The sequence below is a fragment of the Sphingomonas sp. ATCC 31555 genome (assembly GCF_000282895.1).
In the GTDB taxonomy this organism is placed as follows: domain Bacteria; phylum Pseudomonadota; class Alphaproteobacteria; order Sphingomonadales; family Sphingomonadaceae; genus Sphingomonas.
Genome location: NZ_ALBQ01000019.1, coordinates 1 through 43,561, shown reverse-complemented (window position 1 = coordinate 43,561; position 43,561 = coordinate 1). Strand labels below are relative to the sequence as shown.

44 protein-coding genes are annotated in these 43,561 nt (G+C 66.9%); 31 read left to right on the top strand and 13 right to left on the bottom strand.

Features of this window, described 5'->3' with window-relative positions; genetic code table 11:
- Nucleotides 1–113: 113 nt before the first annotated feature.
- Both B215_RS0110650 and B215_RS0110645 read right to left on the bottom strand, forming a co-directional pair.
- Nucleotides 114–581: a hypothetical protein gene (locus tag B215_RS0110650; protein WP_019369635.1), complete on the bottom strand. Its 468-nt coding sequence runs from the start codon at nucleotides 579–581 to the stop codon at nucleotides 114–116.
- A 22-nt stretch (nucleotides 582–603) separates the two neighbouring features.
- A complete protein-coding gene (locus B215_RS0110645; RefSeq protein WP_019369634.1) occupies nucleotides 604–1,056 on the bottom strand; it encodes a PH domain-containing protein in 453 nt (150 codons plus the stop codon).
- A 142-nt stretch (nucleotides 1,057–1,198) separates the two neighbouring features.
- Between B215_RS0110645 and purB the strand changes: the two genes are divergently transcribed.
- The 3 genes from purB to B215_RS0110630 all read left to right on the top strand — a co-directional run bounded on the left by purB (nucleotide 1,199) and on the right by B215_RS0110630 (nucleotide 5,725).
- The gene (purB, locus tag B215_RS0110640) at nucleotides 1,199–2,515 is read left to right on the top strand and encodes an adenylosuccinate lyase (protein ID WP_019369633.1); all 1,317 of its coding nucleotides are present in this window, start codon (nucleotides 1,199–1,201) and stop codon (nucleotides 2,513–2,515) included.
- Between the two features lie 87 nt (nucleotides 2,516–2,602).
- Nucleotides 2,603–3,148: a biliverdin-producing heme oxygenase gene (locus B215_RS0110635; protein WP_152997777.1), complete on the top strand. Its 546-nt coding sequence runs from the start codon at nucleotides 2,603–2,605 to the stop codon at nucleotides 3,146–3,148.
- Entirely contained in the window at nucleotides 3,149–5,725 is a 2,577-nt protein-coding gene (locus tag B215_RS0110630) for an HWE histidine kinase domain-containing protein (RefSeq protein WP_019369631.1), read from the top strand.
- 181 nt (nucleotides 5,726–5,906) lie between these two features.
- On the opposite strand, the gene B215_RS0110625 is transcribed toward B215_RS0110630, so the two are convergent.
- Both B215_RS0110625 and B215_RS0110620 read right to left on the bottom strand, forming a co-directional pair.
- A complete protein-coding gene (locus B215_RS0110625) occupies nucleotides 5,907–6,392 on the bottom strand; it encodes a cupin domain-containing protein (protein ID WP_019369630.1) in 486 nt (161 codons plus the stop codon).
- A gap of 189 nt (nucleotides 6,393–6,581) precedes the next feature.
- Entirely contained in the window at nucleotides 6,582–7,481 is a 900-nt protein-coding gene (locus B215_RS0110620; RefSeq protein WP_019369629.1) for a LysR family transcriptional regulator, read from the bottom strand.
- Between the two features lie 123 nt (nucleotides 7,482–7,604).
- Here B215_RS0110620 and B215_RS0110615 point away from each other — a divergent pair, with 123 nt between their 5' ends.
- Nucleotides 7,605–8,657 carry an NAD(P)-dependent alcohol dehydrogenase gene (locus B215_RS0110615; protein ID WP_019369628.1) on the top strand — a complete coding sequence of 351 codons (1,053 nt, stop codon included), beginning with the start codon at nucleotides 7,605–7,607 and terminating at the stop codon, nucleotides 8,655–8,657.
- A gap of 4 nt (nucleotides 8,658–8,661) precedes the next feature.
- Here B215_RS0110615 and B215_RS0110610 read toward each other — a convergent pair whose 3' ends face one another.
- The 4 genes from B215_RS0110610 to dnaK form a co-directional block, all read right to left on the bottom strand.
- Nucleotides 8,662–10,284, bottom strand: coding sequence for an SEL1-like repeat protein (locus tag B215_RS0110610; RefSeq protein WP_026009160.1), 1,623 nt, complete (start codon nucleotides 10,282–10,284; stop codon nucleotides 8,662–8,664).
- Between the two features lie 81 nt (nucleotides 10,285–10,365).
- The gene (locus B215_RS0110605) at nucleotides 10,366–11,034 is read right to left on the bottom strand and encodes a spermidine synthase (RefSeq protein ID WP_019369626.1); all 669 of its coding nucleotides are present in this window, start codon (nucleotides 11,032–11,034) and stop codon (nucleotides 10,366–10,368) included.
- A gap of 142 nt (nucleotides 11,035–11,176) precedes the next feature.
- Nucleotides 11,177–12,298, bottom strand: a complete 1,122-nt coding sequence (gene dnaJ, locus B215_RS0110600; protein WP_019369625.1) for a molecular chaperone DnaJ — start codon at nucleotides 12,296–12,298, stop codon at nucleotides 11,177–11,179.
- Nucleotides 12,299–12,421: 123 nt separating this feature from the next.
- Nucleotides 12,422–14,332: a molecular chaperone DnaK gene (dnaK, locus tag B215_RS0110595; RefSeq protein ID WP_019369624.1), complete on the bottom strand. Its 1,911-nt coding sequence runs from the start codon at nucleotides 14,330–14,332 to the stop codon at nucleotides 12,422–12,424.
- A gap of 178 nt (nucleotides 14,333–14,510) precedes the next feature.
- Here dnaK and B215_RS0110590 point away from each other — a divergent pair, with 178 nt between their 5' ends.
- Nucleotides 14,511–14,945 (top strand): copper chaperone PCu(A)C, encoded by a 435-nt coding sequence (locus tag B215_RS0110590; protein WP_019369623.1) that lies wholly within the window; start codon nucleotides 14,511–14,513, stop codon nucleotides 14,943–14,945.
- 74 nt (nucleotides 14,946–15,019) lie between these two features.
- Here the strand turns inward: B215_RS0110590 and radC are convergent, their stop codons facing one another.
- Nucleotides 15,020–15,709, bottom strand: coding sequence for a RadC family protein (gene radC / locus B215_RS0110585; RefSeq protein WP_019369622.1), 690 nt, complete (start codon nucleotides 15,707–15,709; stop codon nucleotides 15,020–15,022).
- A gap of 268 nt (nucleotides 15,710–15,977) precedes the next feature.
- Between radC and B215_RS0110580 the strand changes: the two genes are divergently transcribed.
- The 10 genes from B215_RS0110580 to B215_RS0110535 all read left to right on the top strand — a co-directional run bounded on the left by B215_RS0110580 (nucleotide 15,978) and on the right by B215_RS0110535 (nucleotide 21,847).
- The gene (locus B215_RS0110580) at nucleotides 15,978–16,262 is read left to right on the top strand and encodes an AtpZ/AtpI family protein (RefSeq protein WP_019369621.1); all 285 of its coding nucleotides are present in this window, start codon (nucleotides 15,978–15,980) and stop codon (nucleotides 16,260–16,262) included.
- 20 nt (nucleotides 16,263–16,282) lie between these two features.
- A complete protein-coding gene (locus B215_RS0110575; RefSeq protein WP_050990167.1) occupies nucleotides 16,283–17,041 on the top strand; it encodes a F0F1 ATP synthase subunit A in 759 nt (252 codons plus the stop codon).
- A 69-nt stretch (nucleotides 17,042–17,110) separates the two neighbouring features.
- Nucleotides 17,111–17,323, top strand: a complete 213-nt coding sequence (locus B215_RS0110570; protein WP_010544368.1) for a F0F1 ATP synthase subunit C — start codon at nucleotides 17,111–17,113, stop codon at nucleotides 17,321–17,323.
- A 21-nt stretch (nucleotides 17,324–17,344) separates the two neighbouring features.
- Entirely contained in the window at nucleotides 17,345–17,839 is a 495-nt protein-coding gene (locus B215_RS0110565; protein ID WP_019369619.1) for a F0F1 ATP synthase subunit B family protein, read from the top strand.
- Nucleotides 17,832–18,383: a F0F1 ATP synthase subunit B family protein gene (locus tag B215_RS0110560; RefSeq protein ID WP_019369618.1), complete on the top strand. Its 552-nt coding sequence runs from the start codon at nucleotides 17,832–17,834 to the stop codon at nucleotides 18,381–18,383. Before B215_RS0110565 ends, B215_RS0110560 begins: the two co-directional genes overlap by 8 nt.
- A 41-nt stretch (nucleotides 18,384–18,424) precedes the next feature.
- Nucleotides 18,425–18,637 carry a hypothetical protein gene (locus tag B215_RS0110555; RefSeq protein ID WP_152997775.1) on the top strand — a complete coding sequence of 71 codons (213 nt, stop codon included), beginning with the start codon at nucleotides 18,425–18,427 and terminating at the stop codon, nucleotides 18,635–18,637.
- A gap of 129 nt (nucleotides 18,638–18,766) precedes the next feature.
- Nucleotides 18,767–19,408, top strand: coding sequence for a PepSY-associated TM helix domain-containing protein (locus B215_RS0110550; RefSeq protein WP_019369616.1), 642 nt, complete (start codon nucleotides 18,767–18,769; stop codon nucleotides 19,406–19,408).
- A 10-nt stretch (nucleotides 19,409–19,418) separates the two neighbouring features.
- Nucleotides 19,419–19,943, top strand: coding sequence for a DUF2271 domain-containing protein (locus B215_RS0110545; RefSeq protein ID WP_019369615.1), 525 nt, complete (start codon nucleotides 19,419–19,421; stop codon nucleotides 19,941–19,943).
- Between the two features lie 15 nt (nucleotides 19,944–19,958).
- Complete coding sequence (locus tag B215_RS0110540) at nucleotides 19,959–20,855, top strand: DUF4198 domain-containing protein (protein WP_019369614.1); 897 nt, start codon at nucleotides 19,959–19,961, stop codon at nucleotides 20,853–20,855.
- 98 nt (nucleotides 20,856–20,953) lie between these two features.
- On the top strand, nucleotides 20,954–21,847 hold the full coding sequence (locus B215_RS0110535) for an FAD:protein FMN transferase (RefSeq protein ID WP_019369613.1): 894 nt from the start codon (nucleotides 20,954–20,956) through the stop codon (nucleotides 21,845–21,847).
- A 63-nt stretch (nucleotides 21,848–21,910) separates the two neighbouring features.
- On the opposite strand, the gene B215_RS0110530 is transcribed toward B215_RS0110535, so the two are convergent.
- On the bottom strand, nucleotides 21,911–22,594 hold the full coding sequence (locus tag B215_RS0110530; RefSeq protein ID WP_026009158.1) for a Fe2+-dependent dioxygenase: 684 nt from the start codon (nucleotides 22,592–22,594) through the stop codon (nucleotides 21,911–21,913).
- 153 nt (nucleotides 22,595–22,747) lie between these two features.
- Nucleotides 22,748–25,156: a TonB-dependent receptor gene (locus B215_RS0110525; protein ID WP_019369611.1), complete on the bottom strand. Its 2,409-nt coding sequence runs from the start codon at nucleotides 25,154–25,156 to the stop codon at nucleotides 22,748–22,750.
- Between the two features lie 200 nt (nucleotides 25,157–25,356).
- Here B215_RS0110525 and B215_RS20650 point away from each other — a divergent pair, with 200 nt between their 5' ends.
- Nucleotides 25,357–26,118 carry an SIMPL domain-containing protein gene (locus B215_RS20650; protein WP_019369610.1) on the top strand — a complete coding sequence of 254 codons (762 nt, stop codon included), beginning with the start codon at nucleotides 25,357–25,359 and terminating at the stop codon, nucleotides 26,116–26,118.
- 96 nt (nucleotides 26,119–26,214) lie between these two features.
- Nucleotides 26,215–27,843, top strand: coding sequence for a Na+/H+ antiporter (locus B215_RS0110515; protein WP_019369609.1), 1,629 nt, complete (start codon nucleotides 26,215–26,217; stop codon nucleotides 27,841–27,843).
- An 8-nt stretch (nucleotides 27,844–27,851) separates the two neighbouring features.
- On the opposite strand, the gene B215_RS0110510 is transcribed toward B215_RS0110515, so the two are convergent.
- Together B215_RS0110510 and cobT are read right to left on the bottom strand one after the other, a co-directional pair.
- Nucleotides 27,852–28,106 (bottom strand): ribbon-helix-helix domain-containing protein, encoded by a 255-nt coding sequence (locus B215_RS0110510; protein ID WP_026009157.1) that lies wholly within the window; start codon nucleotides 28,104–28,106, stop codon nucleotides 27,852–27,854.
- Between the two features lie 3 nt (nucleotides 28,107–28,109).
- The gene (gene cobT, locus B215_RS0110505; protein ID WP_019369607.1) at nucleotides 28,110–29,939 is read right to left on the bottom strand and encodes a cobaltochelatase subunit CobT; all 1,830 of its coding nucleotides are present in this window, start codon (nucleotides 29,937–29,939) and stop codon (nucleotides 28,110–28,112) included.
- 244 nt (nucleotides 29,940–30,183) lie between these two features.
- On the opposite strand from cobT, the gene B215_RS0110500 reads away from it, so the two are divergent.
- The 14 genes from B215_RS0110500 to B215_RS0110435 all read left to right on the top strand — a co-directional run.
- Entirely contained in the window at nucleotides 30,184–31,146 is a 963-nt protein-coding gene (locus tag B215_RS0110500) for a bile acid:sodium symporter family protein (RefSeq protein ID WP_019369606.1), read from the top strand.
- Nucleotides 31,146–32,102: an NAD-dependent epimerase/dehydratase family protein gene (locus tag B215_RS0110495; RefSeq protein ID WP_019369605.1), complete on the top strand. Its 957-nt coding sequence runs from the start codon at nucleotides 31,146–31,148 to the stop codon at nucleotides 32,100–32,102. Before B215_RS0110500 ends, B215_RS0110495 begins: the two co-directional genes overlap by 1 nt.
- A gap of 374 nt (nucleotides 32,103–32,476) precedes the next feature.
- Nucleotides 32,477–35,452, top strand: a complete 2,976-nt coding sequence (locus B215_RS0110490) for a TonB-dependent receptor plug domain-containing protein (protein WP_019369604.1) — start codon at nucleotides 32,477–32,479, stop codon at nucleotides 35,450–35,452.
- A 171-nt stretch (nucleotides 35,453–35,623) separates the two neighbouring features.
- The gene (locus B215_RS0110485) at nucleotides 35,624–36,418 is read left to right on the top strand and encodes a c-type cytochrome (RefSeq protein WP_236704433.1); all 795 of its coding nucleotides are present in this window, start codon (nucleotides 35,624–35,626) and stop codon (nucleotides 36,416–36,418) included.
- A gap of 438 nt (nucleotides 36,419–36,856) precedes the next feature.
- Entirely contained in the window at nucleotides 36,857–38,299 is a 1,443-nt protein-coding gene (leuC, locus tag B215_RS0110480) for a 3-isopropylmalate dehydratase large subunit (RefSeq protein ID WP_019369602.1), read from the top strand.
- A 20-nt stretch (nucleotides 38,300–38,319) separates the two neighbouring features.
- Nucleotides 38,320–38,460 carry a hypothetical protein gene (locus B215_RS21345; protein WP_019369601.1) on the top strand — a complete coding sequence of 47 codons (141 nt, stop codon included), beginning with the start codon at nucleotides 38,320–38,322 and terminating at the stop codon, nucleotides 38,458–38,460.
- A 98-nt stretch (nucleotides 38,461–38,558) separates the two neighbouring features.
- The gene (gene leuD, locus B215_RS0110470) at nucleotides 38,559–39,188 is read left to right on the top strand and encodes a 3-isopropylmalate dehydratase small subunit (protein WP_019369600.1); all 630 of its coding nucleotides are present in this window, start codon (nucleotides 38,559–38,561) and stop codon (nucleotides 39,186–39,188) included.
- Nucleotides 39,151–40,155: an NADPH:quinone oxidoreductase family protein gene (locus B215_RS0110465; protein ID WP_019369599.1), complete on the top strand. Its 1,005-nt coding sequence runs from the start codon at nucleotides 39,151–39,153 to the stop codon at nucleotides 40,153–40,155. Before leuD ends, B215_RS0110465 begins: the two co-directional genes overlap by 38 nt.
- 129 nt (nucleotides 40,156–40,284) lie before the next feature.
- A complete protein-coding gene (locus B215_RS21340) occupies nucleotides 40,285–40,530 on the top strand; it encodes a hypothetical protein (RefSeq protein ID WP_192813036.1) in 246 nt (81 codons plus the stop codon).
- A gap of 93 nt (nucleotides 40,531–40,623) precedes the next feature.
- Nucleotides 40,624–40,947 (top strand): DUF1476 domain-containing protein, encoded by a 324-nt coding sequence (locus tag B215_RS0110455; RefSeq protein ID WP_019369597.1) that lies wholly within the window; start codon nucleotides 40,624–40,626, stop codon nucleotides 40,945–40,947.
- A gap of 1 nt (nucleotide 40,948) precedes the next feature.
- Nucleotides 40,949–41,188, top strand: coding sequence for a BolA family protein (locus B215_RS0110450; protein ID WP_019369596.1), 240 nt, complete (start codon nucleotides 40,949–40,951; stop codon nucleotides 41,186–41,188).
- A 3-nt stretch (nucleotides 41,189–41,191) separates the two neighbouring features.
- Nucleotides 41,192–41,524, top strand: a complete 333-nt coding sequence (gene grxD, locus B215_RS0110445; protein WP_019369595.1) for a Grx4 family monothiol glutaredoxin — start codon at nucleotides 41,192–41,194, stop codon at nucleotides 41,522–41,524.
- A gap of 545 nt (nucleotides 41,525–42,069) precedes the next feature.
- Complete coding sequence (locus B215_RS0110440; RefSeq protein ID WP_019369594.1) at nucleotides 42,070–42,438, top strand: BlaI/MecI/CopY family transcriptional regulator; 369 nt, start codon at nucleotides 42,070–42,072, stop codon at nucleotides 42,436–42,438.
- On the top strand, nucleotides 42,435–43,561 hold a 1,127-nt coding region (locus tag B215_RS0110435; RefSeq protein WP_019369593.1), incomplete at its 3' end, for a M56 family metallopeptidase. The genes B215_RS0110440 and B215_RS0110435, both read left to right, overlap by 4 nt.

Here is a 43,561-nt window from a genome sequence, read left to right as displayed (position 1 = left end):
CCCGCGCGGCCGCAGTTCACGCCGCCGGCCGCACGCCCGGCGCCGCCCCCGCCGCCGCCGCGTCCCGTCGCCCCGCCGCAGCCGCACATGGAGCGCCGCCTGAATCCCGAGAACTAGCGGCAGGCTTGGGTGTCGAACGGCAGCAGCGTCGCCCAGGCCTCGATCGGCGGAGCGCCGGGCACGCACACGCCGTGCCGCGCGAGAAAGGCGTGGCGGACGAGCTCGGCCTGCTGCTCGATCCCATAGCGGGTGAAGCGCCGCACCGGATCGTAGCGATAGCGATAGCGGCAGAAGGGATGGCGGCTGAGCGGGAGGAACAGCCCGGACTGGTGCTGCCAGACATGCGTCATCTCGTGCAGGAACAGCGCCTGCAGATCGAGCGAGGCGGTGGCGAAATCGTCGCGATAGAGGCCACCGTCCGGGTGGAAATGGATGGTGCCGAGCGGTGCCATCACCGTGTTCCTGGACTGGAAAAATGCCCATTTGCGATTGCGCACGCCGGCGCGCGTATAGTCGATCGCATCGCCGAAGATCGTTCGGGACAGGCGGATTTCACCTTCGGTGAGGGGGCGGCGGTGCATCGCCTTCTAGATAGGGCGGCGGTCAGCCTTCGTGCAGGTCTTCGCGCACCATATCGAATTCGCGCACCCCGCGCAGGCGCCGGGCGTTGCTGACCAGCTCGCGCAGCTTTTCGCGGCGTTCGCGGGCATATTCGACGTCGCGGATCACCAGCGGGCCGCCGCGCGTGGTTTCGTCCGACGTGGTGATAGTGAGCGTGCCGATGCCCGAGATCTGGTTGACGATCGAGTAATCGAGCCGGACGTCCTTCACGCGGTACAGTTCGACCTCGTCGATCGATTTGCGGATGATGCCGCTGTAGAGGATCAGGCGATCCTCGGTCACTTCGTACAGCGCCGAATGGTTGCGGATCCAGCGGACGGCAAGGATCACCAGCCCCACGCCGACCAGGCAGAGCAGCAGGGTGCCCCAGCCGGCGAACGAGCCCTTCAGCCAGCCCCGCGTCGAACCGCGGAATCGATCGATCAATTGCGCCATGGCGCCATCATAGCTGCGCCCGGCGCGGCCGCAAGGCAGGGGCGCGGCGCTCGGTTGCCGCTATGGCCGGTCCTTGCTAGGGGCGGCCGCGTCGTTTCCGCCCGGACGTGCCGGGCGCCAACCTCCCGCACGAAGGAACGCCATGGTCCCCCGTTATGCCCGCGCCGCGATGACCGATATCTGGTCGCCGGAGACGCGCTTCGCCATCTGGTTCGAGATCGAGGCGCACGCCACGCAGGCGCTCGCCGACCTGGGCGTGGTGCCGCAGAGCGCGGCCAAGGCGCTGTGGGACTGGTGGGCGACCAAGCCGGCGATCGACGTCGCCGCGATCGACGCGATCGAGGCGGTGACCAAGCATGACGTGATCGCGTTCCTGACCTGGGTGGCCGAGCAGGTGGGCGAGGAAGCCCGCTTCATGCACCAGGGCATGACCAGCTCCGACGTGCTCGACACCTGCCTCGCGGTCCAGCTCGCCCGCGCCAGCGACCTGCTGCTCGCCGATATCGACGCGCTGCTGGAAGTGCTCGAGCGCCGCGCCCGCGAGCACAAGATGACGCCGACGATCGGCCGCAGCCACGGCATCCATGCCGAGCCGGTCACCTTCGGCCTCAAGCTCGCCGAGGCGCATGCCGAGTTCCAGCGCAACAAGGCGCGCCTGCTCGCCGCCCGCGCCGACATCGCCACCTGCGCGATTTCGGGTGCGGTCGGCACCTTCGCCAACATCGATCCGCGCGTCGAAGCGCATGTCGCCGAGAAGCTGGGGCTGAGCGTCGAGCCGGTGTCGACCCAGGTGATCCCGCGCGATCGCCATGCGATGTTCTTCGCGACGCTGGGCGTGATCGCTTCGTCGATCGAGCGCCTCGCGGTGGAGATCCGCCACCTGCAGCGCACCGAAGTGCTGGAGGCGGAAGAGTATTTCTCGCCCGGCCAGAAGGGCTCGTCGGCGATGCCGCACAAGCGCAATCCGGTGCTGACCGAGAACCTGACCGGCCTTGCCCGCATGGTGCGCGGCTATGTCACCCCAGCGCTGGAGAATGTCGCGCTGTGGCACGAGCGCGACATCAGCCACTCCTCGGTCGAGCGCTATATCGGCCCGGACGCGACGATCACGCTCGACTTCGCGCTCGCCCGCCTGACCGGCGTGGTCGACAAGCTGCTGGTCTATCCGGTGCGCATGCAGAAGAACCTCGATCGCATGGGTGGCCTGGTCCATTCGCAGCGCGTGCTGCTGGCGCTGACCCAGGCCGGCGTGAGCCGCGAGGACGCCTATCGCCTCGTCCAGCGCAATGCGATGAAAGTGTGGGAATCGGACGGCGAACTGTCGCTGATGGAATTGCTCAAGGCCGATCCGGAAGTCACCGCGGCGCTGAGCCCGGACGTGATCGAAGAGAAGTTCGACCTGGGCTATCATTATCGCCATGTCGACACGATCTTCGCCCGCGTGTTCGGCGCGGCGTGAAGCAGCCGCATCGGCCCTAATGGAACGGATATAGGACAGGCGCTTTGTGTCCGTCGTGTATCCCCTTCTGCCGATCGAACTGCCCGCGTGACTCCGACGCATCGCCGTTTGCGCGAGGCGACCAGCGCGGCGCATGAACGCGTCGATGCGCTGTTCGGGCGGTTCGACCTGCAGCGGCGCGCGGACTATGCCGCGCTGCTCGCCGCACATGCCGAAGCGCTGCTGCCGGTGGAGGCGCTGCTCGATCGCGGCGGCGCCGAGGCGCTGACGGCAGACTGGCCGCAGCGGCGGCGTGGCGACGAGATCCTTGCCGATCTGGACGCGCTGGGCATCACGCCCGCGCCGGCCGAAACGGGCGATTCCGTACCGGAACCGGCCGCGATGGCGGGCATGCTCTACGTGCTGGAAGGATCGCGGCTCGGCGGGCGCTTCTTGGTGCGATCGGTGCCGGAGCACTGGCCGAAAGCCTATCTGGCGAGTCCTCAGCCATCGCATATGTGGCCAGAATTGCTGGCGAAACTTGATTCGTTGTTATACGATCCGACATTAGTGGACGTCGCCGTCACTGCCGCCAACCAGACCTTCGGTCGGTTCGAGGCCGCCGGGGCAAGGTGGCTGGGCAAGGTGAGTTGAGTGGCGTTAGACGACGGCGTATTCCAGGTCGACCTGACCAATTGTGATCGCGAACCGATCCACCAGCTGGGAGCAATTCAACCCTTCGGCTTCCTGATCGCGTTCTCGAGCGATTGGCTGATCCAGCGCGCCTCGGCCAACATGCCGCGCTATTTCGACCTGCCGGCGGAAGAGATGCTGGGCACCCATGCCAGCACCTATTTCGAGGACGATGCGATCCACGCGCTGCGCAACCGGCTGACGCTGCTGCGCGGCGAGGATGCGCTGGAGCGGCTGTTCGGGATCAAGGCACTGCGCGGGCACAGCCAGGCCTATGACCTGGCGCTGCACGTCAGCGGCGATTCGATCATCGTCGAAGGCGAGCCGTGCACGGCGGACTCGGCGGGCGATACCGCCAGCACGCTGCGCGCGATGATGGGCCGGCTGGACGAGAAGGCGACGCTGGCCGATTTCTTCCGCGAAGGCGCGCGGCAGGTGCGGGCGCTGACCGGGTTCGACCGGGTGATGGTCTATCGCTTCGAACGCGACGGATCGGGCGTGGTGGTGGCGGAGGCGGCGCGCAGCGGCATCGGCAGCTTCCTGGACCTGCGCTATCCGGCGACCGACATTCCCGCCCAGGCGCGCAAACTGTATCTGCGCACGCCGTTCCGGATCATCGCCGACGTGCATAGCGAACCGGTGCCGATCCTGCCGCAGCGCGACGAAACCGGCGCGCTGATCGACCTGTCGCTCTCAGTGCTGCGATCGGTATCGCCGATCCATATCGAATATCTGAAGAACATGGGGGTGAAAGCATCCCTGTCGATCTCGATCATCGTCGAAGGGAAACTGTGGGGCCTGTTCGCCTGCCATCATTATGGCGGGCCGCGCTGCCCCGGATTCGAACGGCGATCGATGGCCGAGCTGTTCGGCCAGATGTTCGCGCTGAAGCTGGAGAGCCGCGAGCGCAAGGAGCTTTCCGCCTATGAAGCGGCGGCGCGCGCGACGAGCGACCGGCTGCTGGCGGCGGTGGCGAGCGACGGCGGGCTGCTCGACGATCCCGAATGGCTGGGCAGCCGGCTACGCGAAGTGGTGCCGTGCGACGGCATCGCGATCTGGATCGGCGGCAAGGTGGCGTATAGCGGCGTCACCCCGCCGCCCGCATCCTTCGCGACGATTGTGCGGCGGCTGAACGCGATGGCATCCGGCCGGGTGTTCGCGACCGACCATCTCGCCGATGTGCTGCCGCAGGCGGCGGACTATGCCGATATCGGCGCGGGGCTGCTGGCGATCCCGATCAGCCGGAGCCCGCGCGACTATGTGCTGCTGTTCCGTCAGGAAATGGTGCGTTCGGTGACCTGGGCGGGCGACCCGCACAAGCCGGTGGAACTGGGGCCGCACGGCGCCCGACTGACACCGCGGCAGAGCTTCGAGGCATGGAGCCAGGAAGTCCGCGGCCGATCGTTGCCGTTCACCGAGGCCGAGATGCGCATCGCCGAAGTGCTGCGCGCCTCGCTGATCGAAGTTGTGCTGCGCCTGTCCGACGACGCGCAGGAAGAACGGCAGCGTGCGTCCGAACGGCAGGAACTGCTGATCGCCGAGCTGAACCACCGGGTGCGCAACATTCTGGGCCTGATCCGCGGGCTGGTGCGCCAGTCGCGCGCGCCGGGAATCGATGCCGCCGCCTATATCCGACTGCTGGAAGGGCGAATCGAAGCGCTCGCCCGTGCGCACGACCAGATCACCGAGGATAATTGGGCGCCGGCGCCGATGGGCCGGTTGCTGCGCACCGAGGCCGCCGCCTATCTGGGCGAGCGTTCCGGCCGGCTGGAGCAGGATGGGCCGATGGTGCTGCTGCGCCCGGCCGCCTTTTCGACGCTGGCGCTGGTGTTCCACGAGCTGATGACCAACTCCGCCAAATATGGCGCACTTTCCGACAGCGGCATCGTATCGGTGCGCTGGTGGCTGGATGCCGACGGCGATTGCCGCATCGAATGGCGCGAGCGCGGCGGGCCGGCGGTGCAGCCGCCGACGCGGCAGGGTTTCGGCACGACGATCATCCAGCGATCGGTACCGTACGACCTGGGCGGCAAGGCGGTGGTGCGGTACCCGCTGACCGGGCTGGAGGCAGAGTTCTGCATCCCGGCGCGGCACGTGGTGCTGGACGGCGAAGCCACGGCGAAGCACGGCAAGAGCGTGGAAGAACCGGTGCCGGTGGTGAGCGACGGCACGCTGCGGCCGGTGCTGAAGGGCCAGGTGCTGCTGGTGGAAGACAGCCTGATCATCGCCATGGACGCCGAGGACATTCTGGCGCGGCTGGGCGCCGAGCGGGTGGTGACGGTGGCGTCGATCAGCGCTGCGATGGAGGAGATCGACGCCGGCACGTTCGATGTCGCGATCCTCGACGTCAATCTGGGTGCGGAGACGAGCTTGCCGATCGCCGACCGGCTGCGGGCGGAAGGCATGCCCTATGCCTTCGCCACCGGCTATGGCGAGCAGCTGCAGCTGGGCGAGGAGCATGCCGGCGTGCCGGTGCTGCAGAAGCCGTACACCGCAGTGAATATGGGCCGGATGCTGGAAGGCCTGCTGGAGCGGTAGCGGACGTCATGCTTCCCCCTGCACGGGAAGGTGGAACATTTGCGTGCGCACACGGGGCGGGACGACGCGAGACGCGGCGGCTCCGTCGGATGAACGAGCCCGCGCCTGGCGGCGTGGCCCCTCCGCTCTCGCTGGCAGCCGCGGTTCCCCTTCCCGAGACTCGCCCGGGGAGGAATTCGGGTCACTTCCCCTTGGGCAGCTTGATTCCCAGTAGCACCAGCCGTTGCCCGGTGATGCCGAACCAGTGGGGCACGCCGGCCGGAACGAGCAGGACGTCGCCGGGGGCAAGCGGGCGGCTGGTGCCGCCGTCGATGCGGCTCCCTTCGACCAGATCGGCGCGGCGCGTTTCCGGATCGGCGAGGGTGCCGCCGGAAACGAGCGTGCCAGCACCTTCCAGCACGATGGCATATTCGCCGTCGGCAGGGTGGACCGCGGGCTTACCGGGCTTCTTCCATATCTCGATCGCCGCGATCTGCGCGCCGTCGCGGACCAGCGGACGCCACATAAAGCCCTGGTCGGGCTTCATCTCCGCCAGCATGGCGCGAATCTGGGCCTGGACATCCTTGGCGCCGGCGAAGGCGGTCGCATCAGTGGCAGTCTGCGCAGAGGCCGAAAGGGGCAGCAGCGCCGCCGCGGCAAGGGCGCAGGCACAAACAAGGGTCTTCACGGCATCTCTCCCGATATCGGCTTGGAATGGCTGGCGGATCAGACTGCCATAGCCGGAGCACGCCGAACAGCGCGGCATGGTCTTATACCAAGCTGCGCTGATTAAGGACGTATGCTGTCTTACCGCGTCATCCCGGCTTTCGCCCGCGTGACGGTCCTCGCGCGATGCTGCCGGTTCCCGCCCCAAGCCTCAACCATCGCCGCGCCAGCGCAACCGATCTACCAGCAGCGCGAAGGCGGGGGTCGGCTGGCGGCGGCTGGGATAATAAAGGTGATAGCCGGCAAAGGGCGGCGAGAAGCGGGTCAGCACCGCTTCCAGCGCGCCGGTTGCCAAATGCGGCTGCACCACCGCATCGGGTAGGCAGGCGATGCCGAAGCCGTCGAGCGCCGCGCGCAGGATGGGGAAGACCGAGGAGAAGGTGAGGGGCCCGTCTACCCAGACCTTGCGTTCGCGGCCGTCCTCTTCGAATTCCCAGGCGTAGAGACCACCATAGGTGGGCAGGCGCAGGTTGATGCAGGCATGGGCGGTGAGATCCTCAATCGCCTGCGGCCGGCCGGCGCGATCGAAATAGGCCGGAGAAGCGATCGCGAGCATTCGCGCATCCGGGCCGATCGGCACGGCCACCATGTCCTTGGCGATGATGTCGCCGAAGCGCACACCGGCATCGAACCGCTCCGCGACGATATCGGTGAGGCGATAGTCGGTATCGATCTCGACCCGAATGTCCGGGAACTCGCGCAGGACCGGGGTGAGGCGCGGCCAGAGCAGCGTCTTCAGCGAATGTTCGTCGGCGCTGATCCGGACGAGGCCGGCGGGCTTGTCGCGCAACGCGCTGAGCGCCGCCACCTCCGCCTCGATCTCGTCCAGCCGGGGGGCGAGCGTGGCGAACAGCCGTTCCCCAGCCTCGGTGAGATTGACGCTGCGGGTCGTGCGGTGGAGCAGGCGCACGCCCAGCCGTTCCTCCAGCCCGCGCATCGCATGGCTGAGGGCGGAAGGCGTGACGCCGCTCTGCGCCGCCGCGCGGGTGAAGCTACGCTGGCGGGCGACGGCAAGGAAGGCAGCGAGTTCGGACAGTTGCTGGCGGTTCATTGCTGAACTCTATTCAACACTGCATGCAGATTCCAGCGGCTAATCGCAGGATCGCCGGCGCCCCATATCAGCGGACAGGGGCCGTTCGGCCCCGCGTTTTACCACCATCCAAGGGGATCCCGCATGGCCACCAAAGCCTATGGCGCCTATGCCGCCGACAAGCCGCTCGAACCGATCGACATCGAACGCCGCGCGCCGGGTGCGCACGACGTGCAGATCGACATTCTCTATTGTGGCGTGTGCCACTCGGACCTGCACCAGGTGAAGTCCGAATGGGAAGGCACGCTATACCCCTGCGTGCCGGGCCACGAGATCGTCGGCCGGGTGAGCGCGGTGGGCGAGCATGTCGCCAAGTTCGCGGTCGGCGACGTGGTGGGTGTCGGCTGCATGGTCGACAGCTGCCAGCACTGCGCCGCGTGCGACGAGGGGCTGGAGCAATATTGCGAGAATGGCTTTGTCGGCACCTATAACGGTCCGACGCCGGATGCGCCCGGCCATACGCTGGGCGGCTATTCGCAACGCATCGTCGTCAGCGACCAGTTCGTGCTGAAGGTGTCGCATGGCGAGGAGGATCTCGCCGCGGTCGCGCCGCTGCTTTGCGCGGGCATCACCACCTGGTCGCCGCTGCGCCACTGGCAGGTGGGGCCGGGCAAGAAGGTGGGCATCGTCGGCATCGGCGGGCTCGGCCATATGGGCGTGAAGCTGGCGCACGCGCTGGGCGCGCATGTCGTCGCCTTCACCACCTCCGAGAGCAAGCGCGCCGATGCGCTGGCGCTGGGCGCCGACGAGGTTGTCGTTTCGCGCGACGCGGAAGCCATGGCGGCGCACGCCAACAGCTTCGACTTCATCCTCGATACGGTCGCGGCAAGCCATGATCTGGATGCGTTCACCGCGCTGCTGAAGCGCGACGGCACGCTGACGCTGGTGGGCGTGCCCGAGCATGCCCATCCCTCGCCCAACGTCGCGGCGCTGATCTTCAAGCGGCGCTCGATCGCCGGATCGCTGATCGGCGGCATCGCCGAGACGCAGGAAATGCTCGATTTCTGCGCCGAGCACGGCATCGTCGCCGAGATCGAGATGATCCGCGCCGACGAGATCGAGGCCGCCTATGCGCGCATGCTGAAGAGCGACGTTAAGTACCGTTTCGTCATCGACATCGCATCGATGGGCGCGTGACCGCTCAGCGGCGGGTGAGCGAGGCCTGCGCCGCGGCGCGTTCGGCCGGGCTCATCCGCCGCTCGAGCGCGGCAACGGCGGCGGGTGCGGCCTGGTGCTGCAGCGCTGCCGCGCGCGTGAGCCAGACCCAGGCGTTGACCATGTCCTTGTCGCCGCCCTGGCCCTGGATCTGCATCGCGGCGAGATCGACCATGCCGTCGGCATCGCCGCGATGGGCGCCCTGTTCGAACCAGCGGCGCGCGATGGCATCATCTTTCGCCACCTGCTTGCCTTCGTAGAAATAGGTGCCGAGCGCGACCATTGCGGCGGCATTCCCGGCCAGCGCCGCGCGCTTGTAGAGGCCGATCGACTGTTCGGGATCGGCCTTCACCCCCCGACCGAGATCATAGGCACGGGCAAGCGCGTAAAGCGCGTCGGCGTTTTCGTGGCGCGCCGCGGCCTGGTACCAGGCGAACGCTTCGCGCTCGTCGCGCTTCACACCATCGTCGCCGGTTTCCAATATGCGGGCGAGCGCCACTTGCGCCGCGGGAAGGTCCAGCTTTGCCGCCCGCCGGTAATAAGCAACGGCCTTGGCTACATCCCGGCTACCGTCTGCTCCGTCGAAGTAGATATCGCCCAGCATCTTGGCGGCGGGCACATGCCCAACATCCCAAGCACGGTCGAACCACTTGCGCGAGGCTTGGGGATCCTTGGGGATGCCCCGATACCCGGTGCGGTAGAGGTTCCCGAGAATGACCGCGGCCTCGCCCGAAGCGGTGTTGAGCGCGGGCTGATCGGGATCGAATACAGGTATATCGGTGATCGGGTTGAATCGCGCCGTTGCCGCCCTTTCAAGCCAGCGCACCCCCTCCGCCGGATCGCTCTGTTCCCCCAGCCCCATCAGGTAGAGCTTGCCGAGATAGAGCGCGGCCTCGTCGCCGCCGGTCTGGAACGACAGCTTGTTTACCGCCTTTTTGAACCAGGGCAGCGATTCGGCGAAGCGCCGCTGATCGAACAACAGGAGCGCGATCGGCAGGCTGGTGTCGCGGCCGGTGCGGAACAGGCTTGCATCGGTCTTCTGCGTCGGGCCTGCATAGTCGACCGGGATGGTGAGCGGCCGGCCGGTCACTTCGGGACTGCCGCCGTTCGGCTGATAGCTGGCGCGACAGATCGCGGCGATATCGTCGAGCGACGCACGGGCCAAGGGATTTGCACCAGCATTGCTGTCGTCACCAATCGACGTCGGCAGGCTGGCGGTCGAATCGATGAAGCCGGAAAAAAGCGCTGCCGTGCCGAAGCGGCTTTTCGGCGGCGTCGGCAGCGGCGAACCCACCGGCACGAGCGGCGGCGCGCTGTAATCGGGATTGCGGGGCATGCGCGTTGGCAGATGCACGGGCGGGCCGAGCACGCCGTTCGCGACAGCCGTGGTGCTGAGCGCGGCAAAATACGGGTTCCGCGCCAGCGTCTCGCAGGTAGCGGATCGCGGCGCTTCGGCAGCGGGCATGCGCTCGCTGCGCACCAGAATGTCGCTCTGAAGCTCGTGTGGAATGTCGACCTGTGTCTGCGCCGCAGCCGATCCGCCAAAAAAAACCGATCCGCCAGCAAGTAGCAGCACAACAAACCGGCCGAACGTACAATCCTTCCCCATGATCCTGCCTCGCGTAGCGCAAATAGCGCAGTGGGCCTTCGCGTGGATTAAGTCAGACGTGGGCCGATTTGTCCAGAAGGTTCAGCGCCGCTTGCCGAACCAGATCACATGACGTGGGCCCTTACCATTCTGGCGGGCGCGGACGGCGACTTCTTCGACCAGAAAGCCCGAATCGCGCATGCGGCGGGCGAAGGCGGGGTCGGGAGCGGCCGACCAGACGGCGAGGATGCCGCCGGGGCGCAGCGCCTGACGAGCCGAATCGAGCCCGCGCATCGAATAGAGGCCGTCATTGCCGACACGCGTCAGCCCGTCCGGGCCGTTATCGACATCGAGCAGGATCGCGTCATAGGCGCCGTGGCCGCCGGCGATCACGCGTCCGACATCGTCGAAGATCAGCTGCACGCGCGGATCGTCGAGGCAGCCATTGGTGAGCGCCGCCATCGGCCCGCGCGCCCAGTCGACGATCTTCGGGACCAGTTCGGCCACCGTGACCCTGGCGTTGCTGCCGAGCACCGCCAGCGCGGCGCGGAGGGTGAAGCCCATGCCGTAGCCGCCGATCAGACCCCGCGCCTCGCGCTTGCCGAGCCGCTCGAGCGTCATCACCGCGAGCGCCTCTTCCGAACCGCTCATCCGGCTGTTCATCAGTTCGTTGCGTTCGAGCACGATCATGTGATCGTCGCCCCGGCGAAACAGCCGCAAGGGCTCGCCGCCGGGGACGTCGGCGGTGTCAAGCAGTTCGCGAGGGGTCATGCGACTAACTTTTTGCTGTCATCCCGGCGGAAGCCGGGATCCATTCGGCACTCCGGTCCGGCAAGAGCCGTGACGATGACCCCAATGGATTCCGGCTTCCGCCGGAATGACGGCTTGTAGGACAGACCCACTACTTCCAAACTCAACCGAGCGCCGCCTTCAGCTTGGCGAAGAAGCCGCTGGCCTGCGGGCATTCCTCGCCCGTCTCGGTCTTGCGGAATTCCTCGAGCAGCTCGCGCTGGCGGGCGCTGAGCTTGGTCGGCGTCTCCACTTCGAGCCGGACGACCAGATCGCCGCGGCCGCGGCCTTGAAGCACCGGCATGCCGGCGCCGCGTTGGCGCACTTCGCGGCCGGACTGGGTGCCGGCATGGATCTTGATCACATGTTCCTCGCCATCGAGGCCCGGAATGTGGATCTCGCCGCCCAGGGCCGCCGTGGTGAAGCTGATCGGCGCAGTGGCGTACAGCGTCGTGCCCTGACGCTCGTAGATCGAATGGCGGGTGACGTGGAGGAAGATGTAGAGATCGCCTGCGGGCGCCCCACGCGCGCCGGCCTCGCCTTCGCCAGTCAGGCGGATGCGGGTGCCTTCGTCGACGCCGGGTGGAATCTCGATCTTGAGCGTCTTGGTCTTGTCGGTCCGGCCCTCGCCGCGGCAGGTGCGGCAGGGTTCGGCGATCACCTCGCCGGCGCCGTGGCAGGCGGGGCAGGTGCGTTCGACCATGAAGAAGCCCTGCTGCGCGCGCACCTTGCCGTGGCCGGCGCAGGTGGTGCAGGTCTTGGCCTTGGTGCCCGGCGTCGCGCCCGAGCCGTGGCAGCTGTCGCAGGGGCCGGAGACGTCGATGGTGATCTCGGTCGAATGGCCGTGGAACGCCTGTTCGAGCGAGATTTCCATGTCGTAGCGCAGGTCCGCGCCGCGCCGCTGGGGCCGGCCGCCGCCGCGCCCGCCGCCCATGAACTCGCCGAACACGCTTTCGAAAATATCGCTGAACGCGCCGAAATCGCCCTGACCGCCATGATGGCCGCCGCCGCCGCCGTTCTGGAAGGCGGCATGGCCGAAGCGGTCGTACGCCGCGCGCTTCTGGGGGTCCTTCAGGCAGTCATAGGCTTCGCTGATCGCCTTGAACTTCGCCTCGGAATCCTTGCACCCGGCATTCTTGTCCGGGTGATACTTCATCGCGAGCTTGCGGTAGGACGATTTGATCGTCGCATCGTCCGCGGTGCGCTCGACTTCGAGCAGTTCGTAATAATCGACTTCGGTGGTCATCCAGCAAGCCCTCTCCCCATCAAGGGACAGGGAGAAAGACCAGGCCGATGCCGGATCGCATCGACCATGCCCGCTCCCCCCATCCCCGGCCCTCTCCCCGGCGGGGAGAGGGAGGGGCGTTCGTTACGCCTTGTTGTCGTCCACTTCCGAGAACTCGGCGTCGACCACTTCCTCGGCCCCGGCGTCGCCGCCGGCCGCGGCGCCCGCGTTCGGCGAGGCGTTTTCGGCAGCCTGCTTCTCGTAAATCGCCTGGCCGAGCTTCATCGCCACCTGGGCGAGGTTCTGAGCCTTGGCGGTCATCGCATCGGCATCACCGCTCTCGATCGCCGACTTGGTCTCGGCGATCGCCGTCTCGATCTCGCCCTTCAGCGACGCGTCAACTTTGTCGCCGTTTTCGGCGAGCTGACGCTCGGTGGTGTGGACGAGGCTCTCGGCGTTGTTCTTGGCTTCGGCCGCGGCACGACGCTTCTTGTCGTCCTCAGCGAACTTCTCGGCATCGCGCACCATCTGTTCGATGTCGCCATCCGAAAGGCCGCCCGAGGCCTGGATGCGGATCTGCTGCTCCTTGCCGGTGCCCTTGTCCTTGGCAGACACGTTGACGATGCCGTTGGCGTCGATGTCGAAGGTGACTTCGATCTGCGGCACGCCGCGCGGCGCCGGCGGGATGCCGACCAGGTCGAACTGACCCAGCATCTTGTTGTCGGCCGCCATCTCGCGCTCGCCCTGGAAGACGCGGATCGTCACCGCCTGCTGATTGTCGTCAGCGGTGGAATAGACCTGCGACTTCTTGGTCGGGATCGTGGTGTTGCGGTCGATCATGCGGGTGAACACGCCGCCCAGCGTCTCGATGCCGAGGCTCAGCGGGGTCACGTCGAGCAGCAGCACGTCCTTGACGTCGCCCTGGAGCACGCCGGCCTGGATCGCCGCGCCGATCGCGACGACTTCGTCCGGGTTCACGCCGGTGTGCGGCTCCTTGCCGAAGAAGTCCTTCACGACCTGACGGACCTTGGGCATGCGGGTCATGCCGCCGACGAGCACAACTTCGTCGATCGCGTCGGCCTTGACGCCCGCATCGGCCAGCGCCTTGCGGCACGGCTCGAGCGTGCGCTTGATCAGGTCGTCGACCAGACGCTCCAGATCGGCACGGGTGATGTTCTTCACCAGGTGCTTCGGGCCGTTCTGGTCGGCGGTGATGAAGGGCAGGTTGACCTCGGTGGTCTGGGCCGAGCTGAGCTCGATCTTCGCCTTCTCGGCCGCTTCCTTCAGGCGCTGGAGGGCCAGCTTGTCCTTGGTCAGGTCGATGCCCTCGACCTTCTTGAACTCGTCGGCCAGGAACTGGACGATCGTCGAGTCGAAATCCTCGCCGCCCAGGAAGGTGTCGCCGTTGGTCGCCTTCACCTCGAACACGCCGTCGCCGATTTCGAGGACGGAGATGTCGAAGGTGCCGCCGCCAAGGTCATAGACCGCGATGGTCTTGTTGTTGTCCTTGTCGAGGCCATAGGCGAGCGCCGCGGCCGTCGGCTCGTTGATGATGCGCAGCACCTCGAGGCCGGCGATCTTGCCGGCGTCCTTGGTCGCCTGGCGCTGGGCGTCGTTGAAGTAGGCGGGGACGGTGATCACCGCCTGCGTCACGCTCTCGCCGAGGTACGATTCGGCGGTTTCCTTCATCTTCTGCAGGATGAAGGCCGAGATCTGCGACGGGCTGTATTCCTCGCCGCCGGCCTTGACCCAGGCGTCGCCGTTCGAGCCGCGCGCGATCGTGTAGGGCACCAGCTCGGTGTCCTTCTTGGTCACGGGGTCGTCGAAGCGGCGGCCGATCAGGCGCTTCACCGCGAAGATGGTGTTGTCCGGGTTGGTCACCGCCTGGCGCTTGGCCGGCTGGCCGATCAGACGCTCGCCATCCTTGGCGAAGGCGACGATCGACGGCGTGGTGCGTGCGCCTTCGACATTTTCGATGACCTTGGGCTTGCCGCCTTCCATCACGGCGACGCAGCTGTTGGTCGTGCCCAGGTCGATACCGATAACTTTAGCCATGGTCCTCGTTGGCCCCCACAATCGAAACAAAAGGGTTCATAAGCGTTCTCCAGATGCCGGCCCCAGAAGTGGCGACCGCCGTCCAGATGTCCGAGGGGGGATATAGGTGCGTCGTGCCTTGCCGCAAGACGGCGGGGTTCCTACAAGATTTTCCAAATCATGATGAGGGAGGGTGCCGATGCGGACTCTGGCTGCGCTGGTTGCGGGAACGATACTGGCGGCCTGTTCGCCCCAGGCGGACGGCGTGAAGGTGGAGAACGCCTGGATTCGCCTTCCCGCGGTGGAAGGGCAGCCGGGGGCGGCCTATTTCACGCTGCAGGGCGGGCGGGAATCGGAGGCGCTGATTTCGGTTTCCACTCGCGCGGCCGATCGCACCGAACTTCACGAAAGCGTGCAGGGTGAAGGCGGCGTGATGACGATGGCGCCGCTGCAGCGCATCGATGTGCCGGTGGGCGGCGCCGTGAAATTCGCCCCGGGCGGCAAGCATGTGATGCTGTTCGGCGTGGTGCCCAATGTGCACGCCGGGGAAAAAATTCCAATCACGCTGCATTTCGCGAGCGGCCGGGCGGTGACGACCATGGCCGATCTGGCTGCGCCAGGCGCGGTGCGCTGAAAGCCCCGTCGGTGAAATTGCGCGTCCCTCCCTCTCTTGCCGGGAGGGGCTTGGTCTTCGCGATCGCGCGGGGTTCAGATCAGCCCCTTGGCGCGGAGACTGACATGACCTTCGCTGCCGATGACGACGTGATCGTGAACTAGAATGCCCAGCGGCTTGCCCGCCTCGGCGATCCGGCGCGTGATGTCGATATCGGCGCGGCTGGGGCTGGGGTCGCCCGAGGGGTGGTTGTGGACGAGGATCAGCGCGGCCGACCCCAGGTGCAGCGCGCGGCGGATGACTTCGCGGACATAGACCGGCGCCTCGTCCACCGAGCCTTCGTTCATCAGCTCGTCGCGCACCAGCATGTTGCGCGTGTTGAGATGCAGCACGCGAAACCGCTCGATCGTATGGGGTGCCATATCTGCCCGCAGATAGTCGAGCAGCGCCTGCCAGTTGGCGAGTACCGGCTGCTCGCGCACCCGCGCCTGAAGCAGGCGCAGCGCCGCGGCGTGCACCGCTTTCAGCGCCGCGATGTTGGTGTCCTTCATGCCCTTCACGCGCGCGATCGCCTCGGCATCGGCGGTGAGCAGACCGGCGATGCCACCGAACTCCGCCAGCAGCGCCTTGGCGAGCGGTTTGGTGTCGATGCGGGGGATAGTGAGGGCGAGTAGATATTCGACCAGTTCATGGTCCAGCAGCGCATCCGGCCCGCCTTCGAACAGGCGCTGGCGCAGGCGGGCGCGGTGGCCGTTATTTTCCACTTCGGGCGCGTCGGCGGGCATGGACGCGACTATGCAGGCGCGGACGAGGCGCTGCAATCGCGCGCGGCCCCAAGACGTCGTAGCGGCAGGCCGGGGCAGCATCGCCAAGTGCGACTGACGTCGCTCTCGACGCCCAAGAATCCGCACGAGCGAGGCGGGCGGCACAACGGTTGACTCGGTCGATTGGTCTTCCTAAAGCGCCCGTACATCGCAGCTTCTGGCTGTCGATGCTGTATGTCGCCCGCCCGATGCGCGGCGGCTTTTTCATATCTGGATCGCCGTGCTCGCTTTGTCTGACGACCCTGCCCGTACCGACCTCGACCGTCGCATCGCCGATGCGAAGGCAGCGGCGCGTGGCGAGATCGTGCAGGCGCCCAAGCCCCAAAAGGGCTATAAGCAGGGTTCGCGCGTGCTGGCCGAGCTGATCGGCGCGCCGCTGGGCGGGTTCGTGATCGGATATGCGCTCGATCGCTGGCTGGGAACGAGCCCCTGGGGGCTGCTGATCCTGCTGGCGGTGAGCGTGTTCGTGGCGTTTCGCAACATCTACAAGATTTCGAAGGAGCGCGCGGAGTGAGCGCCGGCAAAATCGATCCGATGGAGCAGTTTCAGGTCGAACCGCTGTTCGGCCGTCATATCGAACTGTTCGGCTATGACATCTCCTTCACCAATTCTGCGCTGTTCATGTTCGTCGTGGCAGCGTTGCTGTTCGTGTTCATGATCGGTGGCATGCAGCGCAAGCTGATCCCCGGCAAATGGCAGCTGATGGTGGAAGGCGCCGTCGGTTTCATCGATTCGATGGTGACCGTGAACATCGGCAAGGGCGGCAAGAAATTCGCGCCGTACATCTTCTCGCTGTTCTTCTTCATCCTCTTCGCGAACCTGATCGGCGTGCTGCCGCTGGCGATCCTGCCCGGCCTGCACACCTTCGCGGTTACCAGCCACATCACCGTTACCGCGGTGCTCGCCTTCTTCTCGTTCGGCATCGTGCTGGCGGTCGGCCTGATCAAGCACGGCTTCAAGTTCTTCTCGCTGTTCGTGCCGCACGGCGCGCCGGCGTGGCTGATGCCGGTGATCATCCCCGTCGAGCTGGTCTCGTTCCTGGTGCGCCCCTTCTCGCTGGGCCTGCGACTGTTCGTCGCGATGACCGCGGGGCACATCCTGCTCGAGGTGTTCGGCAGCTTCGTGGTGCAGGGCTTTGGCAGCGGCACGCCGCTGGGCGGCGTCGTCGGCGTGCTGAGCTTCGCGATGATCGTGGGCGTGAGCGCGCTCGAGCTGCTGGTCTGCGCGATCCAGGCCTATGTGTTCGCGCTGCTGACCTCGCTGTATCTCCACGACGCGGTGCACCTGCACTAAGTCGCCGAATTTTATCGTTTTGGTTTTTTCGAATTTTCTAGGGAGCTAGACATGACTGATCTGGGTGCAATGTACATCGGTGCCGGCCTTGCGGCGATCGGTATCGGCCTGGCCGCGCTGGGCGTGGGCAACGTGTTCGGTTCGTTCCTCGAAGGCGCGCTGCGCAATCCGGGTGCGGCTGACGGCCAGCAGGGCCGCCTGTTCATCGGTTTCGCCGCGTCGGAACTGCTGGGCCTGATCGCGTTCGTCGTCGCGATCCTGATCCTCTTCGTCGTCAAGTAAGCAGAACGGGGGCCTCGGCCGATGCCGCAGTTAGATCAGATCCCGGAGATCTACGCCTCGCAGCTGTTCTGGCTCGCGATCGTATTTGCCCTGATCTACTTCGGGATCGGCAAGGCGATGGTTCCGAAGATCGAGCGGACGATGGAAGATCGCTCCGCCCGCATCGCCGGCGACATCGCCGCAGCCGAAGCCGCGCGGGATGCCGCGCGCGCATCGGACGAGGCCTATCAGGCGGGGCTGGAAGCCGCCCGTGCCGAAGCGCTGCGGGTGACCGGCGGCGCCAAGGCGCAGGCTTCCGCCGCGACCGAAGCGGCGGTGAAGGCCGCCGCTGCCGCCGATGAGGCGCGCATCGCCAGCGCTCTGCAGGCGATCGACGTCCGCACCGGCGAGGCACTCGCGGAAATCGAAACCGCCGTGGTCGATTCCGTCGAAGCGATCGTGGCGCGCCTTTCCGGCGTGCAGGTCGACCGCGGCACCATCGAACGCAATGTGAAGGCTGCGCTGACCCATGGCTGAGGCAACCCATTCCCTGAGCGCCGAAGTGGGCACTGCAGAGTTGCACCACGAACCCGCCGTGCTTGGCATCACCGCGGCCGGCTGGGTCGCGCTGTCGATGCTGACGGTGGTGGTGATCATCCTGCTGGCGCGGGTGCCGTCGATGGTCTCCAAGGCGCTCGACAAGCAGATCAACGGCATTCGCCTGCAGCTCGATGAGGCTGCCAAGCTGCGCGCCGAAGCCGAGGCGCTGCTGGCCGACGCCAAGGCCCGGACGGCTTCGAGCGAAGCTGATGCGCGCCAGATCGTCGCCAACGCCGAAGCCGAAGCGGCGGCGATGAAGGCGAAAGCAGAGGCCGATGCGGCCGAGCTGACCGCGCGTCGCGCCCGGATGGCCGAAGACAAGATCGGCGCTGCCGAGCGCGCGGCGGTGCAGGCGATTCGTGCCAAGGCCGCCGACGCGGCGACGAGCGCTGCTGCGGCGATCATCGCCGAGAATCACGGCGCATCTGCCGACAAGCCCATCGTCGATCGGGCGATCGCCGGTCTCGGCCGACTGAACTGAACCGGCTGGCGCCGCCGCCTGCCGCCTGCCAAAGAGTGGCCATGCGCGGCGCCCAACCCAAATCCTATCGCTGGCTGAGCGTCGGTGCCCTGGTGGCGCTGGCGCTCGCTGCGTTCGTGGCGGTGGTGGCCGTGCGACGCGCGGGCGAGGAGCATCGCCGCGCCCATGACGTGAAGGCGCAGGCAGAGCGAGCGATCCAGCGCATCGAGGCACGGCTGAACGCGCTGGAGAACGAGGCGGCAGCCGACCAATAGGACGTGCACGTGCTTGCATAGGGCGAGGCGGCCCAGGGCACCCGCGACGATCGCTTTTCCTGATTGCAGTTGCGAATCGTTCGCGTTATGCGGATTCATCGAATCCCAAACCGAGATCGCGCCCTTCCAATGCATGCTTCGTCCCCGCCGCTTGCGCGCAAGCGCAGCCGCAAGAGCTTCTGGCTCAAGCAGCTCCATACCTGGCACTGGATGAGCTCCGCGATCAGCCTGATCGGGCTGCTGCTGTTCGCGATCACCGGCTTCACGCTGAACCACGCCGCCGATATCGAAGGCGCGCCGGCGACCCGCGATCGTGCGGTGCAGCTGCCGCCTGCGCTTGCCCGCAGCCTTGCCCCCGACGACCAGCCCGATGCCAAGAAGCCGCTGCCCGCCCCTGTCGCGACGTGGATCGAGCAGGAGCTGCAGCTGCCTGCCGCTGGCGTGGCGGAATGGTCCGCCGATGAGATCTACCTGGCGCTGCCGCGACCGGGAGGCGACGCCTGGGTGGCGATTGCGCGCGATACCGGCAAGGTGACCAGCGAAGTCACCACGCGCGGCTGGATCGCCTACCTCAACGACCTGCACAAGGGCCGCAACGCCGGGACCGCGTGGAAGTGGTTCATCGACATCTTCGCCTTTGCCTGCCTGGTGTTCACGCTCACCGGGCTGGTGCTGCTGTGGATGCACAGCAAGCACCGCCGCAGCACCTGGCCGCTGGTGACGGCCGGCCTCGCCATTCCTGCGCTGATCGCGCTGCTTCTGATACACTGAGGGGGACCGCATGTATTTTCGCCTGACCGGATGGACCACCGCTGCATTGGGGGCCGGCGCGTTGCTGCCGGGTTCCGCCGCGGCGCAGACGCTGGATCTCTCGATCGAGCTGCCACGCATGACCGTGGCCGAGTATCACCGCCCCTATGTAGCGGTGTGGCTGGAGAAGGAAGGCGCCGCGCCACACACGCTTTCGGTGTGGTACGATGTCGACAAGCGCGGCGGCGAAGGCACCAAATGGCTGCGCGACGTGCGGCAATGGTGGCGGGCATCGGGGCGGACGATGAACTTCCCGGCGGATGGCATAAGCGGTGCCACCCGCGCGCCGGGCGTCCACAAGCTGCGGCTGGTGGCGGGCAAGGGCGGCATGCCGGCGATCACCCCCGGCAATTATGTGCTCGTCGTCGAAGCGGCGCGCGAGGTTGGCGGGCGCGAACTGGTCCGCCTGCCGTTCCGCTGGAACGGCAGCGGCGCCACCGCCACCGCCAAAGGCAACGCCGAACTCGGCACCGTATCCATCGCACTCAAGCGCTAACCGGAGGCCAATCCCATGCAATTCCGCAAGCCGATCCTCGCCATGGCCGCCATCGTCGCGCTCGCCGCCCCCGCGGCATGGGCGCACCGCATGTGGCTGTTGCCGTCTTCGACCGTGATTTCCGGCACCGACAATTGGGTGACCGTGGATGCCGCGGTGTCGAACGACCTGTTCTTCTTCGATCACCGGCCGATGGCGGCGATCCCCACCATCACCCAGCCCGACGGCAGCGAGGGCAAGGTGGAGCATCACGCGGTGGGCCAGTTCCGCGCCACCTTCGACGTGCACCTGACGCAGCAGGGGACGTATCGGATCGCGGTGGTGAACGAAGGGGTGTTCGGCCGCTACACGCTGAACGGCGAAACCAAGATGCTGCCGCGCGGCACCACCAAGGCGCAGCTGGCCACCGCCATCCCGGCCGGCGCCACCAATGTGCAGACCAGCGAGACGCTGATGCGCAACGAGATCTTCGTGACGCAGGGCGCACCCACCAAGACGATCTTCAAGCCCACCGGCCGGGGCATCGAGCTGGTGCCGGTGACGCACCCCAATGATCTGGTGGCGGGCGAGGCCGCGACCTTCCAGTTCCTGCTCGACGGCAAGCCGGCCGCCGGCCTGTACATCACCGCCATCCCCGGCGGCATCCGCTATCGCGACAGCCTGAAGCAGATGGATCTGCGCACCGATTCGCAGGGCCAGGTGAAGATCACCTGGCCGGAGCCGGGCATGTACTGGCTGAACGTGACCCCCAACGCGCCGCAGGAACGCCGCGAACCCGGCGCCGGTGGCCCGCAGCCCGGCGGTGCGGCACCGCAGCCCGGCGCAGGCGGCCCGCAGCCGGGGCCCGGCATGGGCGTTCCTTCCGGCCGCCGAGTAAGCTACACGACGACGCTGGAGGTACTGGCACCCTGATCGCCGAACCACGTATCGCTCTGCCGGCCAACCTGTCTCCGGCGGCGTTCCAGCGCCGCCGGTCTACCGCGCCTGTCGCCACGCTGGGCGGGACGACGATGGGCACCAGCTGGCGGCTGGTGGTCGTCGATCCGCCCGAGGATGTGCGGGACTGCGTGGAAGCGGTGCTGGCACGGATGATCGGCGAATTCAGCCATTATGAGCCAAGCTCGCGGGTCGGCAGGTTCAACCGCATGCGGCTGGGCCAGTGGCAACCGCTGTCGCCCGAGGCGATGCGGGTGCTGGATGCCGCCTTCGCGGTTTGCGAACGGAGCGACGGCGCGTTCGATCCGGCCACAGGTGTGCTGGTGGACCTTTGGGGTTTCGGACCGGCCGGGCCGCGCCAGGACCTGCCCAGCGCCTATGCGCTGGGGGAGGCGCGGAGCATGTCCGGCGTGCGCCACCTGGAATATGACCGCGAGGAGCGGCGCATCCGCCGCCGCGAAGCCGCACAGATCGACCTTTCCGGCATCGCCAAGGGCTATGCCGTCGATGCGATTGCCGAACGGCTGGTGTCGCAGGGGATCGAGGACTTTCTGATCGAGATCGGCGGCGAACTGCGCGGCGAAGGCATCAAGCCCGACGGCCAGCCCTGGTGGGTGGAGCTGGAGGCGGTGCCGGGCGCGCGGCTGGCTCCGCTGCGGATCGCGTTGCACGGCCTGTCGGTAGCCACGTCCGGCGATTATCGCCGCTTCTTCGACCATGGCGGCCGCCGCTATGCGCATAGCATCGATCCGCGCACCGGCTGCCCGGTGGCGAACCAGGTCGTGTCGGTATCGGTGCTCCACCGCGAGGCGATGCTGGCCGACGCTTGGGCGACGGCGCTGACCGTGCTCGGCCCCGCGGGCATGTCGGTCGCCGAGCGGGAGGGGCTGGCCGCGCATCTGGTGACGCGCGAGGCCGGTGGTTTCGCGGAGCAACTGTCGCCGGCGCTGCAGGCGATGCTCGGCTGATCGGAGCCGCACCAGGAGACGTCTCTCGTCCCCGACACGATCGTCTATCCTATTGTCATCGGTTCAGGCGTCGGCCCAGCGGCGCAGCAGATTGTGGTACACGCCGGTGAGCGCGACGATCTGGGCATGGCCCTGGCCGACTTCGGCGGTAAGCCGCTGAATGGCCTGATCGAGATCGAACAGGGTGCGGCGGGCGGCATCGTCGCGCACCATCGACTGCAGCCAGAAGAAGCTGGCGGTGCGGCAGCCGCGGGTGACCGGCGTGACCCGGTGCAGGCTGGAGGAGGGATAAAGAATGGCGTGGCCGGCGGGCAGCTTCACCGATTGCGCGCCGAACAGCCCTTCGATCAGCAGTTCGCCACCGTCATAGGCTTCGGGCGGCTCGAGGAAGACCGTCATCGACAGATCGGAGCGGATGCGGAATTCGCTGCCGCGCTGGATGCGGATCGCGTTATCGACATGGGTGCCGAAATTCTGGCCGCCGGCATAGCGGTTGAACAGCGGCGGAAAGACCTTGAGCGGCAGCGCGGCGGCGACGAACAGCGGCGATCGGCCCAGTGCATCGAGGATCATCCGGCCGGCTTCGCGCGCGGCCGGGCTTTCTTCGGGAAGCTGTTCGTTGCGCTTGGCGAGTGCCGCCTGCGGGCCCGAGGTGATGTTGCCATCCACCCAGTCGGCCGCGTCCACCAGCGTGCGGATGCGGGCAAGCTCTGCCGACGAGAGCAGATCGGGGATCGGGATCAACATGCACGGGCCTCCTGCGCGGGGTACACTCGGCTTCTGGCGGCCGCGCGGTCCGCCGAACATGCGCCAGATCAAAGGCGAGGCGCAATCGCCGTAACGGCGCGGCCCCTCCCGGCGGGCGTGCCGGAAGGGGCCGCGCGAAAACCGCCAGTGCGATCAGAAGCGGTAGTTGAGCGTCAGCAGCGCAGAGCGGCCGTCGCCGGGCGTTGCCCAGCCATTGTTGCGGATGCGGGTGTAGTAGAGCGAGTCCGCCACGTTCTTCACGTTCACCTGCGCGGAGAGATTGCGGGTGACCTCGTAGGAGAGGAACGCGTTGTGCACCCAGAAATCGGGGCTGTAGATCACCTGCGGGGCGGCCGCGGTCGGCAGGTTGAACGCCGCCTTGCCCTGATAGGTAGCGCCATAGCCCAGCGTCAGGCCGAACGGCAGGCGATAGGTGGTGAACAGGCTGCCCGAATGGCTCGGCGTGTTCTGGAGCACGGCATTGCGCGCGGGATCGATCGTCCCGGCCGGGCTGTTGCGGGCGATGCTGCGGAGCACCTTGCCGTCGAGATAGGTGTAGTTGGCGGTGATCGACCAGGCCTTGGTGATCTGGCCGACCGCACCCAGCGCGACGCCGTTGACCCGCGACTTGCCGTCCAGCTGCTGCTCCGGCACCAGCGGATCGCCGGTGGCGACGCGGAAGTTGGTCCGTTCGTTGCGGAACAGCGCGGCGGTGAGCAGCAGGCGGCCGCCAAAGACTTCGGCCTTGCCGCCGACTTCATAGTTGCGTGCGGTTTCCGGTTCGACGTTGCAGGTTTCCACCGTGCACGAGCCGTTGACCGAGGTTTTCGACGGCGTCTTCGAATTGCCGAAGGCGACATAGAGGCTGACGGCCGTGATCGGCTTGTAGACCAGCCCAGCGCGGTAGGAGAACAGCTTGTCCTTGTTGAAGAAGGTTCGCCCGGTGGTGACCTGGCCCAACGTCGCGGTGGTGGTGGACACGGTGTCGGCACGGTAGCTGCCGTCGTTCGATTCCCAGCGCACGCCGCCGTTGATCTCGATATGCTCGCCGAGCTTCATCGTGTCGAACAGATAGACGGCATAGTTGGTCAGCTCGCCGGTCTGCCGTGCGCTTTCGATAAAGTTGATCGGGCCGGTATAGACGTTGCTGCCATAGACGCGCGCCACGCCGGAAGTGGCCGCCGGGCCGGTGACCACGGCGCCCGGATTTTCGATGCTCATCAGCGGATAGTAGCTGAACGGATTGGTGCCGTTCGCGGCGCGCAGCACGTTGCCGGTGGAGAGCTCGAACTTCTCCCACATCGCCGCCGCGCCGAGCGTGACCGAATGTTCGATGAAGCCGGTGTTGAACCGCGCCATCAGATCGACCTGATCATAGGCGAGCTGGTTACGGGTATCGCGGGTATTCCCGCGCGGGCCGGAAGGCAGGTAGTAGCCGGCCGGAACCGTCAGCGTTGCGGTACCGACGGTGGCCGTGCACGCGCCGCCCGTGGGCGTGCGGCCGTTCGCCAGGCACCAGGTGCCCTGCGGCGGATTGACCACCGCATATTGCGTCACATCCTGCCAGCGGGTGATGTTGCGCAGCGTCACCCGATCGTTGAAATCATGCTGGAAGGTGGCGGTCGCCTGATCGACGTTGGTCTGCTGCGTATCGACGTTGCGGAAGCCGAAATAGCTGGAGCGGCTGACGCCGGGCAGGCCGCCGCCGGCGACCTGATAATAGGGCACGCCATATTGCGGCGTGTTGTCGTCTTCCTGGTGAACATATTGCAGCGTGAGACGGGTGGGGCTTTCGATGCCGATCGTCACCGAGGGCGCGACGCCCCAGCGCTTCATTTGCTCGACATCGCGCGCCGGCACGTCGTTCTCGTGCTTCATCGCGTTGAGGCGGAAGGCGATCAGCTCGTTGACGCGCAGGTTCGCATCGACGGTGCCGCGATAGTAGTTGTCGGTGCCGATTCCGGCCGATGCCTGGACGCGGGTGTTCGCCTGCGGCTTCTTGGTGACGAGGTTGATCGAGCCGCCGACCGAGCCGACGCCGTTCTGGACGGAGTTGGGGCCGTTGACGACTTCGAGCTGTTCGAGGTTGAACGGATCGGTGCGGGTGTACTGCGCGCTGTCGCGGATGCCGTCGATCGTGATGTCGCTGTTGGCCGAATAGCCGCGCAGGTTGATCGAATCGCCATAGCCGCCGCCGCCTTCGCCGGCGCCGAAGGTGATGCCCGGCACGGTCGACAACATGTCGCGCAGGGTGAGCAGGTTCTGCTGCTCGATCACTTCGTTGGTGAGGATGGTGATCGTCTGCGGGGTGTCGCGCACCGGCCGGGTGGCCTTGGGCGATTCCTGATGCGGCGAATAGGGCTGGCCCTTGACGATGATCGTGTCGCGATCCTGCGTCTCATCCGACTTGCCGTCGGGATCCGCGCTGGCGGCGGGGCCGTGATCGGCCACATCGGCGGCGCGTTTGTCTTCCGCATGGCTGGGCGCCGAGACGATGAAGCCGACACAGGCGAGCGCCGCGAAGGTGGAAACGCGCGAAAGCGGCGCGGAACGATCAGTCACTCACAATCCCCTTGGATTTTCGTTTTGCTGCCGGCGCCTTATTGCGAGCCGCTTGCAGTGTCAATGCTAATGCGATCTTGTCGCAATAGCACAGTCTGCGTGGCATTTGGATCGGCGTGCGGTGCCGGAAAGCGGCGCGGCCGCATGCGTTTACCTGCATCCGAAAGGCGCGTATGTTCCGGAAAAAGGGGAGAGAAACGATGCGCCTGATCGCTGCACTTGGGATTTGTGCGGTTGCCCTGCCTGCCTGGGCGCAGCAGCAGCCGCCGCTGCCACCGCCGTCGATCCAAGTGGTGGGCGTGGCGACCGTCTCCACCAAGCCCGACCGGGCCACGCTGGTCTATTGGGTGACCGGTGAAGGCAAGACAGCGGACGAGGCTAGTGCCAATCTGGCCAGCAAGCAGAAAACGATCGTCGACGGACTGCTGGGACTGCTGGGACCGGACACCCAGCTGAGTTCGGGCGAAGTGAGCGTGATGGAAGTGCGCTCGCCCAAATGCGACGGGCCCGGCAACTACAATAATCGGTCGCGGTTGAGCGACGGCGATTGCGCGCTGCTCGGCTTCCTTGCCACGCTGCAGGGCACCGGGCAGACCCCGGCAGTGGAGAAGGCGGGTACCGCCGCCGGGCTGGCAGCGCGATTGGGCGCGCGCGACGCGCGGGTGAGCGGCTTTGTGCTCAGCAACCCGGCGGAAGCGCAGCGCCGGGCGACAGCGGCCGCGATTGTCAATGCCCGAAGCCAGGCGGAGGCGATGGCGGCAAGCGCCGGCGTGCGACTGGGCCCGCTGCTTTCGCTGAGCGACCAGAACGGGCGCAACGAGTTGCTCGTCACCGGCGCCTTTGCGCGAGCGGGTCTTCCTCCGGCCCCACCGGCGCCGCCGGCCCCGGTCGCCATCCCGGTCTCGCCCCGCCCGCTGGAGACGCAGGCGCGCGTTTATGCGCAGTTCGCGATCGGCCGCTGACCTTCGCTGACGAACCACGCCCGCGCCGCGCCGGCGCGGGTTGCGATTGCCCGGCTGCGTCGCGATAGGGAAGGAGCGCAACCGGGAGACGCATTGTTGGAAGCCGTATCGATCGCCCTGTTCCTGTTGCTGGCGGTCGTTGTCAGCGGCGCGGTGTCGCGAATGCTGCCGGTATCGATGCCGACGCCGCTGGTGCAGATCGCGCTGGGGGCGGTTATCGGCGTTTCCACTTCGCGCGGGGTGGAACTGGACCCCGAACTGTTCCTGCTGCTGTTCCTGCCGCCGCTGCTGTTCCTGGACGGATGGCGCATCCCGAAGGACGAGTTGTTCAAGGATCTTCCGGTCGTAGTCGAGCTGGCGCTGGGGCTGGTGCTGCTGACCGTGCTGGGCATGGGACTGTTCATCCACTGGATGATCCCCGCGATGCCGCTGGCAGTGGCGTTCGCGCTGGCGGCGGTGGTGTCGCCGACCGATCCGATCGCGGTGACGGCGATCGCCGCGCGCGTGCCGATCCCGAAACGGATGATGCACATTCTGGAAGGCGAGTCGTTGCTCAACGACGCCTCGGGCCTGGTGTGCCTGCGGTTTGCCGTCGCGGCGGCGCTGACGGGCAGCTTTTCGATCGGCAGTGCGGCGCTCAGCTTCCTGTGGGTGGCGGGGGCGGGACTGGTGATCGGCGTGCTGGTAACGCTGGCGGTATCGCGGGCCAAGGCCTGGGTGACGCGGCGTTGGGGGGAGGACACCGGATCGCAGATCCTGGTGAGCCTGCTGATCCCGTTCGGATCCTATCTGCTGGCCGAACATCTGCACGCCTCCGGCATCCTCGCCGCCGTCGCCGCGGGCGTGACGATGACCTTTGCGGAGATTTCGCGCCAAGCCATGGCGATCACCCGGATGCGGCGCCATTCGGTTTGGGACACGATCCAGTTTGCGCTGAACGGCATCATCTTCGTGCTGCTGGGCGAGCAGCTGCCGGCGATCCTGGGCGAGGCCCGGCAGACGGTGGCGCTGACCGGGCATCAATCGCCGTGGTGGCTCGCGCTGTATGTCGCGGCGATCGTCGCTGGACTGGCGATGCTGCGCTTCCTGTGGGTGTGGGTGTCGCTGCGGCTGACCATCCTGCGCAAGGGGCCCGAGGCCGGGATCCGCAGCCCGGATTGGCGGCTGGTGGCGACGATGTCGTTCGCCGGGGTAAAAGGCGCGATCACCCTGGCGGGCGTGCTGACGCTGCCCATGACGATGGCCGACGGCACCGCGTTTCCGGCGCGGGACCTGGCGATCTTCCTGGCTGCCGGGGTGATCATCGTTTCGCTGGTGCTGGCGACCCTGGCGTTGCCGGTCCTGCTGAAGGGACTGGCGATGCCGCCCGAACCTTCGCAGCAGGCCGAGGAGGATCGCGCCCGCATCGCCACCGCCGAGGCGGCGATCCGCGCGATCGAGCGCCACCAGCACCGGCTGGCCGAAAACCATGCCGACCCCGACCTGTACATTGCCGCCGGCGCGCGCGTGATGGACGGGTATCGCGCGCGGATCGAAGGGCTCGCCGGCGATCGATCGGATACGACCCGCGCACAGGCCGCGTTGTCGACCGAGCTGCAACTGGTGGGAATCAAGGCCGAACGGCAGCGCCTGTTGGACCTAGCGCGCGATCGCCAGATCGGCAGCGCGGTGGCGCGCCGCATCGCCCGTGAGCTGGACCTTTCCGAAGCGCGGCATCGCGGCTGAGGATTGGTTCAGCTGCGCTGCGCCATGAGCCAGGTACGGATAGCGCTGGCGAGGTTGGGCGGATCCTCGGCGCCGATGCGGGCATGATCGATCGCCGCGACCAGCGCGCTGAGCGGTAGAGAGGCTTTGCCCGCTGCGGCCTCCAGCGCCGCCCAGAAGATCGGCTCGAGGCTGATCGAAGTGGGGTGGCCGGCGATGGTGATCGACCGCTTCACCGGCCCGTGAAAGCCCCCGGGCGGAGGCACGATCTCCGGCCCCGCCATAAATTATTCGCTGTCGAACAGCGCGGCGAGCTGTTCGACCATGGTGCCGGCGAGCTGCTCCGCGTCCATGATCGTCACGGCGCGGCTGTAATAGCGGGTCACGTCATGGCCGATGCCGATCGCGACCAGCTCCACCGGCGAGCGCGCCTCGATCCAGCCGATCACCTGGCGCAGATGGCGTTCCAGATACGAGCCCGAATTTACCGAAAGCGTGGAGTCGTCGACCGGCGCGCCGTCGGAGATCACCATCAGGATCTTGCGATCCTCGGGCCGCGCGATCATCCGGCTATGTGCCCAGAGCAGCGCCTCGCCGTCGATATTTTCCTTGAGCAGCCCTTCGCGCATCATCAGGCCGAGCGACTTCTTGGCGCGCCGCCAGGGCTCGTCGGCCTGCTTGTAGACGATGTGGCGCAGATCGTTGAGGCGGCCGGGCTGGGCGACGCGCCCTTCGGCCAGCCAGCGCTCGCGCGATTGCCCGCCCTTCCAGGCACGCGTGGTGAAACCGAGGATCTCGGTCTTCACGCCGACGCGCTCCAGCGTGCGGGCAAGGATGTCGGCGCTGATCGCGGCGATCGAAATCGGGCGGCCGCGCATCGAGCCGCTATTGTCGATCAGCAGCGTCACCACCGTGTCCTTGAACTCGGTATCGCGCTCGACCTTGTAGCTGAGCGACTGCATCGGATTGACCACCACGCGCGCCAGCCGGGCGGCGTCGAGAAGGCCTTCGTCCTGATCGAAATCCCAGCTGCGGTTCTGCTGCGCCATCAGCCGGCGCTGGAGCCGGTTCGCGAGCTTGGTGACGGCGCCCTGAAGGTGGACGAGCTGCTGATCGAGATAGGAGCGCAGGCGTTCCAGCTCGTCGGTGTCGCACAGATCGGTGGCGGCCACCACTTCGTCGAACTGGGTGGTGAAGGCGCGATATTCGAAGCTGGGCGGCAGATCGCTCCACGGACGGTTCGGGCGGACCGGCATCATGCCTTCGTCGCCATCGTCCCCCGGCTCGCCGTCGCCATCGTCCATCGCATCGGACTGTTGCTGCTGGTCGCCTTCCTCGCCCTGATCGCTTTCGCGCTGTTCGCCGCGCGCCTCGGTCTGGCCCTCACCCTGCTGCTGCTGGGATTCGCCTTCCTCGTCGCCCTGTTCCTGCTGCTCTTCCTGGCCTTCCTCCTCGCCACCGCCTTCATCGGCTTCGTCGGGGACCATCTCGCCTTCGGTCAGCTCGAGATCCTGAAGCAGCTTGGAAGCAAGGTCGGCAAAGGCGCGCTGATCGTCGATCGCGAGCGACAACGCATCGAGATCGGCACCGGCCCGCTCCTCGATCCACTCGCGCACCAGCGCCAGGCCGAGCGCCGCGCTCGACGGCGACTCCCGCTCGGTGAGCCGTTCGCGCACCATCAGACCGACCGCGGTGGACAGCGGCACTTCGTCGCGCGTGCGGGCGCGGCCGATCGGATCGGAGCGCAGGCGCATGGCGAGCGCCTGTTCCAGATTATCGGCAATGCCGGCATAGCCGCGCGACCCCAGCGCTTCGACCCGAGCGGTCTCGATTGCGTCGTACACGGCGCGGGCGACGGGTTCGTGCGGGGCGGTGCGCGCGTGCAGCGCACCGTCGTGCAGGCGCATCCGCAGCGCAAAGCCGTCGGCGAAGCCGCGGGCTTCCGCCACCTGCTCCGGCGGCAGCGTGCGCGAGGGCATCGGCACCTTCACCGTCTTGCCGCTCTGGAACGGAGCATCGGCGGTGAAACCGAATTCGAGTTCGGCAGTGCCGGAGAGCGCACGCGCGGTCCCCGCGAGCACGTCCCGGAAGCGATCGAGGGGAGAATCCTGCGCCATCCCTTCCACATGCGCCCGGCCCGCGCAAAGTCAAGAAAGGCCGAGGGATCCTGTGGAGCGGGCGACCGAACGGTCCTCCTTTCGGAGCTGCTGTTCCTGAACCGGTTGGTGCGGCGGCGCAGCGATCGGGCGGCGCGCGGCGGAGACCTGCACGCGGCGCAAGTGCCCGACGCCGCCTGAGCGCTTGCGCGACCGCGCGGCGGCGACCATGGGCGGGGCGGTTTTTCCTGTTGCGAGGTTCCGCATGGCTGCCCTTCGGCGCTGGATCGATCCCTATCTGCTGCTGCTGATCGCCACGGTCGGCATTGCTGCGCTGGTGCCGGCGCAGGGCGGCTGGGCGACCGTGGCCGACCAGGCGGTGACGATCGCGGTGGCGCTGCTGTTCTTTCTCTATGGCGCGCGGCTGGCGCCGTCGGCGATCTGGGCGGGGCTGGCCAACTGGCGGCTGCAGCTTAGCGTGCTGTTCAGCACCTTCCTGCTGTTCCCGCTGATCGGCCTGGGGGCCTTCGCGCTGGCCGGTCCGCTGCTGCCGGGCGGGATCGCCACCGGGTTGCTGTTCCTGTGCCTGCTGCCGTCGACGGTGCAATCGTCGATCGCGTTCACCTCGATCGCCCGCGGCAACGTGCCGGCGGCGCTGTGCAGTGCCTCGCTGTCCAACCTGATCGGGGTGCTGATCACGCCGTTGCTGGTAGCGCTGCTGCTGCCGAGCGGGAGCGGGGCGGGCTTTTCGCTTTCGTCGATCGAGTCGATCGCGATGCAGATCCTGCTGCCCTTCGCGGCGGGGCAGGCGGCGCGGCCGCTGATCGGCGGCTTCATCCTCAGGCACCGGGTGCTGACGATGGCGGGCGACCGCGGATCGATCCTGCTCGTCGTCTATGCCGCGTTCAGTGAAGGCATGGTCGCGGGGGTGTGGACGCAGGTATCGCCGGCGGACCTCGTGCTGGTGCTGGCGTTCAACGCCGTGATCCTGGCCATCGCCATCACGGCGACGATGGTCGGCAGCCGCAGGCTGGGCTTCGCCAAGGAGGACGAGATCGCCATCGTCTTCTGCGGATCGAAGAAGAGCATGGCGAGCGGCATCCCGATGGCGACGATCCTTTTCCCCGGCGGCGCGGTGAGCCTTATCGTGCTGCCGCTGATGATCTTCCACCAGCTCCAGCTGTTCGTCTGCGCGGTGCTGGCGCGTCGCTATGCGGAGCGGCCGTGATGCGGGTGCTGCTCACCGGATCGTCAGGCTGGCTGGGGCGCTTCCTGGCGCCGGTGCTGCGCGAGTCGGGCCATGCCGTGACCGGGCTGGATGTCGCTCCGGGCGTGGATACCGACGTACTCGGTTCGGTCGCCGATCGGGCGCTGCTGGAGCGGGTGTTCGCCGAACGCGGTATCGAGGCGGTGATCCATGCCGGCGGGCTGCACAAGCCGGACATCGCGCGGTATTCGGCGCAGACCTTCGTAGAGGTGAACGTCACCGGCACGCTGAACCTGATAGAATGCGCCGTCGCGGCGGGGCATGACCGGTTCGTCTTCACCTCGACCACCTCGCTGATGATTTCCCAGGCGATCCGCGACGAGGCGGGCGACGCGGCGGTGTGGCTGGACGAGACGAGCGGCCCGATCGAGCCCCGGAACATCTATGGCGTGACCAAGCTCGCCGCCGAAGGGCTGTGCCGGATCGCATGGCTGGAGCAGGGGTTGGCGACGATCGTGCTGCGCACCAGCCGCTTCTTCCCGGAGGACGACGATACGCATCGCACGCCTTCGGGCGAGAATCTGAAGGCAAACGAGTTCCTGCATCGCCGGCTGACCGTGGAGGATGCGGCGCGGGCCCATCTGGTGGCGCTGGAGCGGGCGCCGGCGGTGGGGCACGGCGTGTTCGTGATCTCCGCCCCGACGCCGTTCGCGCGAGGGGATTGCGCCGAACTGAAGCGCGATGCGGCGGGGGTGATCGCGCGGGCGTTTCCGGATGCGGCGGCGCTTTATGCCGCGCGGAACTGGACGCTGCCGACGAGCATCGGCCGGGTCTATGATGCGGAGCGCGCCGAGCGCGTGCTGGGCTTTCGCTGCGAGACCGACTTCGCGGCGGTACTGGCGGCGCTGCGCGACGGCGCGCCGCTGCCGTTCGCGCACGATCCCGCCTATGTCTCGCCCAAGGAGCCCGCGCGCTGAACGCGCGCCAAGTTCGTGCATATCGACGCCTGGCGCGCTGAAGCTCTTGGAACGGCCAACTTGATCTACACGGACTATTGACTCGGAAGGCAGTCAACAATAGCGTGGCGATGTTAACGTAAACATCGTGCGGTCGAGGTTTGTCGCTGGGGCGATCAACTCGCGCCGGGCGGTGTGAGTGCGCGACTATAAAGACGAAGTAATAGGGTAGGCTGGGGAGGATCTGATCGGCAGGCGTGGTGCATTGCTGCACCGCGAGACGAACGACTGCGCCTTGGCGCCGGAGCTTGCGCACCGCCGCCGTCATTGCCGTCCGCTGCCGCTATCCCTTCCAGGTCCGCGACCCATCGGAACCCGACAAAGGGAGGTAGAGGATGTTCGACAATAAACGGGATCGCCGCCGCGCCTGGCTGCGCTCGACTTCCACCCGGATCATTGCCGCGGGGCTGAGCTTCGCGCCGCTGCCGGCGCTGGCGCAGACGGCACCCGCGCCCGCGCCGCTCCCCCAGGCGGCGGATGAAGCGCCAGCGCAGGCACGGACCAACGTTTCCGATGCGCAAGCGACCGAAATCGTCGTCACCGGATCGCGCATCGCGGTAAGCGGCTTCACCGCGCCGACGCCCACCACGGTGCTGGGCGACGAGCAGATTGCCGCGAATGCCCAGCCCAACGTGTTCACCACGATCGCCCAGCTGCCGTCTCTGCAGGGTTCGAGCGGCACGCAAGTCAACACCTTCAGCACGTCCAGCGGGCAGCAGGGGCTGAGCTCCTTTTCGCTGCGCGGCCTGGGTACGATCCGCACGCTGACGCTGCTCGACAGCCAGCGGGTGGTGGGCGCGAACGTTACCGGCGTGCCCGATGTGAGCCTGTTCCCGCAGCTGCTGATCCAGCGCGTGGACATCGTCAATGGCGGCGCATCGGCGTCCTACGGCTCGGACGCGGTGGGCGGCGTGGTGAACTTCATCACCGACACTCGCTTCAAGGGCATTCGCGGCAACGTCCAGGGCGGCGTGACCACCTATGGCGACGACGCCACGGGACTGATCCAGCTGGCGGCGGGCACCAGCGCGCTGGGCGACCGGCTGCACCTGGTCGGCAGCGCCGAGTATAGCAAGGAAGAGGGCATCGGCGGCGGCGAGTTCGGCATCGGGCTGGCCAATGGCCGCGACTGGTTCACCCAGCGCACCTTGATCGACCGCGGCGTTCGCAACGACGGCATGCCGCAGTTTCTGGTGCGCGATTACGCCCAGTCGACCACCTTCACCAAATATGGCCTGATCACGGCCGGCCCGCTGCAGGGCATTGCCTTCGACCAGAGCGGGCAGCCCTTCCAGTTCCAGTACGGATCGAACGGCGTGCCGGCGCGCAACGCGGCGGGCACGATCAGCGGCTGCTATCCCGGCTTCTGCCTGGGCGGCGACCTTTCGGGCAATGTCGATGCCGGCCGCTCGCTCAAATCGGCGATCCAGCGGGTCAACAGCTATGGCCGGGTCGGCTTCGACGTCGCACCGGACAACGAGCTCTATTTCACCTTCAACATCGGCCAGGTGAAGACCAACAACCAGCCGGTGAACGGGCAGAACCGGCCCGGGCTGACACTGCAATGCGCCAACCCGTTTGTCCCCGCACTGGTGCAGAATGCCTGTGCCGCAGCGGGCATCACCAGCTTCCAGTTCGGCACCAGCAACGCGGCGCTGGGCAACACGCGCGTCTATACCAATCGCCGGCAATATCGCTTCGTGCTGGGCGGCAAGGGCAAGATCGAGGTCGCCGGCACGCCCTGGACCTACGACATCTATGGCGAGCACGGCACCAACTACACCGACATCGACGTCAACAATATCCTGCTCTCCCGCCGCTTCAATCAGGCGATCGACGCGACCACACTGAACGGCGCGATCGTCTGCCGCGATGCCACGGCGCGGGCCAATGGCTGTCAGCCGCTCAACATCATCGGCGGCAACCCATCGGCGGCGGCGCTCGCCTATATCATGCCCGAGGCCGGGCCGTATCAGCGCACCCGCCAGACCCAGGACGTGGCGAGCATCAACATCTCGGGCTCGCCGGTCGATCTGTGGGCCGGGCCGCTGTCCATCGCGTTCGGCGGCGAATATCGCCACGAATATTACAAGGTTCGCGCCGACCCCTATGGCGCCGGCTTCGACGCGACCGCGCCAGGCGGCGACTATCCGGCCGATCCGGTGCTGCTGGCCACCGGCAACAACTGGTATGCCGGCAACTACAAGAACGGCCAGGGCGCCTATAGCGTCAAGGAAGCATTTTTCGAGGCGAACCTGCCCTTCCTGCGCTCCGAAGCGCTGGGCCGCGCCAATCTGAACGGCGCGGTGCGGGTGACCGACTACAGCACGTCGGGCACCGTTTGGGCGTGGAAGATCGGCGGCACCTGGGACCTGCCGATCGACGGTTTCCGCATCCGCGGCGTCACCTCGCGCGACGTGCGTGCGCCCAACCTTTCCGAACTGTTCGCCGCGCCGGTGACAACGACGCTGCCGAACTTCTTCGATCCGTTCAACAACACGAACGTGCTGGTGATCCAGAACGCGATCGGGAACACCGCGCTTCGCCCCGAAATCGCGCGCAACACCACCGCCGGCATCACCCTTGCCAATCCGCGATGGGCGCCGGGGCTGAGCCTGTCGTTCGACTGGTACAAGATCAAGATCAACGAAGTGATCTCGAGCCTGGCGGCGACCGACATCGTCAACCTGTGCTTCCTGCAAGTGCTGCCGGAGACGTGCGGCGCGTTCAACCTGAGCAATACCGCCGGGCCGAACTTCATCAACGTCCAGGCCTTCAACCTGGCGTCGATCCGCACCGAAGGGTTCGACATCGAGGCGAGTTATCGCTGGCAGCGGCCGCTGGGGCTGCCCGGCAACCTGACCGTGCGCGCATTGGCGACGCATGTGATCAACAACATCACCGATACCGGCCTGCCGGGCACGGTGCCCGTCGAGAATGCCGGCAACAATCTGGGCGCGACGCCGAACTGGAAGTGGCTGGCGGTGCAGACCTATGATTCCGGCCGCTTCTCGCTGCTGGTGCAGGAGCGCTGGTTCAGCGCGGGCACGATCGGCAACCAATATGTCGTATGCCAGAGCGGTTGCCCCGCCTCCACCGCGACGCGGCCGACGATCGACAACAACTATATCCCCGGCGCCTTCTATCTCGACATCGGCGCGACGTTCGACGTGGTGAAGGGCGTGACGCTGTACGGCAAGGTCGACAATCTGTTCGATCGCGATCCGGCGCGCTCGACCATCTTCAACAATCCGGCACTCTACGACCAGATCGGCCGGGTGTACCGGGCCGGCGTGCGGTTCAAGTTCTGAGGATTGGCAGCGGAGGTGGGGGTGCCACCTCCGCTGCCCATCAAAGGACCGGCTATGAACGCAATGGCCCGCCGCCACGCGCTTGGCGGCGCCCGCGGTGCTCTGGCATAGCTGTGCCCGATCGTCTGTGGGTGGATGAAGATGCATATAGGGGCGCGGTTGGGGTTGGGCGTGGCAACGCTCGTCGTGCTGGGCGTGGGCGGGCTGGTCGGCGCCTCCGAATGGGTGCTCCGCCGCAGCCATGCCGTGCCGCTCACCCCGATCGCGGTGCCGCACGATGCCGCGGCGCTGGCAGAGGGATCGCGGCTGGCGACGCTCACCGGCTGCAAGAGCTGCCATGGCGACGGCAGGGGCGCGGTGTGGACGCCGGTCGACTGGCGCGAGGGCCAGGTCGCCCCGCCGCCGATCGCCCGCAGCGCCGCGCGCTATTCCGACGCCGAACTCGCCCGGCTGATCCGCCAGGGCGTGACGAAGGAGGGGCGGACGCTGTTCATCATGCCCGCCTGGTCGATGACGTACCTTGCCGATGACGATGTCGGCCGGATCATCGCCTGGATCCGCAGCCTCAAGCCCGCGCCGGACGACGTGCAGGCTAGCACCTGGTTCGGCCCTGTCGGCCGCTGGAAGATCCTGACCGGGAAGACCCGCCCGAGCCTGGTGGCGGACCCGCACGGCGTGGCGAAGCGGCCGGCCGATCCGGGCCGGTACCTGACGCAGGTGCTATGCTCCGAATGCCATGCGCTCACCGAGCCGCGCGCGCACGACGGCAAGCCGGTGCCGCCGCTCGCGCCAATGGCCGCCTCCTATGCACCGGCCGAGTTCCGTCGGCTGCTGCACGACGGCGTTGGGGCCGGCGGCCGCGATGTCGGCTTCATGGGCACGATCGTGAAGGAAAACCTCCACGCACTCCGCCCGGACGAGGTGGAGGCGGTGCAGCGCTATCTACGTGAGATGCTGCCGGAGTGATCGGCTGGAAGTGGGTGGCTAGCTGCCGTCCGTTACGCTTTCGAGTGCGCGCTTTTCTATCAACCCACAGCTCAACAACGTTCAGGGCAAAGAGCGTCGCACAGAAGCAGACCATAAAACCGTTTTCTAGCGCTGGGCTGATGTGAATGAGTTTCCAATAAGATGCAGCAAATATTGCGCCACAGATCAAACCCGCCCCGCCGATAACCTGCCGAAGTGCGGCCATCCCCTTCTTCTCCTCCTGACGTTGTATAGCAGCGAGGATGAGCAGTTGCGCGAAGGTCCGCAACTGGGCGGAAGCCGCCAGTCTGCGGCCGGCGTGGTTCCTCCCCCTCCGAGCCGCTGTGCGGCCCACCTCCCCTTGGCGGGGGAGGATAGGGTGCGGCAGAAAATGTCCCCAAAGCTTGCATCCGCGCACGATTCGATTAAAGCGCGCGCATGTCGAGTGAACCGCGCACCCTGTACGAGAAGATCTGGGCCGACCATGTCGTCGAGCGCCGGGACGATGGCACCTGCCTGATCTATATCGATCGGCACCTCGTCCACGAAGTCACCAGCCCGCAGGCCTTTGCCGGCCTTCGCGCGGCCGATCGCAAGGTGCGCCGCCCCGACCTTACCCTCGCGGTGCCAGACCACAACCTGCCGACCACCCCGCGCGTTGATGCCGCCGGAGCTCCGCTGCCGATCGCCGATCCGGCCAGCGCGGGCCAGCTCTCGGCGCTGCGCGGCAATGTCGCCGAGTTCGGGGTGCCCTATATCGACGCGCTCGATGCGCGGCAGGGGATCGTCCATGTCGTCGGTCCCGAGCAGGGCTTTACGCTGCCAGGCACGACGCTGGTGTGCGGCGACAGCCACACCTCGGCGCATGGTGCGCTGGGCGCGCTGGCCTTCGGCATCGGCACCAGCGAGGTCGAGCATGTGCTCGCCACGCAGACGCTGCTGCTCAAGCAATCCAAGACCATGGAAGTCCGCGTCGACGGCACGCTCGGCTACGGAGTCAGCGCCAAGGACGTGGTGCTGGCGATCATCGGCAAGATCGGCGCGGCCGGCGGCACCGGCTATGTCATCGAGTTCACCGGCGGGGTGATCCGCGACCTTTCGATCGAGGGGCGGCTCACCATCTCCAACATGTCAATCGAGGGTGGCGCGCGTTCGGGGCTGATCGCGCCGGACCAGAAGACCTTCGACTATCTGAAGGGCCGCCCGATGGCCCCGACCGGCGAGGCATGGGACCGCGCCGTCGCCTATTGGAAGACGCTGCCGACCGACAAGGGCGCGCGCTATGACGCTGTCGTGACGCTGGACGCGGCGGATATCTCGCCGTCGCTCACCTGGGGGACGAGCCCCGAGGACGTGGTGCCGATCACCGGGCTCGTACCCGATCCGCAGAGCTTCGAGGATCCGTCCAAGCGCGCAGCGGCGCAGCGCTCGCTCGACTATATGGGTCTTACGCCGGGCACGGCGATGCAGGACATTCCGGTGGAGCACATCTTCATCGGATCGTGCACCAACAGCCGCATCGAGGATCTGCGCGCAGCCGCGGCAGTGGTGCAGGGCCGCAAGGTCGCCGATCGCATTCGCCAGGCGCTGATCGTGCCGGGCTCTGGGCTGGTGAAGCGGCAGGCCGAGGAAGAGGGGCTCGACCGCATCTTCCTGGAGGCGGGCTTCCAGTGGCGCGAGCCGGGCTGTTCGATGTGCCTGGCGATGAATCCGGACAAGGTACCGCCGGGCGAACGCTGTGCTTCCACTTCCAACCGCAATTTCGTAGGGCGGCAGGGGCCGGGAGCTCGAACCCACCTCGTTTCGCCCGCCATGGCGGCAGCGGCGGCGGTGACCGGGCACCTGACGGACGTTCGCGAGTTAATGGCGAACAACGCGTAACTGATAAGGGGAGATACGCCGTGCAGAAGGCGCTCGTCGCATTGATTGCCGGAACGGTGCTTAGCGGAGTCGCCGCTGCCTATGCGGGTGCGTATCCGCGGCCGGAGACACCGATCAAGACCGTGCCGGCGCTTGAGCGGGTGGTCGTCGCGCCGCGCTGAGCGGCCGGCCGATTGCTGGTCAATTGGGATGGCCGGCGGCCATTCGTTAGGAAAGCTGTGTCCATGCATCTGAACACTGTGTCGGCGGAGCGCCGCTGATGGAGCCAATCCAGCAGGTTTCGGGCCGCGCCTATCCCTGGGGCGCCAAGAACATCGATACGGATATCATCATCCCCGCGCACTGGCTGAAGACCACGACGCGCGAGGGGCTGGGCAAGGGCGCGTTCGAAAGCGTGCGCGCGGAGCCGGGCAATCTGTTCGACGATCCGCGCTATGCGGGTGCGCCGATCCTGGTGGCGGGCGAGAATTTCGGCTGCGGCTCCAGCCGCGAACATGCCGCCTGGGCGCTGGCCGATATGGGCATCAAGGCGGTGATCGCGCCGAGCTTCTCGGACATCTTCTCGGGCAACGCCTTCAAGAACGGCATCGTCACCGTGGTGCTGCCGCAGGAGGCGATCGACCGGCTGGTGCAGGTGGCCACCGCCAACGAGATCACCGTCGACCTGGAGACGATGACCGTCACGACCGACTTCCAGGACCGCTTCGCCTTCGAACTCGACCCGTTCCGCCGCGACTGCCTGATGCAGGGGCTGGACGAGATCGGCATGACGCTGGCACAAGATACCGCGATTTCGAAATTCGAATCCGCGGTTGCGCACGAACGCCCGTGGATCGCTGTAGGAGGCGGACATGAAGGCGTTGCTGTCGAAGGCGTCGGGCGGACCTGATACTCTAAGCCTTGAAGAGCTGCCCGATCCCGTTGCGGGCAAGGGCCAGGTTCTGGTCGCGGTGCAGGCCTGCGCGATCAACTATCCCGACGTGCTGATCATCGAGGACAAGTACCAGTTCAAGCCGCCCCGGCCGTTCGCGCCGGGCGGCGAGATCGCCGGCGTGGTGGAAGCGGTGGGCGAGGGCGTCACCGACTGGGCGCCGGGCGACCGGGTGATCGCGGTGCCGGGCCATGGCGGTCTGGCCGAGAAGCTGGTGCTGAGCCCGGCGCAGCTCTATCGCCTGCCGGAGGGCCGCAGCTTCGAGGAAGGCGCGGCGCTGCTGCTCACCTATGCGACGACGATCCATGCGCTGCTCGATCGGGGCAGGCTGACGGCGGGCCAGACGCTGCTGGTGCTGGGCGCGGCGGGCGGCGTCGGGCTCGCGGCGATCGAGCTGGGCAAGGCGTTCGGCGCGACGGTGGTGGCGGCGGTCTCCTCCGAGGAAAAGGCCGAGGCCGCGCGGGCGGCGGGGGCGGATGCGACCCTGGTCTATCCGCGCGGGCCGCTCGACAAGGAAGCGTCGAAGGCGCTGGCCGAGGCGTTCAAGGCGGCGGTCGGCCCCAAGGGCGCGGACGTGATCTACGACCCCGTAGGCGGCGACTATGCGGAGCCGGCGCTGCGCGCGATCGGCTGGGAGGGGCGCTATCTGGTGGTGGGGTTCCCGGCAGGCATCCCCAAGCTGCCGCTCAACCTGACCTTGCTCAAGAGCTGCGACGTGTGCGGCGTGTTCTGGGGCGCCTTCGCTGCGCGCGATCCGGAAGCCAACCGCGCGCATGTCGAGACGCTGTTCCGGCTGTGGAGCGAAGGCAAGATCGCGCCGCGGGTGACGGAGGTGTTTCCTTTCGCGGAGGGTGGAACGGCGATCGCCAAGATGGCGGCGCGGGCGGTGATCGGGAAGGTTGTGGTGCGGGTGGCCGTGACGTAGCGGAAGGCCTTGTAAGTGGCTAATTGCATGCGTGATATTTGTTTCCACGACGAGCCAGTGGAATGGGCGAGTATGATTGGGTTTCATGACCATGTTACCGATCCTCGCAGTGGGCGACCGGAACCGCATGTGAGCTGGGCAGTGGAGAGCTTTAAGACTTGGGCTACCTGGCTTGCGGTGCTGATGGCTTTGGTGGCTGGTGGATTTTATTACAATAATTTTCATGATGGCGACGGCGCGGCTCGCTTCATTTTCTTCGGGGTTATGCTGGGTGGAATTGCATATTATCGCCGGGTAGCATTGAAGCGAAAGAAGCTGGCGCTGCAGCGTGCGATTGAGTGCTACGAGAAGATGTTGAGCAAGCCGGCGGGTTGAGGGGGCGCCGCCGCCCGCCATCCGGAACCTCCCCCGTTGCCAGCGCCGCCCCGTCCCCCTATCTCGGACACGAGTTTAGGTAAGGGGCATGTAATGAGCACTTTCGACGATCGCGAACGCGCGTTCGAGGCGAAGTATGTTCGCGACGAGGATATGGCGTTCCGCATCACCGCGCGCCGCAACAAGCTGCTCGGCCAGTGGGCCGCCGCCAAGATGGGCCTGACCGCCGAAGAGACCGACGCCTATGCCAAGGCCGTCGTGCAGGCCGATTTCGAGGAAGCCGGCGACGAGGACGTGATCCGCAAGCTGGTGGGCGACATGCTGGCTGCCGGTGCCGAGATCGACGAGGCCACCGTGCGCCGCGCGATCGAGGAGCAGACCGTCGAGGCGCGTCGCCAGCTGATGGAATCCAAGTAACATGCCGATGGCCGCTGCCGAGATCGAGGCGCTGATCCGCGCCGGCATCCCCGATGCCAGAATCGAGATCACCGATCTGGCCGGCGATGGCGACCACTATGCAGCGCGCGTCGTCGCCCCCATGTTCCGGGGCATGCCGCGCGTGCGGCAGCATCAGGCAGTATATGCTGCGCTGGGCGGGCGGATGGGCGGCGTGCTGCACGCGCTCCAACTGACCACCGAAGCGCCAGCCGAGGAGTAAGCAATGACGGACGATACCCAGGCCCGCATCCAGCAGCTGGTCGACAACAACGACGTGCTGCTGTTCATGAAGGGCAGCCCGCTGTTCCCGCAGTGCGGTTTCTCCAGCCGCGCGATCGCAATCCTCAACCATCTCGGCGTCGAGTTCGAGAGCGTCGACGTGCTGCAGGACCAGGGCATCCGCCAGGGCATCAAGACCTTTTCCGACTGGCCGACCATTCCCCAGCTCTATGTGAAGGGCGAGTTCGTCGGCGGTTCGGACATCATGATGGAAATGTACGAAAGCGGCGAGCTGACCCAGCTGATGGCCGATAAGGGCGTCGCGGCTTCGGCCTGAGGCGCGACCTTCGTACGAGAATAGGGAAGGGCTCTCGCCGGCGGCGGGGGCCCTTTTCGTTTGGGGAGGCTCTCCACAACATGGTCGTCATTCCCGCGAAGGCGGGAATCCATTTGCCGGGACGATGCCGAAAGAGCCGCGAGCCTCCGACAATGGATCCCCGCCTTCGCGGGGATGACGATGGGATGCGGGGAGCGCCGTCGGGCATTGATGAGGATGGCCAGTGTGGGCGGAGGGGCTACCCGGTCCCGGTGCGGGCGGGTCGATGGCCATGCCGGTAAACCATCGACCCGCCCGGAAGCGTCTTTGGGGGGCGCTGGAGCATTTTTGGGGAATGCTCCGGGTGCCCTCCATTTTGCAGGTTGCGTGCCAGTTTCCACAATGCACGGCGTTCCGCAGGGCTGATGGTGAAGCGCCGTCAACTGCGCCACGAGACTGTAGATTTCCCCGACGGTTTGCCGGTCCGATATCCGGTTCATCCCATATTCAGCGCATTGACTACAGACGTAATCGGAGCGATTACAGGTGTAGTCAGTGAGGGTGTCATGACCGAGCGAATCAGTGAAGCCGAACATGCGGTGATGGAGGTTCTGTGGGAGGAATCGCCGCTTACCGCACAGGAAGTGACCGAGCGGGTGCCCGCCGATCGCGGCTGGAGCGCCAACACGGTCAAGACGCTGCTCGGGCGACTGCTCGCAAAGAACGTGATCGGGCACGAGGAGGACGGGCGGCGCTATCGCTACCGCCCGCTCGTCGCGCGGGGCGATTATGTGGTAGGGGAGTCGCGCAAACTGATCGACCGGCTGTTCGGCGGCCGGTTGACGCCGCTGGTGGCCCATCTCGCCGAGCGCGACGGCATCACCGATCAAGACATCGCCGAAATCGAGGCCCTGTTGAAGGAGCTGAAGCAATGATCGGCTGGTGGATCGAAACGCTGCTGGCGAGCACGCTGCTGATGCTGCTCGTGCTGGTCCTGCGGGCGCCGGTGCGCAAGGCATTCGGCCTCCAAATCGCGTATGCCCTGTGGGTGCTGCCCGCGGTACGGATGCTGCTGCCGCCATTGCCGGGGCAATGGCAACTCAGCCAGTGGCTCGCGCCGCTGACCCGCTCGGCAGAGGAAGGCCCGGGCGTGGTGATGGGGGTCATGAATCCCGCCGTGCTGCCGTCGACGATCGATCAGGGCGCGGTGCTGGAGATCGACCTGAGCGCGGCGGGCCAGCATGTGCCGGCCGCGTTGGTCGCGCCGACCCAGGCACCGGGCGGGCCGAGCATCGTCCTGCTGCTCCTGGGACTGTGGGCGATCGGCGCGTTGCTGTTCGTCACCTATCACCTGATCGCGCATCGCCGCTTCTGCCGACACCTGCTGTCGCGGGCACGGGTGGACCGTACCGTCGCGCAGGGGCGAGTGCGCGTGATCGAGACCGATGCCGCGCATGGGCCGCTCGCCTTCGGCATCTTCCGCAAGTACGTCGCGTTTCCGCGCGACTTTTCCGAGCGCTATGACGAGGTCGAACGCGATCTCGCGCTTGCGCACGAGCTTGGCCACCATCTGCGCGGCGATCTGATAGCCAACTGGGCCGCGCTGATCGTGCTGGCCGCCCATTGGTTCAATCCGGTCGCATGGCGGGCGTTCCGCGCCTTTCGTGCCGACCAGGAAATGGCCTGCGATGCACTGGTGCTCGCCGGCCGCGCCCAGGCACTGCGCCATGCCTATGGCCGTGCGATCGTCAAGTCCGCGCATGGGGGCGCGGTCTCGGCGGCTTGTCACCTCCACACCATAAACGACGTCAAAGGGAGATTACGCATGCTCTCGATCCACCGGAAGCTTTCCCCCACCCGCATCGGCGCGGGGCTGGCCGGGATCACCACCGTTTCCCTAGCCGCGCTGGCGCTCACCGCTTCGGGCACCCAGGCCGCCGAGCGCATCCGCGACACGGTGGACGCGGCGATGGCGGCGCAGGATGTGCCGGTCCCGCCGGTGCCGCCGGTCGCACCCGCCGCGCCGGCTGCTCCCGCGACGCCAGCTGTACCGGCGGC

Bases quoted from the DNA above. Each gene is read 5' to 3' on its own strand.
- B215_RS0110650 (WP_019369635.1), bottom strand. From the start codon at position 581: ATGCACCGCCGCCCCCTCACCGAAGGTGAAATCCGCCTGTCCCGAACG.
- B215_RS0110645 (WP_019369634.1), bottom strand. From the start codon at position 1,056: ATGGCGCAATTGATCGATCGATTCCGCGGTTCGACGCGGGGCTGGCTG.
- purB (WP_019369633.1), top strand. From the start codon at position 1,199: ATGGTCCCCCGTTATGCCCGCGCCGCGATGACCGATATCTGGTCGCCG.
- B215_RS0110620 (WP_019369629.1), bottom strand. From the start codon at position 7,481: ATGAACCGCCAGCAACTGTCCGAACTCGCTGCCTTCCTTGCCGTCGCC.
- B215_RS0110615 (WP_019369628.1), top strand. From the start codon at position 7,605: ATGGCCACCAAAGCCTATGGCGCCTATGCCGCCGACAAGCCGCTCGAA.
- B215_RS0110610 (WP_026009160.1), bottom strand. From the start codon at position 10,284: ATGGGGAAGGATTGTACGTTCGGCCGGTTTGTTGTGCTGCTACTTGCT.
- B215_RS0110605 (WP_019369626.1), bottom strand. From the start codon at position 11,034: ATGACCCCTCGCGAACTGCTTGACACCGCCGACGTCCCCGGCGGCGAG.
- dnaJ (WP_019369625.1), bottom strand. From the start codon at position 12,298: ATGACCACCGAAGTCGATTATTACGAACTGCTCGAAGTCGAGCGCACC.
- dnaK (WP_019369624.1), bottom strand. From the start codon at position 14,332: ATGGCTAAAGTTATCGGTATCGACCTGGGCACGACCAACAGCTGCGTC.
- B215_RS0110590 (WP_019369623.1), top strand. From the start codon at position 14,511: ATGCGGACTCTGGCTGCGCTGGTTGCGGGAACGATACTGGCGGCCTGT.
- radC (WP_019369622.1), bottom strand. From the start codon at position 15,709: ATGCCCGCCGACGCGCCCGAAGTGGAAAATAACGGCCACCGCGCCCGC.
- B215_RS0110575 (WP_050990167.1), top strand. From the start codon at position 16,283: ATGGAGCAGTTTCAGGTCGAACCGCTGTTCGGCCGTCATATCGAACTG.
- B215_RS0110570 (WP_010544368.1), top strand. From the start codon at position 17,111: ATGTACATCGGTGCCGGCCTTGCGGCGATCGGTATCGGCCTGGCCGCG.
- B215_RS0110565 (WP_019369619.1), top strand. From the start codon at position 17,345: ATGCCGCAGTTAGATCAGATCCCGGAGATCTACGCCTCGCAGCTGTTC.
- B215_RS0110560 (WP_019369618.1), top strand. From the start codon at position 17,832: ATGGCTGAGGCAACCCATTCCCTGAGCGCCGAAGTGGGCACTGCAGAG.
- B215_RS0110555 (WP_152997775.1), top strand. From the start codon at position 18,425: ATGCGCGGCGCCCAACCCAAATCCTATCGCTGGCTGAGCGTCGGTGCC.
- B215_RS0110550 (WP_019369616.1), top strand. From the start codon at position 18,767: ATGCATGCTTCGTCCCCGCCGCTTGCGCGCAAGCGCAGCCGCAAGAGC.
- B215_RS0110545 (WP_019369615.1), top strand. From the start codon at position 19,419: ATGTATTTTCGCCTGACCGGATGGACCACCGCTGCATTGGGGGCCGGC.
- B215_RS0110540 (WP_019369614.1), top strand. From the start codon at position 19,959: ATGCAATTCCGCAAGCCGATCCTCGCCATGGCCGCCATCGTCGCGCTC.
- B215_RS0110535 (WP_019369613.1), top strand. From the start codon at position 20,954: ATGGGCACCAGCTGGCGGCTGGTGGTCGTCGATCCGCCCGAGGATGTG.
- B215_RS0110530 (WP_026009158.1), bottom strand. From the start codon at position 22,594: ATGTTGATCCCGATCCCCGATCTGCTCTCGTCGGCAGAGCTTGCCCGC.
- B215_RS20650 (WP_019369610.1), top strand. From the start codon at position 25,357: ATGCGCCTGATCGCTGCACTTGGGATTTGTGCGGTTGCCCTGCCTGCC.
- B215_RS0110510 (WP_026009157.1), bottom strand. From the start codon at position 28,106: ATGGCGGGGCCGGAGATCGTGCCTCCGCCCGGGGGCTTTCACGGGCCG.
- cobT (WP_019369607.1), bottom strand. From the start codon at position 29,939: ATGGCGCAGGATTCTCCCCTCGATCGCTTCCGGGACGTGCTCGCGGGG.
- B215_RS0110500 (WP_019369606.1), top strand. From the start codon at position 30,184: ATGGCTGCCCTTCGGCGCTGGATCGATCCCTATCTGCTGCTGCTGATC.
- B215_RS0110495 (WP_019369605.1), top strand. From the start codon at position 31,146: ATGCGGGTGCTGCTCACCGGATCGTCAGGCTGGCTGGGGCGCTTCCTG.
- B215_RS0110490 (WP_019369604.1), top strand. From the start codon at position 32,477: ATGTTCGACAATAAACGGGATCGCCGCCGCGCCTGGCTGCGCTCGACT.
- leuC (WP_019369602.1), top strand. From the start codon at position 36,857: ATGTCGAGTGAACCGCGCACCCTGTACGAGAAGATCTGGGCCGACCAT.
- leuD (WP_019369600.1), top strand. From the start codon at position 38,559: ATGGAGCCAATCCAGCAGGTTTCGGGCCGCGCCTATCCCTGGGGCGCC.
- B215_RS0110465 (WP_019369599.1), top strand. From the start codon at position 39,151: ATGAAGGCGTTGCTGTCGAAGGCGTCGGGCGGACCTGATACTCTAAGC.
- B215_RS0110455 (WP_019369597.1), top strand. From the start codon at position 40,624: ATGAGCACTTTCGACGATCGCGAACGCGCGTTCGAGGCGAAGTATGTT.
- B215_RS0110450 (WP_019369596.1), top strand. From the start codon at position 40,949: ATGCCGATGGCCGCTGCCGAGATCGAGGCGCTGATCCGCGCCGGCATC.
- grxD (WP_019369595.1), top strand. From the start codon at position 41,192: ATGACGGACGATACCCAGGCCCGCATCCAGCAGCTGGTCGACAACAAC.
- B215_RS0110440 (WP_019369594.1), top strand. From the start codon at position 42,070: ATGACCGAGCGAATCAGTGAAGCCGAACATGCGGTGATGGAGGTTCTG.